The following is a 57,671-nucleotide window of genomic DNA, read 5'->3' on the forward strand; positions in this document are numbered from 1 at the left end:
CGCCCAGGCTGCGTGCTCCGTCGAAGAGACGCCTGCTGCCATCAGCAGGCGTAGAAGCAATTCGACGATATCGAGGTAACGCGGTCCGTCGGGCCAGATGTGAAGCGCTGACTGGATGATCGCCGGGTGGTCGATGAGTAGGTCGGTGTACTCCGTGAGTAGTCGGCATAAGCGATCGCAGGCAAGTTCATCGCCGTTCCAGGCAACATCGAGTTCGGTCAACAACCGGTCCAGTATCAGCGCTTTCAGGTGAGTTGTATTGCGTACGTACACATATAGCGATGCTGCGCCAGTGTCGAGTTCGTCGGCAAGCCTTCGCATTGAGAGTTGGCGTTCGCCGTCACGTTCGATGACGATCAGGGCCGCATCCACAATCGCCGTCCGAGATAAAGGCGCTTTAGCGGGGCGTGCGCGACGACTGTCAGGCTCGCGACGTGACGATCGTATTGGAGAACTCATGCGACGCAGTGTATAACGAACGTGTTCGTAACGAACATGTTCGTTGCCGGTGCGGCGAACGTTGCTATCGATCGACTTATGAAAGAAGTCCTGGATGCGTGCGCAGGCGCGATCGGCCCCCGCCGGCCGGGCCGGTGACATCAGTAGACGACAAATGTGGCTGGTACTGGTTGCCGTCCTGGTCGCCGACGCCCTCGACCTGGTTGACGCGACGATCACCAATGTCGCCGCTCCAACGATTATGCGGGACCTGGGCGGCGGTGAGTCGCTCGTACAGTGGTTGGGAGCTGGATACGCGCTCGCTCTGGGTTCGCTAATGGTGGTGGGCGGCCGGATCGGTGACCGCTTTGGACAACGTCAGACGTTCCTGATTGGGATGTCGGGATTCATCGTTGCGTCGCTCGTGGCGGGCTGTGCTGTCAATGCGCCGATGCTCGTCGTTGCCCGTGTCTTGCAGGGAGCTTTCGGTGCGTTGCTCATTCCTCAGGGCATGGCAATCATGGCGGCGACATTCCCGAAAGACATGTTGAGGCGTGCGTTCGCCGTTTTCGCCCCGGCGTTGGTCGTCTTCGGGGTGGCCGGACCGCTATTGGGCGGACTCCTGCTCGAGGCAAATGTGTTCGGATTCGGCTGGCGGGCAGTGTTCTTGGTCAACGTCGTAATCGGTGGTGCCGGTTTGCTCTTCGCGTGGCAGGTGTTACCACACGTACCCGCCAATCACGACGTGCGTATCGACCTGATGGGATGTGTCTTGCTGATGCTGGCCGTCTTCGGGGTGTTGGGCGGCCTGCTCTCTGGCGCGGATCTCGGCTGGACTCCACCGATGTTAGCCGGCGTGGGCATCGGCACAATATGTTTCGCGATCTTCGTCCTGCAGCAACGAACCACGGCGCATCCCTTGCTCGATCCACGGCTTCTCGGCAATCGCGGCTTCACCGCTGGACTCGTGGCCGGACTGCTGATCTTCGCTTCATTCAGCGGCATGATGTACGTGCTATCACTGTATTTCCAACTGGGACTGCATTTCTCGCCCATCCAGGCAGCGCTGAACCTTCTTCCGTTGACTCTGGGAATTGCTGCGGGATCAATGCTGTGTACGGCACTTCTGGGCAGAATCGGCAGATACGTCTTGGGCGTCGGTTTGGGAATTAGCAGCGCAGGGGTTACGACAATGCTAGTGGTCATCACCTGGTACGGCGATGACACGCGGTGGTGGCAACTTGGTGCCGCAACATTGCTCATCGGACTAGGGGCCGGCCCCTGCTTCAACGCAATCTTCAATGTTGCCCTCGGCGACCTCGCACCAAGCGAAGCAGGCGCAGCGAGCGGATCACTCAATGCAATCCAGCAGGTAGCCAACGGGGTTGGCGCCGTCTTGGTGACGTCTGTGTTCTTTGCGGCTCTCGCAAGGGGGCCCATTGATGCGATGCGTGTAACCCTCGGGGTCGTCTTGATGGTCACGCTAGTCAGCTTCGGTGTCATCCCGCTGCTGCCGAAGCAATCCAGATCATCACAGAATGAGTAGGGACATGACAGACATCGCACCGCATCTGACAGTCCTCGGCGCAGCCGGACGAACCGGCCGACACATCGTTGGGCAAGGCCTACGGGCAGGGTGTTCGGTTACCGCCGTCGTCCGAAATCCAGCAGACATGGAAGTCGAAACACCTGGGTTGACGGTCTTTGTGGGAGATTCGCGAGACCCCTCGACGTTTGTCGCCGTGCTGCGCCCCCACCACGCCGTCGTCTCTGCAGTCGGCCACAGAGGCCGTACCTCCGGAGGGCTTTATGGCGACACTGCCCGAGCAGTCATCGCGGCTAGCAACACAGTCGGAGTGCGGCGGTTCGTTGGCATCACCTCCTGCGGCGTTCGCGCTAGCGACCCCGGCTACCGCTGGTGGTACCGCTACCTGCTTATGCCCATCGGACGCGGCGCGTACACCGACATGGCTGAAATGGAATGCCTTACAGCGCAATCCGATCTTGAATGGACTTTCATTCGGCCAGGGCGCCTCGAGGATAGCGAACACCCGGGTTCCTACCGCGTCGGCGACGGCGCTATTCCGCCAAACGGCATCGGGATAAGCCGGGTAGACTTAGCGCGATTCGTGGTGGAATGCATCCTCGAACATAGCTGGGTGCACCAATACCCAACACTCGCCAGATGACCGGTCGACCTAACGGCAGACGGCAGGCCGGACCGAATCGGTGCCCAGGCGGCGGCCCTGCGTGAAGCCGACAACGTCGCCGCGCTCATGCGGAGCTCGCCGGCGATCTGGGTAAGCGACATGCAATCGGCGTTTCGGTTCAGCGCCAATGCATCTCACACTCCAGCCTTGCGGGATACAAGCATGTCCGACATTTGGCGTCGTAGCCGCACAGCCTTTGGGCCCCCAAGTATCGATGTCGTACATATGCGCCAAGATCTGCGCCTTGCCGCGAGGCGAGTTAATGACTCAGCGGCACATCAAGGTGCGTATCAATCGTGGAAGGGTCATGATGAGCTGTACTGCGTGACGCGCAGATTGAAGGCGTGTTCGCGTCAGCTCGCGCATCAGCGGGTGCAAAATCTGAAGGGCGAGGTGGTTTCGATGACAAACTCTGAGTACGCCGTGAGCGAGGGCCCAGTTTTTCGGATGGCGCACCCCGATACTGCAGAATCTCGGCGCGTACTTGCCGAGTACGCGGACGAACTTGCCGTCGCTCAGGGCATTCTGCTGGAGCAAAGTGCGGGCGGCGGGGTCGCAGAGGACCCCTCACCTCCGGATGGCGCATTTCTACTTGCAGATCTCGCTGGAGTTCTGGATGGTCCTATCGCTTGCGCCGGTCTGCGCCGCCTAACTGCCGAAACTGGCGAGATTAAGCGCATGTACGTCGCTCCTGCAGCGCGAGGACGAGGTGTGGCTCGAAAGCTGCTCGCCCGCATCGAGGAGGAAGCGCGAGTGATCGGGTACCGATCTGTTCGGCTGGATACCGCATCGGGGATGGTCGCCGCTCAGGGACTGTATGGTGCTGCGGGGTATAGAAGAATCGATGACTACAACGGCAACCCACACGCTTCATTCTGGATGGAAAAGACGCTGTAACACGGACTTCTGAGGGTGGGGAAACGTACTCGCGCGGCGGCCAGTACTGATTGCTCAGACTGGTGGCCGACGATGCGTCATGCGATGAAGCGTGGTGGATGGCGCCTAAGCCACGAGCAGACGGACGCTTGATGGGGCCAGGCGGGCCTCCCCGGTGCGCAACGTGGCAAAGCGGGTGTTTGTCACGCTCGCTGAAATTTTCCTTGAGGCTCATCTAATTCCGGAAGTGCACACCATTCGTAAACCTGGTCGGTCGATCTGAGCGTTCTCGCCCGCCATGATCGTGGGGTGGCGGGCGGCGAGCCATATGCGGACCCCGATGGTCCTCGACGCCTTGGAGATGGCACGGTGGTCACGTGGAGCTACGTTGCAAGACTTGATCTGTCATTCCGACGCGGGATCGCAGTGAATCGCCCTGGAAATGTTGGAGGCTCCTGACCTTAACGAAGATGCAGGTATGCCGAAGGAACAGTCGCCTGGGAAGCCGACGACACGCCGTTACAGTGCCGAGGAGAAGGCCGCAGCGGTGCGGATGGTCCGGTCGTTGCGGGCCGAGCTGGGCACCGACCAGGGCACGGTGGCGCGGGTAGCCAGTCAGCTCGGCTACGGCGTGGAGTCAGTGCGCATGTGGGTGCGCCAGGCCGACATCGATGAAGGCTTGGCGCCCGGGGTGACGACCGCGGAGTCGAAGAAGGTGCAGGAACTCGAACAGGAGGTCCGAGAGCTCAAGCGCGCCAACGAAATTCTGAAGCGAGCAGCGAGTTTCTTCGGGGCGGAGCTCGACCGCCAACACAAGAAATAGTCGACTTCATCGATACCCACCGCGAGGAGTTCGGGGTCGAGCCCATCTGCACCGTGCTGCGCAGCGCAGGCCTGCAGGTGGCCCCGAGCACCTACTACGACGCCAAGACTCGACCGCCGTCAGCGCGGGCGCAACGTGACGCCGTCCTGGGACCGGCGTTGCGCCAGCTCTGGAAGGACAACTACTGCGTGTACGGGGCCCGCAAGCTCTGGAAAACCGCTCGTCGGGCCGGCCACGATGTCGGCCGCGATCAGGTGGCCCGGTTGATGCGAGCGGCCGGCATCGCGGGGGTGCGGCGCGGCACACGTGTGCGGACCACCAAACCCGACCCAGCCGCGGCCCGGCACCCGGATCTAGTGCACCGTAACTTCACCGCGACCGCACCGAACCAGTTGTGGGTGACGGATCTGACGTTCGTGCCCACCTGGGCCGGGGTCGCCTATGTGTGCTTCATCGTCGATGCGTACTCACGGATGATCGTCGGGTGGCGAGCAGCCACTCACATGCGGACCTCGATGGTCCTCGACGCCCTAGAGATGGCACGGTGGTCACGCGGAACTACATTGCAAGACTTGATATGTCACTCCGACGCGGGATCGCAATTCACATCCATCCGCTACGGTGAACGGCTCGCCGAGGTCGGCGCCGTGCCCTCGATCGGCACCGTGGGCGACAGTTTCGATAATGCTCTCGCCGAGACCGTCAACGGCCACTTTAAGGCCGAGTTGATCTACGGACCCGCCCGCAGCGGGCCGTGGAAGACCGTCGAAGACGTCGAGCTGGCCACCCTCAGCTGGGGTCTACTGGCACAACACCGCACGGCTACACAGCTACCTCGGCGACATTCCACCGCCAGTCGAATCCGAAGCCGCGTTCTACGATGCATACCCTACCGACCAACCCCTGATCGGAATCCAATAGCCCGAGCCTCCGACAGAACCAGGGCGATTCAACTTCCTGCAAACGAGAAGTCAGTTTCGTCCGCCATCGGCAGTTCGCGGCAGGTGGGAATTTGGATTGACTAGACCAGATGCCGAGTCGAAACGCTTTGGACAGGTGTTGCAGCGCTTCGCTTCGGACGGCGTGAACGCCGATCCCGAGGTGAGGGGCTGGTGACAGTGCTGTCTAGCAATGCTTTTCAGCGCTGCCCGTCTGATTACCCAAGTCTGAATTATTGCCCGGTTGTAGCTGGTGCGAAATGTACTCTTGCACAGTAGTGTTCGTCGCGCCGAGACTGTGGGCGCGTACTAGGAGTATCCGTCTGCTGCACAACCGCAGACGGACCTACTGCGCGATCTGGGCGATGGACGCGAAATTGGCGGCGATGTAGTGAGCTAATGGATGCCGCGCGTCTGTATCGCGCCAGTCGTCAAGGGATAGCCGTAGCGCGCCAATGGCAATCATGGCTGTTGCTCGCAGCTCTGGGCGACGCTTAGGCTCCGGCCAAAGTGCACACATCGATTCGAATAGCGCTTCTTCCATGGTGAGGAGCACTGCGACTTTGCGCCGGCGAAGCGATTCGTCGGATCGCATTATTTTGTCGACGGTCTTGGACTCATCGGTTTCGTATCGTGCCGCCAAGTCCACCAAGCAATGACGGGCGGCCTCCAACGGTGTCTGCTCTGGCGATTCGTGAAGCATCGAGGGGCCCAACGCACCTGAAAGCACGCCCGTACCGTGCCACGTCAGCAGGATTTCGTCCTTGGACCTGAAGTAGTAGAAGAAAGTTCGCCGCGATATCCCCGCGGCGGCGGCGATGTCATCCAAAGTCGTTGCCTCGTAGCCATTTTGCTGGAACAGGTGTAGAGCCGTCGCCGCGATCCGCGAGAACGTCTCATGGCGCTTGGCCTCGCGAATGCCGGTTCTCACCATCGGGTCTCCAGTCCACGTCGTCGCGGCAAGGCAGTTGACAAATATTACACTAGGTGCAAGATTTGCTTTTTTGCACTGGGTGCGAATTTTGAGAAAGGGTAAGTCTTTATGCATGGTTCGAAGGTCTGGTTCGTGACGGGAGCATCGAGTGGGTTCGGCCAAATCTGGACTCGGGCCGCGTTGGATCGTGGGGACAGGGTGTTCGCCACCGCTCGCAACCCTCAAGTGCTAGCCGACCTCGGTGAGCAATACGGCGACGCTGTCGCGGCGGCAGCACTTGATGTGACTGACCGTGAGGGTGTGTTTCGGGTCGTCAGCGAGGCCCGCGACCGTTTCGGGCGCCTCGATGTGATCCTGAGCAACGCAGGGTACAGCTATTCTGGGGCGGTCGAGGAATTAGACTTCGACGAGGCCAAAGCCAATTTCGAGACGAACGTTTTCGGCACGTTGTCGGTGGTGCAGGCGGCAGTGCCGATCCTGCGCGAACAATCTCGGGGACACATCCTGACTCTGTCGAGCATCGGTGGTCTGGTGGGCTTTCCAACCGGAGGTTCTTACATCGCAACGAAGTTCGCGATCGAAGCGATCAGTGAAGCGCTCGCCGGGGAAGTCAGCGGGTTCGGCATCAAGGTGACGACGATCGAGCCTGGGAGTTATTCCACCGGCTTTCGGTCATCCACAAAGATTGCCGAACAGATGCCAGAATATGACCCGATACGCCAGGCCGTCGCCGCGGGCTTCAAGCCGGAGAACACCGGCGACGCGCAAGCGACGGCCGCCGCCGTCCTTCGGGTAGTCGACTCCGATACCCCTCCGCTGCGGCTCATCCTGGGCGACTGGCCACTCGAGGTCATCAAGGAGCGCTACGTCAATCGAGTCGCGCTGTGGGAATCCTGGTCTGAGGTGTCGAAGGCGGCACAGAGATGACCGGACCCCTGTGGCATAAAGCCAAGGTATGAGAGTGGGCCTCCATGGTACGGGCGTCGGATGGAAAATCCACTCTTAGATGCACAAGCCATAAGTGGCCCTCCCCCTCGGTGCGAGCATCAGTTATGGCACTGTGCTGCAAGCGTTTTAGCGCAGCTTTTGTGAAGGCACGCTTGACGAGAGCATCGAGCGCCGGCGGCGGCCCGACTTTGCCATTCTCTTCCGTTTGGTGCCGAAACCGCTCGGGTCGATCTGCGAGCAGACCCGCCGGGCGGTTACGTCCGGTTAGGCTCTTGCTGGCCTCCTCCTCGAATTGGCGGTCCCCAAACTCCCGACGTCCGCGTGCACGTCGGACGGAGCATTGCGGCGTCAGGTCGCCACCGCGGCACGAATCGTTTCGGCGGCAAGTCTATTCACGGCCTAGTGGACCCTCTCCCGAAGATTCGCCCGCGATTGATGCGCCGCGTCGTGCTGGTCGAATTTCAGACGGCTCAGGTCACGGTCCCCCGCTCTGAAGCGAATCGTTAACACCGCCGGCCGCTCGTCCAGCGCTCGGAGGCGTCTTGGGTCCCCGAGCCGCTGCCTCCAAGCTGCGGGTGCCGCGTGGTCGAGGCTCCGTGGGTACCCCGTAAGGCCATCGATCATCCGCAGGGTGGTGAAATGACCTTCGGGTGAAACGTGCAGACTCCTCTGGGGACGATTTCATGCTGGTTTACGCCGCGAAGTTGCTCTCAGATCATGCTGATCGTCTGATGTGTATGGCGTGGCAGCCGCGCTGCCGTGGAACGGATTCTCCAGTTCGACCGAATGATGCGCCATCAACTGCACGCGGCATGGGAGACGATCGGATCGAGAGTGGCTTGAAACAACGCCCATGATCTGTTGCATCATGGTTTCCTATCGGCTGGCCCCGAGTTGACGTTAGATCGCCAGCCCCGGAGCATTGCGAATGCGATTCTTAGGGCCAGCCGCCGGCGGCGCTGGTGAGAGCGGCTCTCTAGCGCCCGAATGCGAGCCGCAATTGATCTATGCCCCAGACATTTCCAGCAGTATGCCATTTGGGTTGACACCCTGCGGCTAAGCGAAACTCGGGCATCATTTCGAGCATCAACTGCAATGCGATGCTTAACTCTTGGCGTGCGAGGTGCGAGCCAATGCAGCGGTGGGGTCCTAACCCAAATGCTGGATTCGCAACTGCGGGACGATCCACGTCCACCTGTTGTGGGTTCTCGCACAACCTCGGATCGCGGCTCGCCGCGCTCGTAGCAAGAAGCACCGTGTCCCCGGCTTTCATGTGCACACCGCCGAGGACATGATCGCGTGTCAGAGTTCTGGCGGGCGGGACAATCGGATAGGCACGCAGCATCTCCTCCACGGCCGCGGGAACTAGCTCAGGACTGGCGCGCAGCCGCTGTTGGAGTTCGATGTCGCGCGACAGGTGATAGAACATGACGCCGAGTTGGCTTGTCACCGTGTCTAAGCCCGCGATGAAGAACAGAAAAGCGATGTCCAGAATCTCATCGTCGGTAAGGGAACTATCCTCGACGACCGCCGTAGTCAACGCACTGATGAGATCGTCTTCGGGGTTCGCACGCTTTTCGGCGATCAGGCCGATGAGATACTGGATAACCATGCGGCCCACCTCCGCCGACACCTGTGGATCGCCGGAGTGCAGCAATTGGTCGGTCCACGTAGTGAACATGTCCGCGCGCTCGAGTGGCAATCCAAAGAGATCGAGGAACACCGACGATGGCAACGGGAGTGCGACGGAACGGATGAACTCGATCTCGTCCTCTTCGGCGATCGCCTCGATCAGCGCAGTGGCCCGACGGGTCACGGCGTCTGCCATCGGACGTACGGCTGACGGACTGAAGAATGGGCTCAGTAGGCGACGGTAGCGAACGTGTGCTGCACCATCGAGTTCTTGAGGGATGAGCTTGCGCGGCCAGAACTCAGTCATCGCTGGCACCCCCGTCGGGTAGCTACTGAAGACATCAGGCGTCTGGAACGCTTCGCGGACGAGATCGGCACTGAGCACGATCCAGTGCTGTCCCAGCATGGGTGACCACACGATGTCGCCGTCATCGCGCAATCGGTCGAAGGCTTGATACGGATCGTCTAGTACGTGACCGGCGGTGAAATCGAAATGTCGAACGAGTTCCGCCGGGATGTGGTCCGGTCGCGGCAACTCTGTCGCGTGAGACATGTTTTCTCCTTCGACGTAATCTAGCTCATAACTATCATAGTTATACTTGAGTGCGACAGCAAGGGTCGATTGCTCTGCGCATTGCACTGGCAGAGAGGACTATTCGAAGCAAGCACGCTGCGAGGAGCGGGACAACTCACAGGATTCGGGGACTACAAGCGGTTCCTATATGCCTTACGTCCTGTCTCTGCGCAGGAAAATGTAAGATCGTCTCTACTCCAGGAGGACGCATGCTGACGCCCGAAACCACGGAAGGCTCCGAGTCGAAGGGCCCAGGGGTCACTGATGAGGCACGAGCTCGGATCGGAACCGTAACCCGGACGTCGGTCAGCGAGCCGATCTCCTTGCGCCACATACGGGAATACCTGGCGGGGACTGGAGGTGACCCCGCAGAATTCAGCGAACACGACGAAGCCGGAAATCGCAGGCCGGCACCAGTCCTGTTTTTCCACTCCGCGTGTCGAGCTGTGGTCGCGGAATCCGAGCTTCTCGACGACGGCCAGTATCCGTTCTTGGGCGTCGAGGGGGTGTCCGGCGAGACCCTCGCGGGCGGAAGCACCTACGAGCTGCTGGGACCTGTGTATGTCGGCGATACCCTCCGAACGACCGAGACTCTGTTGAGTATTGATGAACGGGTCGGCCGCTCTGGACCTTTAGCTATCACTACCACGTTGACATCGTTCGAGAACCAAGACGGCCTTGAGGTTGCGCGTTATCGGCAGGTGATCATCTTCCGATGATTGGAGCCGCCGCTGCGGCCTGTTAGTCAGCGGGAAGCAGGACGTGCGCCTCGCCCGTGACGATTGTTCCGCCGTCGAGTACGTGCATTTCGAGGGCGCAGGAGATCACGGTCCCGGTTCGCCCGTCTGTGAGAGCGGTGACCCGCCCAGTAGCGACGACGGTGTCTCCGGCGGTCGCAGACCCGACGTTACGCTCATCCAGTCGGATCAGTCGGCCTTCGTCGCCCAGCCAGCCGGCTACCAGCTCCGCGTTGATGGCGCTAAGTAGATTAGCGGTGACCAGCGGCCCCTTGAAGCCGGCTGCCTGAGCCGAAGTATCGTCCCAATGAATACGGTGGGGTGTCCAGTGTGCGACTCCGAACAGGAACAGGCTGACCTTGGTGATGGTACGACGTATTTCCGGGAGTTCGTACCCGACACGGACTTTGGCGAGATCCGGTGCCATCAGCTGGGCAGCTCTGCAGTTCGTTGATCGCCAGACCGGTGTGTGTGGAAGCGCATCACGGTCGACTTGCCTTTCACTCTGCCCCGGTCGTCGCCTCCAGCTGCCGTTTCCGACGTCGACGACGAAGCGCCGATGTGGTGCGTCGCGGCGATCCTGTCGCTTCGAGCGCCGCGGCGATCCCTGGAGCTGTCTGAATCGATCGTTATCGATGAACAAGAGATTGCGCCAACAGCTTTGACGATTATCGGAATAGATTGGGGGTGAATCGGGCGAGGGTAGTGATACTGAAAGCGCCGATAGCGTTGCGCCGTCACAGATCTGCACTCAGCTGCGCGTGGGCGGGCCATCCGATACCGGTCATTCCCAAGAAGCCTATGTGCGCATCGGACTCTCCCTTCGACGGGTGCCATACAAGTTCGACACGGTTGCCGTCAGGGTCTGCGCAGAACGCCAGTGCAGTGGAGCCGGGTCCGATGTACGAATTGCTCATTCGATGAAGCACACGCCCCCCGCCTCTCTCGATCGCCTCAATCGTGCCCTCGAAATCGCTAACGACGAAGCTGGTATGTGCATACCCAGGTTCTGACGCGTTCCGCGGTCTGGGGCCAGGGCGCGGTTGTGTGCGGTACTGGAGTAACTCCAGACGAAATTCATTGAGGCCGAGGAAGATTCCTTCGAAACCGTCGGGCTCGCAATCCATCAGCCCGGCGAGACGCCGACCTGCAGCGCTGTAACGCTCACCGCGCCGAAAGCCGAGTGCCTCCACATAGAAACTCGCTAGCCTCTCAAGGTCGGTCACTGCGAGCGCCAGATGTGAGAATACGCGTTCAACCCGTGCCATAGATACTCCTCATCACTATCTAAGATAGCTTTCTCAGAATGATACGACAGAGGCGTGCGCATCCGATAGGTCAGCACCCGCCTGACTGTGCGGCCCTGTCGTGTGGCCGGCATGCCGGTCGCTAACGCCTAGCGGCGAAGGCACGTTTCGACGATTCTTTGGACGTCCAAACAGGTTGTCGCAGAGAGGGCCCCGTGTCGAAAGGGTGTGTCAACTCGATGTTGTTTCGTGCGGCCACTTTGACTGTCGACGCCGCAGCGCGACGAACGGAGGGTTCTCTTAAGCCGGATGCATTCTTGGACGAAGTCCGATGGAACCCTGCGTCGCGCAGACAGTTACAGTCGCGTGGAGAGTTCGCTCCCGGCAGAGGGGCGGCATCATCGGCTCCAGAGGCCGCTCCAAGTCTTCGGCTGGGCCCGGAGCTGAAATGCACATCCATGATTGACCTCGGCGGGCTCTCCTCGGGCACGAACCGGTGACGACCAGTTGCGAGTGTGACGGCCGCGGCAGATGAGCGACTTGTTCGGTTCGCGAATGGGTTATCGCAACAACCCGTGTAACGACTCGCCGGCTGGTCGAAGGCCGGCTTGGACCAAAGGCTGCTTTCGGCTGTGAGAATGGGTTGGCTAGCCACGTGTGCTGCCATTGACCTGATCGCGTGGACTCAGCACGCATACCCATTGACCGGTGAGCAGTCCTTAGTCCAGAAGTTCGGTGATCAGCTGGTCTTGCAACCAATTGGCTTGCACGTCGCGGACGAGTTCCATGTGGCGTGCCCAGAACGTCTCGGCTTCGGCGCCGTCGCCCTGCTCGATCAACTCCACGAGTTTGCGGTGAGCCTTGAATGCTCGCTTCTGCTGGGACATTTGGTCAGCGGACAACTGCATTCCACGGACGGAGTGATGTGCGCTGATGTGTTGCAGGCACTCGGTCACGACAGCCATCGTGGCGTTGCCGCTGACTGCCATTAGGACGGAGTGGAATTGCCACGCGGCTTCTGCGAACGCTGCGTCATCGCCAAGTGCATCGGTCTCCTGGTCGAGGGCATCGCGCAGCATCTGGATGCCTTCGACGGTCGCGGTCTCTGCGGCGAGCCGCGCTGCGGACGGCTCGTACAGCGTCCTGAACTTGTAGACATCCGCCAACGTCGCTTCCCGCAGTTGCAATTGAATTGCCACAGCTTGGGCGGCCACCCCACCGTCTGGCAGGTTGACCACGGGGCCACGGTGAGAACCTCGCCGGACCGTGATCAACCCCTGGGCCTCCAGCAGCCGAAGTGCCTCACGTAGCGTCGGTCGCGACACCTCGTATTGCTCCATGAGGACGGCCTCGCTCAGCAACGACTCTCCTGGCGCGAATTCACCCTTGAGGATTCTGGATCGCAACTCGCCAGCGATGACTTCCGCCATTTTCGGGATCCGGTGCGCGGCCGCGCGACTGCGAGCATCCGCAGCGTTCAACGATCTCGTGTTCGGCATGTCGGCCCTAATCGTCCACCGCAAACGCCTTGACCGTTTGCGTCCATTACCAAGTAAGACTAGTCATACTAGACGCGCGGGTAGGCGCTCGCGGAGCGAGGCTTTGCTTCCGAGCGCACGGAATCGCGGCGACGAGGCCATCAGAGCGCAGCGAGGCGGGGTCGGAGCATTGAGATGAGTCGCCTCTCATGCCAGGCCGGTGAACCCAGCAAGAGCTCGGCCACCTTTAGCTTGCGGAGAAATAGATGGAGATCGTGCTCCCACGTGAAGCCGATTCCGCCGTGAAGCTGCAGCGCCTCGGATGCGATAGAGCTTCCCGCACGACCGGCTATCGACTTCGCAGTACTGGCGGCCTCTGAAGCATCAGATGGTGAATCCGCCAGTACCGCTGCGGCTTCCCATGTAATCGCGCGTGCTGCTTCGCGGTGGACGAGCATGTCGGCGGCCCTGTGCTTGAGAGCTTGAAATGTGCCGATTGGGCGTCCGAACTGCACACGGGTCTTGAGATATTCGGCCGTCATCTCCAGCACGCTAGAAGCTAGACCGACTGCTTCCGCGCATTGGATGATGACTGCCAGATCGAACAGTGTCCGTGCACTGTCGCCATCGAGAACGGACTCCGCAGGGACATTGACAGCTACACACTCGAGCCGCCCATGCAGACGGCAGATGTCGAGCGACTGCATCGGTGTTACGGTCGCGCCCTCTGTGGAGCTGTCAACCATCACCAGGCAGTCCTGCTCGCCGTATCGTGCACAGACCAGCAATCCTGCCGCCGCTGTCGCGTCTGGCAGCCACTCCAGCACGCCATTGAGGACAAAGCCATCTCCGCGGGCACTGAGGGTGAGCGACGGCGACTGTCGTGACGCCCCGTAATCTGTGCCCCAGGAGAGAATGGCGGTTCCTTCGGCCACCCGTGGTAGCCATTGCGCTTTCAACGCGTCAGATCCGAAAGTGGATATCAGGAGTGCGCATCCGAGCGTCACTGACAGCGGACTCGCTGCGGCGGCCCGACCGAATTCCTCAGCCACGATGCAAGTTTCGGGAACCGATAGGCCAAGGCCGCCGTGTTCATCGGGCACCGACAGTGCGGTCCATCCGAGTTCGGTTCCAATCCTCCACAGGTCAGCGTCAAACTTCTGCGGCGACTCAGACTGTGCCCGGATCTGTTTCGATGAGAAGTAATGGGCGAGAACGTCTCGTGTGGCGGCTCGCAACTCGTCGTGATCGGATGTGGGAAGAGGCATCGTGGTCACCTTTCTATCGAGGCAGGCCGAGGCCACGCTCGGCGACGAGTGTGCGAAGAATCTCGCTGGATCCTGCGGAGATCGTGTAACCGCGGGCAAAGAGCAAAGCCTTTTGCCAATAGCCATCGTCGGGTGCCAACGGATCTTCCTCGCCGAGCACGGCAGGTTCCCCGAGAAGTTCCACGGCATAGTCAACGGCCTCGAGGTTGGTCTCGGAAAACATCAGCTTGACGACCGGTGCGTCGAAAATGCGCTCTGAGCAAGCCATTTCCCGAAGCACTCCTTCGAACCCGAGGATGTCGGTGGCGTGAGCACGGGCGTACAGGTAGCCAAGGCGCTGGCGCACATCGTGGCGATCGAGCAGCGTCGAACCGGTGGTATCGGCGGTCTCGGCGGCGAAGGCGACCAGGCGCGCAATCTTCGCCACCACGGGGTCTTCTCGAACGCTGTGTGAGCGCTCACGCGCTAGCGCGGACCGGGTGATCTCCCAACCCTGACCGGGTTCGCCGATGATCGCGTCGACGGGCAGAAGGACATCGTCGAAGAACACTTCGTTGAAATCACTTGCCCCGGTGATGTCGCGGAGCGGGCGAACAGTGATGCCCGGGCTCTGCATATGTACGACAAAGGCGCTGATGCCCTGGTGCTTGGGTGCAGCGGGATCGGTTCTTGCAAGGAGGAATCCGATGTCTGCGACGTGCGCGTGGGTCGTCCACACCTTCTGCCCGTTGATCACCCATCCGTCATCTGTGCGCTTCGCGGTGGCGCGAAGCGATGCGAGGTCACTACCCGCCTCGGGCTCGCTGAACAGCTGACACCACAGATCCTCAAAGGACCGGATGCGTGGCAGGTATGTCCTCTTCTGATGCTCGCTCCCATGGGTGAACAACGCGGCGGACACCAGATTCCAGGCTCCGATCGCGCGTGGCACTCTGGCTGCAGCGAGCTCTTCATCGAGCACGAAATCGCGCAGCGAGTCCGTGCTACCGGCTCCACCCCACTCCACGGGCCAGTCGGAACCCATCAGCCCTGCGGAGAAAAGGCTGCCGCACCACTTCCGGTATGCGGGCATATCTTTGCTCTCCGGACTGCGGGTGCCCGGCAGGCGAGGCAGATCGGGACGGTGTGCCGCAACGTGGGCACGCACCTGGCGCTGAAAGTCCAACAGCTCGTTTGTGAGAACAAGTCGCATCAGCAAGTCCTTTGTTAGGAAACAGGTCTTCTGCGGAAGAGGCCTAGCGCGTTGCCGCCGGCCGCAGCCGGATCCTTTGCCTCTGGTCGTTGACCATCACGGGTCGGCGATGCCGTGGGGCCGGAGGCGTTAGATTCGAGTTGTCGATCCTCTGAGCGGGACGTTCTCGACATGGATGTGATGAGTCGGCAGTCTGTCGGCTCGCCGGGCACACCTCATAGGTCATTGTTCTTGCTCAGATGCGACAGCGGCTGCCTTGCGACCGAGAGCTCGGTTCGGCACGTCGAAATCGTCGGCCGAAGCTTCAGCCAACGTGAGCGGGTCGCCGGAGCCCAGCAGTTTTCGCGCCGACTGATGGGATCGAATGTCGTTTACGGAGTCGACCCCGACGAGGATTTCGTTGCGGAAGCACAGTACCGAAAACTGGTGTTCAGCCACAGATCCGATGACTTGGGTTCGGTCGTGCCCGGATATTAGCCCGGCCGTCTGGATACGCATGGCGCCCTGGTGGCTCCAAAACCAAGGAACGGCATCGTAGCTGGTGCTGTCTGTGTGCACTATTGCCCGCGCCACGTGAGCGGCCTGGTCGGTTGCGTTCTGCACTGACTCCAGGCGCACCCGATCCGGCGCAAAACGCGTCGGAAACCGAGCGCAGTCCCCTACTGCGAAGATGTGCGGATCTGACGTTCGCAGAGTCTCGTCCACGATGATCCCGTTATCGACTGGTAGCCCTGCATGTTCGGCGAGGCCCGACGTAGGGCTGACGCCGATGCCGACGACCAATACATCTGCCGGGAGATCAATCCCAGAGGCGGTGGTAACCCCCCGCAAGATGCCGCCGTCAGCCTCGATCGCTACCAACGAATCACCCAGCCGTACTTCGGTTCCCATTGATCGGTGAAAGCCCGTCGCATACCCTGAGACTTCAGCCGACACCGCGCGTCCCATCAGTCGCGGTCCCGACTCAAGGACTGTGACGGCAATCTTTCGTCTGCGGGCGCTCACCGCGACCTCTAGGCCGATGAAACCGCCACCGAGCACTACCGCGTTGCGGGCGTCGTCGAGGGCATTTCGAAGTGCGCGGGCATCTGTGACGCTCCGCAGTGTGTGAATGCCTTCGGCGCTAGCGTTATCGATATCGAGGTGCCGTGGTTCGGCGCCGGCGGCCAGCACGAGCCACTCGTACTCTAGTTCGTTACCACTGTCGAGGTAGATGCGCTTGTTCCCGCGGTCGATGGATACCGCGCGCGTGGACGACAGCAGGTCGATACCGCGTTCGCAATACACCGACGGAGCACGCAGGGTGATGTCAATCGATCCTTCGTGGTCGAGGTAACTCTTCGATAGCGGCGGACGCCTGTACGGCGGATCCGCCTCGGCATTAACCACCGTGACGGTTCCGGCGTAGCCGACTGCGCGGAGTGCGAGAGCCGTTTCGGTCCCTGCTTGGCCCCCGCCGATTATCACCACCCCGCCGGCCATCAGTTCTGCGCCTCCGGTGTCTCGACGACGAACTCACTGCCTGGCTCCACTGTTAGTTGGCAGCACAGCCTGCTGTTCTCGCGTCGCGGGCATGCAGCGAAGTCGAGCATCTCGTTTTCCTCGTCACTGATCGATCCGGGACCGTCCGACGAGACCACGTAGACATGACAGGTGGCGCACATCAACTCGCCGCCACATTCGCCGATGATCCCCGGTACGCCGTTCTGCACCGCGACGTTCATGAGGGACAGACCGTCCGCGGCATCGACTGTCGTTTCGGTGCCGTCGGAATGCCGATATACCACCTCGGTCATCATCGACGCCCAAATGTCAGCAGTAGACTGGTTGGGCCACCGAGCATCTCAGCGGGGTGGGGACCTCGGTCGCGTTCGACAATTCTGAGGTCGGTCATGGTGGCGAGCATCATGCGTAGTCCTTCCTCGATCAACAGTCTGGCGAGTGGTTGCCCCAGGCATCGGTGTACTCCCCACCCGAAAGGCAACCGGGAGTCGTCGGACACCCGGGTTATGTCGAACACATCCGGGTGGGGAAACTTCTCCGGATCACGGCTGGCGGCAAGAAGATTGAGTAGCAGACGGGTCCCCTTGGGGATGTCGCGACCGTGAAATTCGAAGTCATCTTGAGCGATACGGACAACGAACTGGGTCACCGGCGAGAATCGCAGCGATTCGTTGATCGCCGAGGTGATCAGGCCTGGGTTGGCCGCCAAATTCTCCCATTCACCGGCGGTGACGATATCACCGACAGCAGCGGCAAGTTGCTTAGTGGTGGTTCCCATCCCTGCGAAGATCATGTTCACGAGCTGGCCCACGAGCTCGTCTTCCGTCAGCTTCTGCTGTTCCACCTGCGCTGCGAGTAGGGCGCTGATGAGATCCTTCTGTGGTTGTACCCTGCGCTTGTCGAGCAGAGCACGCACGTATGCCTCCAGCGTCGTCAGCGCGGTCTCGACTCTGGGCAGGCCGGGCGCCATTGGTACTGCGGCGAGCAGGTGAAGCTCATGAGCGGCTTCGGCGAAGTCCTGGATGTCCTCAGGGGGAAAGCCGACCAGCGCCGACAGCACGTGGATCGGGTAGTACTCGGTGAACTCGCGTACAAGGTCGACGCGCTCCCGCCCGAGCCACGTACCTGCCATGCGGTGAGCGGTTTCGCTGACGAGATTCCGCTGAGCCTCGATGCTTCGGAAGTTGAGGGCCATGAGTAGAAGTCGCCGGATAGGGTCGTGGCGCTCGCGCGACATGGTCGATAACAGACCGGTGTCGACCCATTTCAGTAATTTAGGTCCCGCGCCGAGTCGGGTGTAGTGCTCGGGCCCCGCGGTGTCGAGATGCGGTGAGAGGAATGCCTCCGAGATCAACTCGTAGGACAGAAGCTCGACGCCGCGTTTGCTGACAACCATTGGTGCACTCGAGAGTGCTTCAGCGAGGACCTCTTTCGGCGTTTGGGCGAACCTGTCCGATCGAAGGTCGAGCGTAGGCAGTGGCACGTTGTTTACGGTTACCGTCTCGTGTGGTTTCGACACAAGGCTCCTATCAGAAATCTTTCTAAGTTATATAGGACGACGATGCGACCGTCAAGGCAGCTCCCTCTCTACGGCAGCCACCGGTGGCGCACGAAGAGGGTGGACCGGAACGCGGAGGCCGGAGGCAGTACTTCACGCGACTCGAGCTCCCCCGAGGGGAATCCGGTTGCGTTGGTTGACCTCCGCGACATCGTGCGGCCGGTCCGTGCACGGTGGTAATCATGTTGGAGCCGCGATCGTGCACCGTTCGACCGCACAGCCAGACGGCTCTCTTGCGGCGGAGCAGTTACAGTGTCGACGACCATACATACTGCCGTAACTGCTTACCGCGTCCTGGTCGGCAAGAATCTGGGTTGATGGTCCGTCCTGGGACCGCGCAAAGCCCGCACTGCGCTCGGAAGCGCTCGTATTATCCAGAACGCCCTTATATCGCAAGTGGTCCGACGTGATCGGAGCTACTCCAGGAGCCCTCACGATGTCTCCCTGAACCTCGTGGGAGCAAAGCCCTCTTCTCCGTCGAGCTGAGTCGGGATCGAGTTCACTTACGCTTCGCGGCGCAACCTTCTTTCAAGGTAACGCGATGGGACTCCGCTGGCGATTAAGGACATTCGATGTCATTGCGACGCATCCCCATTGTCTACCGAGCGCCGCGTCTCGCCGAGATCTTCGCTGTCGCTGCGACACGTGCAGTCATCGCAGGAACTGCTCGGCGAATACATCCATTGCCTTCAATTTTCCTGCCAGACTGTCTGGTTCGTCGGTCGCCACGATCGTCCATGGGGACACCATGAGCCCGGTGACACCCATCGCTTGCACTTCGTCCACGCTCTCGCTGCTATGGTCCCGTTTTCGCAGCGACACCAGGATCTCAAAGGGATGATTGGCACGGCCGGCATCGGAACGATATTCACCTAGTTTGTCCAGGACTACCTTGAGCTCCGCTCGGTCGAAGCGACTGGCGCCTAGCCAGCCATCGCATCGGCGTCCCGCTCGACGCAGCGCGGGCTCCGAGTGGCCAGCGCCGATAATCGGCACCCGTTCAGCGGGCGTCGGACGCAGGGAGACGCCATGGAACCGGTAGAACTCCCCCTCGTATCCCACTCCCTCCCCCGTCCAAAGGAGTTCCATGATGTCGAGCATTTCGTCGGTACGGCGACCGCGGTCGCGAAAAGGTTGACCGACAAGCTCGAATTCCTCACGCATCCAACCGATCCCAAATGCGAGGACTACGCGGCCGCGCACCATTGCCGATATCGTTGCAATCGACTTCGCGACCGATACGGGATCCCGCAGTGGCAGGATGAAGACGTGGTGGCCGAAGCGTACGCGTGTCGTGGCTGCAGCCATGGCCGCCGTCGCCGTCCAAGGATCAGGCCAGTGTGACTCCTGCGGCCACCACACCTGACCGGTCTCGTTATAGGGGTACTTGGAGCGGATCTGGTTTCCCCACCAGACCAGATGGTCTGGGCCCATGACCCCTTCGAACCCCAACTGGTCAGCATGTTGGGCCAGCGGGATCAGTTGATCGGCCGGCGCCAGAATGTGTGAGAGCCAGAATTTCAATGTTGCTCCAATCGAGATTGCCAACGTGCTTCCCACTGGTGGGCAAGGACTGCGTTCGCCAACACATCTTCCGCACCGAGCTCCAGTCGAAGTGCAGTCATCCTCATCGCATAGACCTGTAACCCAAACTCTTTAGTAAAGCTTCTGGCACCGCACATTTGGACGAGGTCCGGAACGATTCCGCCGGCACGGTCGGCGGCGTAAGCGGCCGTAAGATCGAATCCGCGAACGTCGCCGAAGAAGGAGGTTTCGCGCACCATCCAGCGAATGGCCTCCGCAGTGACGCATGCGTCGGCCAGTCGGTGCCTTAACGCCTGCAGTTGCGCTAGCGGCTTACCGAACTGATTCCGGGAACGCAGATGTTCGGCGGTCGCGGCGATGGCCATCGCGGCGTTGCCTGATATCTCTGCCGCAACGGCGAGCCGCCACAGTGACCGAATTCGATTGCCATTACCAGTCTGGACAGTTCGATCAGTATCTGACCGATCGAACTGACCATAGGGGAATCCATAACTTGACTGGACGGGGACCGACGCAAACGTGTCCCCCGGAACCACACGTGCGTTTGCGCCGTCGAGCAGAACCAAGCTTGCGGAATCATTAAGGAACCGCACAGGTCCGCTACGGGCATAGTCGGTGATTGCGATGGCTCCTGGCGGCAGTTCGATCTCTGAACCCAGAATGGCTCGCATCCCGAAAGTTGTTGCAGTGCCGCGCTGCGCAAGTGTTTCCGCAACCAATGCCCGTTCAAGCAGTCTGGTAGACGACATGTCGAGTTGTTCGCTGAGGGCCGTATCGAGCGCACCGTCATACTCGCAGCGTCGCGATATCGCCTGGGCACGATCGACACCACCCACCGAGTCGATGATCTTGTCGACCGAATCGAGGAGGCGCCGCTGGTCGGCGTTGAGATCGAAGTCCACGCTCAACGCCCCGATCCAAGTAGTTCGCGAGCGACGTTGTTGAGTTGGACCTCTACACTTCCGCCCCCTAGAGCGGCAATCATCGCGGTTTTGAACTGGCCGTTGCCGATCGAATTCAGTTCGACGCTCTCGTCTTGGAACAAGAAATGAGTCAGGTCTGACACCATCCTTTCCGACCGAACGATTGCGACTCGTGACAGGCTGACGACGTTGCCCTCCGGCAGTCCCTTCACACGGGTATCGATAGCTCGGTAGACGAGAATGCGTGCGGCAGCGCAGGCTGCCTCGGCTGCCACGAGTCGAGCGCGGAAACCGTCACGGCTCCACCATCCGTTATCGTCGGCCATCCTGCGCAGGCGCTCTACGGACAGTGCTGCCCGCGCATAACGCGGACCACCGATCCGTTCGTGGTCAAGGGCCTCGCGGACGATGCGCCAACCATCGTTCTCCGGTCCCAGGCGCGCGCTGACCGGCACCCGGACGTCGGAGAAGGTCAGTCGGTTGTATTGGTGGATGTCGAGCACGCTAGGGATGGGCTCGATGGTGAGTCCTGGCGTGGCGGTGGGAACGAGGAATATCGAAATGCCCCTGCTGCCGGAGGATTCTGGGTCTGTTCGGGCAAGGAGGAAGCAGAACTCGGCGACTTCAGCGTAGGACGTCCAGACCTTCTCGCCATTGATCACGTATTCGTCACCTACCTGGACTGCGCTTGTCTGCATGCTCGCCAGGTCTGATCCGGATCCCATCTCCGAGAAGCCTTGGCACCAGGTCACATCACCGGCGGTGATCCGATTGAGGTGGTAGCGCTTCTGCTCCTCGGACCCGGCCGAGATGATGGCCGGACCGATCCAGTTGACGTTCATGTACTGCGATCCGCGGGGTTCACCCGCGCTCCAGAGCTCCTCGCCCAGAATGATGAACTGCCAACCGGAAGCGTCCCTTCCGCCGTACTCACTTGGCCAGTGCGGCGCCATCAGGCCCTGCGCGGCGAGTTTCCCACAAAATTCGAAGGTGAATTCCGACGCAGCCTCGTCACCGGGGATCAGATCTGCCCAGCGATCAGGAAGGTTGGCAGTGACCAACTTTCGTACCTCGTCCCGGAACATCTCATCTTCGGCGTGCCACGAGAATTCCATGCTGCTCCTTCGAGCTGATACCGGACCTCACGCTCTGTCACCCCTCCGTCAGCGGCTTCTCGTAACGCTGCGCTAGAAGTGGAACAAGCCGTCGGTGTGACTAGCGCGACTGCGGCTACTAACAGTCGCTCGGATTTCGGCCGACCAATCGAATCAATCGAGGAGAGGCTCCCGGCTCAGAATTCCTTCATATCTAGCTTAGTAAACGAACACTCGGTTGGCAAGCAGTACGACCACTATGGGTTGATGGGTGCGCGCCGGCGGGCACGGCCTGCGACGTGTGTGATGCTCAGGTCGCCTTGACGTCTGCGCTTCATGCGGCGGGCTCTGGCTCACGGTCCCACGGATCATGTTTCGGCGAGAGCAGACTTGTCGCCGAGCGAGGGGCATCGGATTCCATCGAGCATCACGGCGCGGCCGTTCGGTCCGGTCACATTGCTTGCAGTTGCGGTCATGGCACTGATGTCGGATGGCGCCCGTCCCTGCAGCGAATTGCGCTGTCTAGCAGGTGCTTTTTAGGCAGTCGTGCATGGTCTGCGCAGACGCTTGTGTCAGTCATCGACGTGCGTCAGGTGGCCTTTCGCCTGAATGCACGTTGCACACTCACCTGACGCCGTTGATCTCGACTACAGGAGGACGTTTTCTACGAGTTCGCAACCGACTTCGTAGCAGCATCCTGCAGGCCATCCCTGCGGCCGGCATGCTCATTCCCGACTCGCTCGCAGGCATGAGGTGAGGATGCGCTACGCACGAACGGCGGTATGTCCGGACCGGATGACTTCCAATGGTTACTGGATAGACGGTGACGGGAGGTGTCAAAGATGAGCGAAAGGCGTTTTGATATCGGCAGGCGACCAGGCCCGAGTGTGCTGATGGGCAAGTCGGTCAATTCGTCGAGATGACACCGGCGACGGAGAGTTCGTCGATCGCTTCGTTCGAAAGGTTCAAACGACCCTTCAGTATCTCGACCGTGTCGCGGCCCAAGGTTGGTGCGGTGCCGGTGTTGGGGTGAACACCGTCGAAAAGGGTCGGCATACCCGGTGCCAGGTACTCGCCGACGCCCTCTTGGTCCAGGGGGGCGAACAGTGAGTTCTCAGTGACGCGCGAATCTTTCACAACTTGACCGAAGGTGCGAAATCTCTCGAAAAGCACCGACGTGTTGATTAGCGCTTGCTCGACTTGGGTTCCAGTGCGCTCACTGAACCATATGCCGAACAACGCACTCAGAACGTCGCGGTATCGGTACCGATGGCCCTCGTCGTCGAAGTTCACGTCCAGCGACCGCTCAAGTGCAGTGACCGCCTCGGCGGCACCGGTGGCGTTCACCAGATCATGAAACTGACGGGCGGTGAGGGCAACGACCATAATGCGTACGCCGTCCCGACAACAGAAGTCTTGGCCGTACTGGCCAAAGATGGCGTTTCCGAGACGTTCTCGCTCCAAATGGTTGACTTGAGGCTCGGTGAGAAACCCCAGGTTTCCCGCCGTCGCCAAGGCCACGTCTTCGAGCGCGATGCTCACTCGCGCTCCGGTGCCTTCACGCTCACGCTGTCGGAGGGCCGCCACGACGGCGAGGGCTCCGTGAAGACCGCAGATGACGTCCCAGGCGGGTAGTACGTGATTGATTGGGCCATGAGCCGAGCTTGGGCCGGTGACGAGTGGAAATCCCACGGCCGCGTTCACGGTGTAGTCCACGCCGGTGGACCCGTCTGCGCGGCCCACCATGTGGACGTGAATGACGTCGTCGCGGCTGAGCGACAAAGTGTCGTAAGACAGCCAGCCGCGATCCGGCGAGTTCGTCACGACCAGCCCGTCGCCGTCGGTGACGAGCCGCTGCACGAGTTTCTGACCTTCACGGGATCTCATATCGATCGTCATCGACTTCTTGCCGCGGTTGAGGCCGGTCCAATACAGCGACGTGCCAGATTTGGCCAATGGCCAGCGTCGCTGGTCGGCCGCACCGCCGGGCGGATCGATTCGAATGACCTCGGCGCCGAGTTGGCATAGTGTGAGCCCGCACAGCGGGGCTGCGACGAAGCTCGAGACCTCGATGACTGTCGTGCCCGTTAAGAGTTTGGGTGCTTCAGGGGGAAATGTCATCCGACAGTCTCCTCGGAGGGTTCTCCGTAGACGGCGACCACCACGGTCCTGTCGAGCGAATTCTCCGACCAGACACCGATCTTGGTGTTGCGGCAGTCGCGCATCACGGCGAAGTTGCGGGGATCGTGATACCAGAGGTTGATCAGTTCGATGCCGCTGATCGCGAGTGCGGGATTGATCGCGACAGTCTCAGACACTCTGCCGCGAAATCCTGCGGCTTCAGCGCGCGACTGCGGTGTGGAGCCGTCCGAGCCGACCTCACCGTTGAGTGCGCGGTTAGCCAAGACGTCTCGCGTGTGCCATTCCGCGGCGAGCCGGAGCGCAGGGTCGACGGTGAGTTTTCCTGTGCAACCGGCCTGTCGCTGAACGGTGTACACGTTCGACACCACGCTGTTGATGAGTCGACGATTATCGGCTGATGCTCCGGGCGAACCTATGAGGGTCGCAGCGGTCACGAGAGCCACTGAACAGCTCGCTGTACACAGCGTTTGCGCGCGCCTGCTAAGCCGGCAGCTCATGGTGTCACCGTTCGCGCGGCGGTATTGCGGAGTTGCCAGATGGCGGCGGGGCACAGTTCGTTGACAGCCTGCGTGATCAGATAGGACGCCTGGTAGTCATCCGTTGTCGAGAAATCAGCCTTCACCTGGTCGATGAGGGAGTCATATCGCTCGCCGCGAAATACTTTGCCGCAGAGCCTATTGCCATAGCTCAGGGCGGCTTCGGCGTCACGAAAGCCGTATCCGGGCCGAACCGTGACGTTGATTAGATAGGCGACGGCGTCAGCACGTGCAGGTGGTGGTCCCGCCGCGAGGGCGGCGAGACTCAGTGCTGTCGTTGCGATGATTAACGATGCCAGCAAGGCTCGCCGGCGCAATGTGGTATTCATCGGTTCATTGCGATTCAGATCGGCTCAAACTTAGATATCAGCCATCGCCCGTTGACCTTGTCCATCGTCACCTTGACAGTGGACGCGGACTCAGTCGGGGCGGCGTCTCCGATTACTGTGGTCTGGTTGACGAAAAGTAGTACTGAGGCGTGGGTTTCGGTCACGGACAACGACGCGGCTGCGGGCACCGTTGCCACAGCTGAAATCTGCTGCTCCCGGGCGCCGGGGATAACGACGTCGGCGGTCAACGCCGTATAAGAGTCCCGGAACTCGCCGGTCAGACGATCGCGGGCGGAGCCCAGGTCCTGTTCGACGGTCTCCGGCCGATAGGACAGTAGCGCGACGGTCGTCTCGGACGCAGCTCGGGTGGACTCCGCTACCGCCGAGTCGTCGGCAACGACATTGGCAGCTACCCACTTTAAGGATCCCGCTGCGGCCGCAAGGATCAGGGCAGCGATCGGCAGAACGATGAAAGTTAGGGTGCGCCACAATTGTTGCCTCCATCGCCGGAGCCTCGGCTCGTGAGACGTCTCCTCGGATCGAAGTGCAGGTCTGTCGACGTCGGAAGGCGCGACTGCCACGCTCTCTCCGGCCGAAGTCTCGGTGGCCTTCACGGTACGAATTCCACGTCGACCACCTTGACGCCAGAATCGGTGCGCTGCAGCGCGACCCGCATCCGCCAAGACCTGGTCTCCTGCTCCGCGGCATCGGCAATGGAGGTCTTGACGGCCACGGCAACGATGGCCTCGGCGCTGCCGTCAGCCTGCGCCTCCAGGCCGGCCTCGGTTATCGATCCTGTCGTTGTCGATTGCGCATTCTTGACCGCGTCGATGAACGGTTGCGCGCGAAGTTCGAAGTCATCACGGAATGTACCGGCGGAACTGTCGAGGATACGCTGAACATCCTGCTCGGCGGTGGCGTGACTGATAGTGGTGAGGTTCAGCGCTCCTTGCCGGGCCACTTGCAGGAATATGGCCCGTTCCTCCTGATCTTTTCGCGCCTCCGAAACCTGAGTCGCCTGCCATCCGACGAGACCGGCGAGGGAAACCACGATCAGTGTGACGACGACGAGGCCCAGTCGATCGGCGCGGCGTCGGCGCACCACCAACGCGGCTGCATCCTCGTGCCAAGGAGCTGATGCCGCGGCGTCGGGAGCGGATGATTCGGTCAGTTCCCGGTCGGGGGCAGCAGCATCGTTTGCCATGTCTGATTCTCCGTGGGTGGCGCTAGATTGGACTGGGTGTAGGTGCGGCCGTCGGGGCCTACGTAGGAACCCGTCACCGGGTCGTAGGGGGCGACTGCGAGCGGTGGCGGCGGCGACGCGGGTGGTGGTGTCGGGTCCGCGGGCAGCTGAGGAATGCCCTGACCCGACAGTGTCGCGTTGGGGTCGCCCTTCCAGTTGGTTCCTTCGTTGAGAGGCACGTACTGCTCATCGCTTTCACACATTTTGACCGTGGGAGCCCGCTTTCCGGGCCGCGTCATGCACGGATAGTTGCGCGCCCCTCGCACGTTGGAATCGGAGTCCTGCGGTATCCGGCAGTAGAGATCCCCTTCCGGACGCTCCGGCGAGTCTTCGAAGGTCGGTGGTCGGATCTGTTGCGGTGGAAGGAATCCCGTGGTGCAGGGCGCGGGAAGGTTGAGATTGAGATTGAAGTCAAGGTAGGTGCCCCGGTACGCCTGCTTCGTGTCGTGGTTGGCCAAGTTGCCGGCTTGGATACCAGCGATGCCCTGTGGGACCAGGACAAGAATTTGCTCAAGCGCTGGCTGATACGTGACCGCTACGTCGCCCACGCTGACCAGGTTGGCCAGCAGGACCGGCAAGGTCGGCGTGACGCGTTCGATGAGGGTGCGCAGCTCCTCGGCTGCCGGCGGCCCATTCTGCAGAAAGCCTGTCACCGACTCGTCGTGGGTTCTGAGTTGATCGGTGATCGTGCTCAGATTCGCCGCCCATGACTCGATGGCATCGGCGCTGTCGGTCTGAGAATCCAGTACCGGTCCGGCTTGGTCGATCAGAGCGATCAGCGGATCGAGGTTGGCGCGCGCATCCAGCGCCAGCTGGGTCGACCCCTTGACGATTCGCGACAGTTCGGGCCCCAATCCGCCAAGCGCCGTGTAGGACTCATCGATGACAGTCTTGAGGTTGTCTTCGGGAACCGCCTGAAGTCCCGACGCGATGGAGTTCAACAGCAGCGTCGTATCGGGTCCCACACTGGTGCGGTCGCGCGGGATGACGTCTCCGTTGCGCAACGGTGGAGAGTCGTCATCGCGGGGACTCAGGGCTACGTACTGCTCGCCCAGGGCGGTCTGGCTTCTCACGTCGGCGTCTACGTCGGAGGGAATCGCGACGCTGTCGTCCAGCGACAAGCGAGCGACCACGCCATCGTCGGTGAGTAAGACATCGGTCACGGTGCCCACCTCGGTGCCGTGATAGGTGACGTTGGCCTTTGAGTACAAGTTGCCGGATTCGGCCAATTCGACGGTGACTTCGTAGCGGCCTACGCCAAGGAAGTTGGCCGGCGCCTTGACGTAACCGAAAACCATGACCGCGATCGCTACCGCGGACACTATCCCGAAGATGATGAGCTGAACGATGGTCTGCCGGTTCAAATGCATGCTACGGCCCCTGATCCAAGCGGTACGGCGCCACCAGTGGGTTCCGGGCGGTGACCGGACTCGGGGTCTGGCCGATGGTGCGGCCCCACTGCATCTCCAACTCGGTCAACTCGCCTTCGAAGCGGGTACCGGTGAGCAGGCCGGTGTCGAGCCTGCTCAACGTGAGGTCGAAAATGGCCGTGAGATTCGCGTAGTCACCGCGTACCCAGTTGCCTAGGGTTTCGTTCGCCCAGGGGAAGGTGGCGAGCACACTGAGCGAACGCGTCATCGCGGGCCCGGCATTGGCCAGCGATTCGAGGACGGGACCGATGTTGCGCAATTCGGCCACTAGCGCTTCCTTCGTCTCGTCGGCGGACCTTCGCGCCAATTCACTGAGCGCACCGAACTGTTCGAACGCCTCGGTGAGGTTCGTTCGCTGCTCCGAAACCACGGCCAGCGCGCGGGGAATGGTACGCAGCGCTTCATCGAGCACGGGCTTCTGCGCGGCCAGCTTCTCGACGAGTCCGTTCAGGCTTTCGGTCGCGGCGATGATGTCGTCCTTCTGGGCGTTGAGATTGGCCGCGAATCGATCCAGCTGCACCAACAGACTGCGTAGATCGGTTTCCCGACCGGCGAGCGCGGTGCTGAAAGCGGTGGTGATGTCCTGGATTTGCCCGATGCCGCCGCCGTTGAGGAGCAAGGAGAGCATCGAGAGCGTCTGTTCCGTATCGGGATACGACCCCGCCGACGCCAGCGGAATGAGCGCCCCTTCATGCAATTTGCCCTCGGCCTGAGTTCCGGGCGGCGGCGGAGATAGCTCCAGGTGCAATGTCGCGAGGAGGCTGGTTTGGCCCAACGTCACCGACGAGTTCTCGGGCAGGTCGACGTCATGGTCGAGTCTGATCGTCACCAAGGCATGCCAGTTCTGGCGTTCGATCTTGCTGACGCTGCCTACTGTGACGTCGTTGAGTTGCACCGGCGAATTCGGCTGCAGGTTAGTGACATTGGGCATCTGCGCTTGAATGACGAAGGCACCGTCGCCTCGTCCGGCAGTGCCGGGTAGACGTAGTGAGTTGAGCCCTTGCCACGCACAACCGGATGTGCCGGTCAGCATCGCGGCGACGAGCAGCGCCGCGGCAGCGCGGGTGCGAGGCGACGTCATGACCCTGCGCCCGGGGGCACCATCAGACCGGGCAGCCCGGCCGCCGGGTTAGTGGCTACCGGCGCTTCGGCGGGTAACGGTGCCGAGTTCGGCGCCATGGCCGCACCCGCAGGAGGAGGTGCCACCGGTGCAGGGGTGGGCCGATGATCCGGTCGCATCCAGTCCTCGCTGTAGGTGATTTCATTGGGCCGCGTCTGCGCCCCGACGATCGGGTTGAGCCCGATGGGGGGAAAATTGAACTGGCGATTCTTGATGATCGGCGCCAGGTACTGCACGCAGAGCTTTGCCGACTGTTCGGCGCCGAGGCGCGACGCTGCCTGGATCGCCCCACATAGGAAGGTGATCGGATTGGCGAAGTTGTTGAGCGCGAGGGCGCCGGAGAATGTCGCCTGCGCTGGCTGGTAGATGTTGATGAAGTTCTGAAACGCGGTCGGCGCGACATGGAGGGTTTGTTTGATGTCGTCGAGGCTGTCGACCATCGCCTGAGAGATGCTGGTCAATTTGTCGGTGGCCGTGCCCACAGCTTCCTGGTTGTCGGCCACGAAGGTGCGCACCTGTGTCGACGCCGAGTTCAGGTTGTCGACGAGTTGGCCGACCTCGTCTTGATCGTTGGCAAGCAGGTGGGTGGCCTCGGTGAGGTTCTCGTTGAGCTGGCGCAGCACGTCGCTGCTGTCGTGGAGCGCGGAGACCAGCGTCGCCAAGTTTCTCAGGGTTCCGAAGATGTCGCCGCTATGGTCACCAAGGGCCGAAAGTGTCTGTGAGAGTTTGATGATGGTGTCGCGGATGGAGGCGCCCTGTCCGCGCAGATTGTCCGCGGCGGTGTTGATCAGCGAACCTAGCGGGCTCACCCCGCCGGACTCGGTTGGCCGTAGCGCGTCGGCCAGCTTCTGCAGCTGCGTGCGGAGATCGTCCCATTCCACTGGTACCACGGTGCGGTCTCGCGGAATCACCGCGCCGTCGCCGAGGGTCGGGCCGCCCGAGTAGACGGGCGTGAGTTCGATGGCGCGGGCGGTGATCAGCTGCGGGAGCACGATCACCGCTTTGGCGTCGGCAGGCACGTTGTACTTCGAATCCACCCAGAAAGTGATTGTGGCACCGTCCGGCCGCGGTTCGATTTCGGTGATCTCGCCGACCGGAACGCCGAGGATCATAACGTTATCGCCGCGGAAGACCCCGTTGCTGTTGTCGAAGTGTGCCGTCAGGAAGGTACGGCTCACGGTGTCGGTGAGTCGGATGACGGTGACAGCGCCTGCGCTCAGCAGGGCGACCATCAGTACGGCCAGAAGCGCGCGTTTACGTTTCGCTGTCATGGTTGTCCTCCGGGGGTGCTCTGCGTTCTCCCACCGGCAGGCGGGGCTTCACCGGGAGCGGGTACGTAGACGGGCAGCGGTGTAGGTTCGGGCGTTGAGGCCAGATGCGGCGCCGCTGGCGCGGGCGGGCCCGGTGGCGGGCCCCCCGGCGCGGGTGCGGGCGGAGGTTCCCGATACGGATAGCAGCCGGTGGGGCCGGGCAGGGGCACCCCAGGGGGGCCGCACCCCTCATCGCCTGGGTTGCCTGTGATTGCATCCGGCAGGGTCAGGCGCGGCGGGCCCCCTTGTCCCGTCCGCGGATACGGGACTGGAAGTGCCGGCGTACCGGGCTGACCGGTCGGGGGATCGATGCGCTCCGAGGGTAACAAGACGTTGGGGTCAAGGCCGAGGTCGGAGAAGGCGGCATCGACGAATGGCTGAAGGAACTGTCCGGGAAGAAGATTCGACAGATAGGCTTTGAAGAACGGGCCTGACGACACCGACTCTCCGAGGGACATTGCGTACGAGTTCAGCAGTTTGATCGATTTCTGGATGCGTTCTTTGCGATTGTCGATGATGGTCAGAACGCCGTTGAGTTTTTCTAGTGCGGGACGAAGCTGTGCCTTGTTGTCGTCGATGAAACCCGACAGTTGTTGCGCCACCGCGGAAACATTGCGCGAGATGTTGTCGAGCGCACCGCTTTGGGCGCGCAGCGACGCCAGAAGCGCATTGGAGTTGTGCACCAGCTCCACAATTTGTCCGCTGCGATCGGCGAGCACGGTGGTGGCCTTGTTCGCGTTGGCGAGCAGCTCTCGTAGCTGTGCGTCGCGGTCGTTGAGCATCTCGGAGAACCGTGCCACCCCCTCGACCGCCTGCCGCACCTGCGGCGGAGTCTCGGCGAAGGCGTCGGCCAGGGTCGTCAACGAGGCGTTCAGTTCATCAGTCTGAAGATCATCAATCGTTGATGACAGGTCACCCAAGGCGTCGGCCAACTGATAGGCAGGTCTGGTCCTGTCCAAGGGAATTGGCGCTGCCAGTGGGGCATCGCCGCGTACCGTGATCTCCAGGACTTTGGTCCCCAGCAGCGCTTTGGTTTTCACTGCCGCTTCCGAACGGTCGCCGAGGAACACGTCGTCGCCGACCTCGAAGGTGACCAAGACCTTTTGCCCGTCGAGGGCGACCTCCTTGACCTGTCCCACCGTCAATCCGGCCACCTGCACTTCGATGCCTGCGGTCAGCCCGCTGGCCTCGGAGAGGTAGGCCGTGTAGGTGGTCGACGGGTTGATTAGCGGCAGCTTGGAGGCATTCAACGCTAGCGCGACTAGTCCTGCGATGACGCAGATTCCTATGATGCCGACCTTCGTGGTGTGGCGTCTGAGATACGCGATCACTTCGGTGCGCACCGCCCAGTCGACTGACCCGCCAGCTTGACATACACGGGTTCACCACCTTTGCCGTTCAACTTGATGATGAGATCGCACAGATAGAAGTTGAAGAAATCGCCGTACAGTCCCTGCCTGCCGAGCCGCTGGTAGGCGTCGGGCAGTGTGTTGAGCAGGTTGTCGAGGTACTCGTGGTCGGCAACCGCGATGGCGGCGACCCGGTCGGTCTGCGCGACGGTGTTTTTCAACGGTGGGCGCGCCTGGACGAGCAGGTCGGCGATCGAGCTCGATGCTGCGTTCGATTGTGCGATCGAGGTGCTCAGTTCGTCACGGCGAGCGGAAAGTTGACCTGTCAGCTGCGACAGCGAGTCGACCGCGCTCGCCAACTGGTCGCTTTGCCCGCCAAGGGATCCGAGGACCCCGTTGAGGTTGGTGATCACCTGTCCGATCAACTCGTCGCGGTCGGCGAGGGTGTTCGTGAAAATCGCTGTCTGAGAAAGCAACGAACTGATGGTCGCGCCCTGCCCCTGGAATGCCTGGATCAGCTGGGTGGACAACTGGTTGACCTGTTCGGGGTCCATCGCCCGGAAGAGGGGTCGGAATCCCCCGATCACCGCGTCGAGGTCCAGTGCGGGACGTGTCTGATCCAGCGCGATGGTCTGGCCCGGGTCAAGGGTGCGGGCACCCCCGGGACCTTCCTGCAACTCGAGGAATCTGCCACCGATCGGGTTGTCGTATCTAACTAGCGCACGGGTCGATTCAGTGAGTATCACGGTGTCATCGACAGCGAACTCAACGATGGCGGTTCCCCCCCGGGTGACCGAGATGTTCTGCACCTTACCGACTTCCACACCGGCAATCCGGACAAAGTTTCCGCCCGAGAGACCCGACACGTTCGTGAACTCGGCTCTGTAGGACCGGTCGGAACCTTCGAATCGCACTTGGGCGAACACCAGGACCAAGGTCAGGGCCCCGAGAAGGCAGGCGAGGACGAACACGGTCAGTGACCGCATTGACGCCGCGAAGCTGTTCTTCATGGAATGTCTCCTACCTCGGCGGATCCGTCGGCGCGGGAACCGGCAGCGGGGCCGGCGGGGGCACCGGCATGACCGGGGGCGGGTACAGCGGCGTGCCGTCGGGAAGATACAGCGGAGCGCCATAGGGAGGAGCGCCGGGGAAAGGCACCGGCCCGATCGCGGGGGGACCCTCGCCGCGAACACTGGGCGGCTCGGGCACTGCGCGTGTCACAGGAAAATAGTTGATCCAAAAGGGATGTCCGATACCGGGATTGGGCCGGATATCGAGCCCGGTCCCCCACCCGGTGTTCGTAACCAGCTGGCGCACCGGGAAGTTCTTGGACACATCGGGCAGCGATCCGCATCCAGGTTTGCCGCCGGGGCCGCCCTTGGCGGCGACGATCGGCAGGTTCTGCGGGTAGCGGTAGGGGTCGTCACCGAAAAGTAGCCCGCTGTCGACGATCAACGAGTAGCCGTTGCCTCCCCGGGTTTCGTAACCACCGTTGTCCAGGAAGAACTTCGAGCCGACAAGCAGACAGGTGTACATGGGGTTGTACTTCATCAACAGATCAGTCGTCGGTTCTAGCACGTTTACGGCGCGCACAAGCGTGTCCACGTTGGGGCCCAGAAGTGCATTCCCGGCTTGTGATAGCCCGATGACGTTGAGGAGCAAAGCATCTAAATGCGACTTATTGTCGGAGATGGTGGAACTCGTAGTGGCCGCGGCATCGAGCGTCGAGAGAATGCTGTCGGCTGCTGCGGCGTAGGTATCGCTGAACTGACCGAAAGACCGCCAGTTCTGGGCCACCGTGTCTGCGCGATCATTGACGGCAGTGAGGACGTCGTTGGCCGCTGTGGTGGCCTCGCCGATGCGTTGTCCCTGGCCGCGAACTCCTTCGGCCAACGCTGTCAGGACTGCGTTCAGCTTCTCGGGATCGACATGCTCGAGCACGTTGACGAGCGTCTCGAAGACGGTATTGACCTCGGTGCTGACGTTGCGCGAATACACCATCTGGCCGGCCGAGATACGTTGGTTGTCAGGGATTTCCGGATAGATGAGATCGACGAACTTCGTGCCGAACGCAGTGGTCGCCTTGATCTCGGCTTCGATGTTGGCCGGGATGAACTGGACCTGGTCGGGATCGATGTCCAGCTCGAGGTGTACTCCGTCGCCACGATTACTGATGTTGCGGACGCGGCCGACGAGCACACCGCGCATTTTGACCTTGGCTCCGGTAGCCATGACCAGGCCAGCCCGGTCGGCGGTCAGCAGCACAGGTACCGTGCGTTGCAACCTACCCAGGAATGAGGCCATGCTGAGGCTGATCAGCAGGGCGACGACGACCACAAGGATCACGGCCCACCATAGGGCCGGAATTCGGCTCGTTCCTTGACGATTCACTGCGTTACCCCGACATGTTGAAGTTGCCGGTCTGGCCGTAGATGGCCAGAGACACGAAGAGGATCACCACGGCCGACACGACCAGCGATGCGCGCACTGCCCGGCCCACTGCTTCGCCCACGCCGGCCGGCCCACCGCCGGCGGTGTAGCCGTAGTAGGTGTGTACCAGCATGATCACAATCGCCAGTGCAACGGCTTGCAGGAACGACCATACGAGGTCGATGGGAATGAGGAATGTGTTGAAGTAGTGGTCGTAGACGCCGGTGGATTGGCCATAGATCGCAGTGGTGCCGAATCGTGCTGCCAGGAACGACATCACCATCGCAATGCAGTACAACGGGACGACGACGATCACCCCTGCCACGACCCGTGTCGAGGCGAGATAGGCAATCGATCGGATGCCCATCACCTCAAGAGCGTCGATCTCCTCGTTAATCCGCATCGCCCCGATCTGTGCGGTGGCACCCGCGCCGATGGTGGCCGCCAGCGCAATGGCTGCGGTCAGCGGTGAGATGAGTCTGACGTTGAAGAACGCTGAGGCGAACCCGGTGAGGGCCTCGACGCTCGTCGCGGCGAGCTGGTTATAGCCCTGCACTGCAACTAACGCCCCGGTCATCATGGTGAGAAAACCGACGACAGCCACGGTTCCGCCGATGATGGCGAGTGCGCCGGTCCCCAAACCCATTTGGGCGATCAGCCGAAGCGTCTCCCCTTTGTAGTGGACGACCGCGTCACCGATCGACCCCAGGGTACGGAAGTAGAACTGTGTTTGTTCGCCAACGCGGTTGGCTTCGTTGTGCCATCCGCGCGCCGTGTGTGTGAGGCGCGGGAAGCGTTTGTTCGCAACGACTCCGGTGCTCATCCGAGGACCCCGACCGTAGATACGCTGACAGCGGTGGCGATGATGTTGATAGCGAACAATGCGACGAAGGTGTAGATGACCGTCTCATTCACCGCATTGCCGACGCCGGCCGGTCCGCCGCCCACCGAGATGCCCTTGTAGCAGGCGATCAGTCCAGCCGCCATCCCAAATAAGGCCGCTTTGATCCAAGCCACGAGCACCTTGCTGATCCCGGTGATCAGGGTCAGCGAGGAGACGAATGCTCCGGGGCTGACATCCTGAAAGAACACCGAGAAGAAGAATCCACCCGAGATTCCCACCAGCGTCACCAGCGAGGACAGTAATACCGCCACGACAGTCAGGGCCAATACCCGCGGAACGACCAGCATCTGAATGGGATTGATGCCCATCACCCTCAGTGCGTCGAGCTCTTCGCGGATGGTCCGTGCCCCCAGGTCAGCACACATGGCGGTGGCGCCAGCGCCGGCGACCACGAGAACGGTCACGATGGGCCCGATCTGGGTCACCGTTCCTTCGCCGGCACCTACCCCGGAGTAGTCAGCGGCACCGAACTCCACCAGCAGATAGTTGAAGGTGAACACCGCCAGCACGGTGAACGGAATCGCCAGTAGCAGCGTCGGCAGTAGGGAAACCCGTGCAACGAACCATGATTGGAGTAGGAACTCGCGCCATGCGAACGGTCGCCGCGGCAGAAGCGTCAGGACTTCGACCGACATGGTGAAGAATTCCCCAAGCGCCCGAACTGGTTTGGCCATGCCGGTCACCGGCGACACAGGAGCACCCCGATTTGGCTGGCGTCGCGACGATGCGTTCCTGCTGTGGTGGACGCCATGGACGGACCTCGGTCCCGTTGGTACATCGGCCTCTTCCTGTCGGACGGATGCTCCCGTGCGGATTGCATCATTCGCCTGCAACGTGTCGGCGCCATCGCAGTGGACAGCACGTCGCGCCTAAGGCGGCGGCCCGACCTTGCGGTGCGGCACCCGGGGGTGTCAATAAATCGATAACTATTATAACGACTATAACGGACTATATGTGGTCGGCGCCACACCCCTCCGCCCATTGGGGTGTGGCGGCCCGATCGGGGCCCGATTCAGCGTTGCGGCGGAGCCGAGCCCGCGTCGTGCGGCAGGCCGAGGATCTGCTCGGCGATGGTGTTGCGTTGTATCTCCGCGGTGCCCGCGCCGATCGTGGCGCCGCGCGCGTGCAGCAAGCCCTTCAGGAAACGGCCCCCCTGGATGGCTCGGGGCCCGGCGGCAACGTGGCCAGGCTGTCCGAGAGCGGCGACCGTCAGCTCGTAGAACTCTTGCTCCACGAGACTGTGATACAACCGGGCGATCGATGATGAGGGGCCGGGAACTCCCCTGTGGGAAAGGGATTCCACCACCCGCACCGCGTTGAACATTAGAATCCGAACATGCATTTCACACCTGGCTAGGCGATCTCGCACCGTTGGATCCCCCAGGCCGTCCATGCTGGTGAGCAGCTGCGCGAACTCGTCGATTCGGCGCCGGTAGGCGCTGGCCTGACTCAGCGCGCGCACCGCGCGTTCGTTGCCCAGCGTGGCACGTGCCATCGGCCACCCTCGGTTCTCTTCGCCTATTCGGTTAAGTACCGGGACTCGGACCTCGTCGAAAAAGACCTGGCTGAAACGGGATTCGCCGGTCATATCGCGCACCGGGGTAACGGTCACGCCTGTGCTGCGAAGGTCGATGAGCAGGTAGCTGATCCCCGCAGCTCCAGAGTCTTTCGGTCCGGTCCGCACCAAAGCAAACATTATTTCTGCGTCCTCAGCGTACGTGCTCCAGATCTTTGTGCCGTTCACGACGTAATGGTCGCCGTCGCGCACCGCCCTCGTGCGAAGCGACTGCAGGTCCGATCCGGCCCCGGGTTCGGAAAAGCCCTGCGCCCAAACTTCATCGGAACGCAACATGGCAGGCAGGAATCGGTCTTTCTGCTCGGCACTGGCGAATCTGATCAGCGTCGGCCCTGCGATTGAGGGTCCGTTGCCGGGATGGCCCGGAACGTGGCGGTGCGCAAGTTCGCTGTGGTAGGCGACCTGTTCGGCGAAGGTCAGATCCATCCCGCCGTACTGTCGCGGCCATGCCGGGCCGGCCAATCCGCTATCGAACAGCGTTGCTGACCAACGGCGTTGAGCCGCAACGCGTTCGGTTCGGTTCAGACCGCGAAGGCTCGGCGGAGGGTGCGCGGCAAGAAATTCGCGGATGCGTTCTCGAACGCCATCGCCGCCGGTAGAGAAGCTGGCAGGGGTGGCGCTCATCGCGGAACCGCCTTATCTAGCAGTGGGCCGTTCGGTGCATAATACGCTACATATTAATGCGATTTGTGCCCGTTCTGGGACGCGTCGGCGTTGATTGATCCGGCGCGGTCGTCACCTCACCGGACAGCCGCGTTACTCCGCGCGGCCTCGCGGTCAGAGGTGCCGTCCGCCGGTGACCTCGAGGACGGTGCCGGTCATGTAGGACGACAGATCCGAGGCCAGGAACAGCGCGACGTTGGCGACCTCGTCGGGTTCACCGGCGCGTCCCATCGGGACCTCGGCGACCTTGGAGTCCCAAATGCGTTGCGGCATGGCCTCTGTCATCGCCGATCGGATGAGACCGGGCTGGATGGCGTTGACCCGGACGCCGAGGTAGGCGAGCTCCTTGGATGCGGCCTTGGTCATGCCGACGATCCCGGCCTTGGCGGCCGAGTAGTTGGTCTGCCCGACCATGCCGACCTTTCCGGAGATCGACGACATGTTCACGATCGCGCCGCGCCTGTTCTCCCGCATGACCGCACCCGCGGCGCGCAGTCCGTTCCAGGTGCCCTTCAGGTGCACGGCGATCACCTGGTCGAAGTCGTCCTCGGTCATCTTGCGCATCGTCGCGTCACGGGTGATGCCCGCGTTGTTGATCATGATGTCGAGCCCGCCGAACTCGACGGCCGCGGCGACGAGCGCCTCCACGTCGGCGGCCTTCGTCACGTCGCACGGCACCGCGCGGGCGACGTCGGCGCCGCCGAGTTTCTCGGCGGCCACCTGCGTGGCATCCAGGTTCAGGTCGCCGAGTACGACCCGTGCGCCCTCCTCGACGAACCGCTGCGCGATGGCGAAGCCCAGCCCTTGGGCCGCTCCGGTGACCACGGCGGTCCAACCTGCCAGCAATGACATCTGTTCACCCATCCTCGCGCACTAAGACCATTCGACATTTCCGACGCCCAGAGCGTTATCGCCCGGCGTGACGCTCTACGCACAGAGCACTGCCCCGTGTTGGGATCATTGCAGCAGGTCGAGCACACTGTTGATCTCAGGATCTGCCAGCAGGTGCGTGTCGCCAGCGGACAGATGTTTGCGCCACAGGTCCTCGGCGTCCTGTGCGGCCCCGGCTGCGATGAGGTCGACGAATCGCTGGTGCGCGCGGTGCGCGGCGCCGCTCGCCTCTCGCACTTCAGCGGGTTCTCCGCGCGACCCCATGTAGCGGTCGGCCTGCACCTGAATGATGCGGTTGCACACCGCGGTCAGCACGTCGAAGGTCTGCGATCCCGCCATCTGCACGATCAGCTGGTGGAATCGGCCCGATGCGCGTGAGAGTTTGACCGGATCGTCGAGCGCTTCCCGTTCGTCGTCCAACGCTTGCCGAAGTGCGGCGACAGTACGGTCGCGGTCCTGCGAGCGTGCCAGCAGCCCGGCTGCGGGTACTTCCAGCATCAATCGGGCCTCGTAGACATCGCGAAGTGTGGCGCCCTGAGCTTGCAACAGCAGCCCGATGTAGCGCGCCACGTTGCCGACCTGCGGGGTCTTGATCCGGGCGCCTCCGCCCGCCCCGCGCCGCACGATCAGCAGGCCCTCGGACTCCAAGATCCGCAACGCTTCTCGGACCGTCGTGCGGGCCACCCCCGCAGATCCCATGAGTTGATCCTCGGGAGGCAGCGGATCACCCTCGCCCAGCTCACCGGAGATGATCTGTCGACGAATGTGATCGGCAACGATCTCAGCCATCTTCGGCAGATGAACGGTCGGCAATGGATTTGCCATGCGCGTCGGGACGGGAGCTCGCTGCTCCGGCCCCTCCCTCCCTTCGGTCGAAGGCGCGGCGATTGCCGCGGAAGCCAGCTCTTGCCACACGCGAAGATCTCCTTAGTAAACCAGCCCGCTGGCGATTCGAAAGCCTGGCAGCGCGCAGTTCATAGACACGCACACCTTCGTTACCGCAGTTCCCACGATCGAGTTGCCGATGAGTCGAACTCGACCTTGGTCTTGTCATTGACCAGCTGGGTATACATCAGCGGAACGGACCGGCCCGCTTCCACGCTCATCGACAGCGAGTCCCAGACCGCCTTGACCGTTCCCTGCACCGCGAGCGCTGGCTTTTCGGCCAGCCGCCGCGCCAGTACGTGCGCTCGGCTCCAAAGGTCCTCACGCGCAGTGACTTCGGTGACAAGGCCGATGGTTAATGCGCGTGTGGCGCTGACTCGCTCGTCGTTGCCGAACAGTGCGATGCGCATGACCTCGCCGAACGGGATTCGGCGGACCAGTCCCGCCGGTTCCAGCGCAGAGGCCATGCCGTAGGTGGTGTGCGGGTCGAAGAAGGTGGCATCTTCAGAACAGATGGCGACGTCGCACTCGTTCATCCAGTAGAACGCACCCCCGGCGAACATGCCGTGGATCGCCAGGATCAGCGGCTTCCACACGCGATTCTGCTTGGCGCCCAACCAGAATCCCGGATCGTCGGCGCTCCACTGATTGGGATGGATGTAGCGGCCCTGCTTGCGGTCCACGCCGGTAGAGAAAGCGCGTTCCCCGGCAGCCCGCAGCACCACCACGCGGATGTCGTCGTTGGTTCGGCAGATCCGCCAGATCTCGCCGAACTCATCGAGCATCTGCTGGTTGAAACAATTCATCACCTCGGGGCGGTTCAACGTGATGGTAGCGACGTGATCGTCGCCGATCTCGAACTCCACCGTCTCAAATTGCGCGGTCATCGCGGCTCCCTCGGCAAAGACAACACTCGTTCGGCCAGCATGGTTTTCAGAATCTCCTCAGTTCCGCCCGCGATGCGATACCCCATGGCGCCCATGATCCATTTGTTCCACCCGAACGTGCCCCATTCGCCGGTGTCGGCCGCGAGTTTGGGTCCCAGGACCTCTGCCGCCACCTCGCCGATCGCGCGCAGGTTGGATGACACCATCAATTTGTCGATCGCCCGTTCGGCGCCAGATAGTTGCGCGTCGGGGATGGCTTGAACGCGTTGCTGCTGGAACCGGGCGATGCGCAGCGTCGAATACACCTGCGAGAAGTGCTGTCGCACGTGCGGGTCCGACATAGCTCCCTCCCGTACTGCCAGTTCCCGCAGCATGCCCACCGCTCGGTCGGTGATCTCGTGCGTACGGTCTCCGACTGCCTTGCGTTCACCGGCGAGCGCACCTGTGGCCACTTTCCACCCCGAACCGACCGCTCCCACGACGGCTTCGGCGGTCACCACGACGTCGTCGAGGAACACCTCGGTGAAACTCGCACCACCCGTCATCTGGCGCAGAGGGCGGATCACCACCCCTGCCGCGTCCATGGGAACCACGAACATCGTCAGCCCGGCGTGCTTGGCGGCGCTGGGATCGGTTCGCGCCAGGGCCAACCCGAAGTCTGCAATCTGCGCGTTCGAAGTCCAGACCTTCTGGCCGTTGAGCCGCCAGCCGTCGCCGTCGGCGACTGCGCGGCTACGCACCCCGGCGAGGTCCGATCCCGCTGCCGGTTCGGAAAACAGTTGGCATGCAATGAGTTCGCCGCGGTAGATCGGCACGGCCCATCGCTGAATCTGCTCCGGCTGGCCTGCGGCCACGAGCGCAGGCCCGACCGTGCCGATCCCGATGCGCAGTGGACTCGGATCGGGGACGTCGAACAGCGACTCTACTTGCCGGTAGAGTCGGTCAAACGATTGCGGCAATCCGCGACCCCCGAACTCGTGTGGCCCGGTGATCCAGCCGAATCCGGCTCTCCAGCGATCACGCTGCCATGCCATCGCCTCGTCAGCCTCGGCGCGCTCTTCGGCGTCGCTGCTCTCGTGAAAGAGAGTCAAGTGCTCTGGCCCCTTGCCCCAGGCCAGGTTTCGGGCGATCCGACGGTCGCGGTGGCTGGACAGGAACTCGATTGCCGAGAGGGCGAAGGCCCGCTCGGCGTCAGTAGTGGTGAACGCGAGCACTTCGTCCATTTGCGTCTCCTCGCCTACCACTGGACGTGCACATTCTTGGTGCGCAGGTATTCGTCGAGACCCGCTCGGCTGCCTTCGACTCCGTACCCGCTGGCCTTCCACCCTCCGAATGGAGCCTCTGCGGGAAGCGACGACATCCCGTTGATTGATACGTTGCCCGCATCGAGGGCGTCGGCGACGCGGTGGGCGCGCCCGAGGTCGGAGGTCCAGACATAGCCGGCCAGCCCGTAGCGGGTGCCATTGGCGATCCGCACGGCGTCATCCTCGCCGTCGAACGGGATGATGCTCAGCACAGGCCCGAAGATCTCCTCTTGTGCCAGTGGACTCATCGGATCGACATCGGCGAATACGGTCGGTTCGAGATAGCTGCCGGCATCGAATCCTTGTGCAGGTGCCCCGCCGTAGACCAGTCGGCCGTCCCCACGTTCCCGCGCGGCGGTGATGACCGAAAGGATGCGATCTCTGGCGGCGGCGTTGACGACCGGACCCATATTCGTGTTCGGCTCAAAAGGGTTGCCCAGCCGCAGTTTTGCTGCGGCAGCGACCACACCGTCGACGACATCGTCATAGATCGGGCGCTCAACGAGCAACCGCGTCGGCAGGAAACACCCCTGACCGCTGTTCTGCGCGGTCCCCAGGATTGCCGCGACTTTGGCAGTCCGATCGACGTCGACGTCGGCAAACACCAGCGAGGCGGACTTGCCACCCAGCTCCAGAATCGTCGGCACGTGGCGGGCGGCAGCCGCCTCGGCGACTGCCCGGCCCCCGGTCGAGCCTCCGGTGAAGGAGATCAGACCGATGCTGTCGTGGGCGCATAGCGCGGAGCCGACTTCGGCGCCGCCGGCGACGACGTTGAGTAGTCCCGCGGGCAACCCCGCAGCTGATGCCAGTGCCCCAAAGGCCAAGCTCGAAAACGGTGCCACCTCAGATGGTTTGAGGACCACCGCGTTTCCTGCCGCCAGCGCCGGGGCGGCCTTGAGTGCCAGGGCCATGACGGGGCCGTTCCAGGGAATGATTGCGGCGACGACACCGTAGGGGACGCGGCGGGTGTAGTCGAGCACTCTGCCCGGATGTCCGACGGTGGGGGCCAGCCCTTCGATCTTGTCGGCGTAGCCGGCGTAATGGCTGAACCATTCGGCCGCGGCTTGCACTCCGGCCCGCGACGCCTTGAGCGGCATCCCCATCTCCACCGAGACCAGCGCCGCCAGCAGATCGGTAGATTCGGTGATCGCCGACGCGACGGCGATCAGCGCGTCACGCCGGGCAGCGGGGCGCGCAGCCGCCCAGGCCGGTTGCGCCGACGCGGCTGTATCGACAGCAAGTTCGACGTCGGATGCGCCCGCCAATGTCCATGTACGGAGCACGTCACCGTTGGCGGGGTCGATGTGGGTGCACGCAGCACCGGATCCTGCCACGGGCTGGCCGTTGACCAGGACCGAGCCCGAGGGGAGTGCGGCGATCGCCGCCTGTCGCAGATCAGTGCTGGATTCTTTCGTCATCGTGCTCACAGCCCAAGCTCCTGAAGAATTCGTTCACGGTGGTACACGGGGTCGCCGAACAGCACTCGCGTGCTCTTTGCTCGCCGGAAGTACAGGTGGGCAGGATGTTCCCAGGTGAAACCGATGCCGCCGTGGACCTGAATGTTCTCTGCCGCTACCTGGCAATACGCGTCCGAGCAATACGCCTTGGCGAGGCTCGCCAGCAGCGCTGATTCCGCTGATCCTTCCTCGATAGCAAGGGCGGCGGCATGCACGGCTGAGGTCCCCGATTCGACGCCCATCAACATGTCGGCGCACTTGTGCTTGATTGCCTGGAAGGATCCGATCGGCCGCCCGAATTGCTCGCGCACCTTGGCGTAGTCGACGCTCATCTCCATCGCCCGGCGTGCTCCGCCGACCTGTTCGGCGGCGATACCGACCAATCCGGCGGTCAGCGCGCGCTTGGCATAGTCGTGGCCCCGGCCGGCCTCACCGACCAGTTGCGCGGGGGCGTCGTCGAAGTGTACGTGCGCCTGGCCGCGCGTCAGGTCGAGAGTGTCTAACGTTTCGATCGTTACGCCGGTGCCGCTGGCCGGGACCCTGAACAGGCTCCAACCGCCGTCGGTCTCTGCGAGTACGAGAAGGACGTCGGCCACGGCGGCGTCGATCACGAACTGGCGTACGCCGGTCAGCGCCCACCCGTCGCCGAGATGCCGGGCCCGAACGCCGTCGGCGTCGTCCTGCGTGGCCTCGAGGTGACCGTGTTTGTCGGTGAAGGCGACGGCGACCAGCAGTGACCCTTCGGCGATGGCCGACAGCATTTCCCCGCCGTTTACGGCATCCTCGCTGGCCACGAGCGCCTCCACCGCGATGACCGCGGTGGACAGAAATGGTGCGCACACCAGGGCGCGGCCCAGCTCCTCCATCACCAGCGCCGCGAAGCCGAATCCGAAGCCGGCGCCGCCGAACTCTTCCGGCACGAGTATGGCCGGAAGGCCGAGTTGATCGGACATCGCCTGCCAAAGTGCGCGATCGAAGGCCGGACTGGATTCCATCGTCGCCCGCACAACTTCTTCGGGCGAGTTCTTCTCGAAGAACCGGCGCGCGGTGCTGCGCAGCTCATCGTGCTCGTCAGTGGAAATGGTGCACCTCAACCTCGCTCAATCATTTGCCGGAACATGCTGTCCAGTGCCCGATACCCCGGGAAGTTGTCGCCGCTGATCACCGTCGGGGGTCGCGAGTTCGCGGGCCATAGCGGCGACGGCGGGCCGGTCGACCTTGCCGTTGGGCACTCGGGGAAGGCGCTCGACGCAGAAGAGCTGCCGTGGCCGCTTGTAAGGGGCCAGGCGGTCGGCGACCCGGGCCAGCAGTGCGGCCGAATCGACTTGGCTTTCCACGACGGCCACCGGAACCTCCCCCAGCCGCGTGTCCGCTATTCCGAGAACGACTGCCTCACGAACACTTTCCTCCTCGATGAGCGCCGCCTCGATCTCCTCGGGGACGATGTTGAAGCCGCCGCAGATGATGATGTTCTTAAGGCGTCCGGTGATGTACAGATAGCCGTCGGAGTCGAGGCGGCCCTGATCACCGGTCCGCAGCCACCCGTCGACGTCCACGGGGGAACTATCGCTGGACCCCAGGTACCCCGATGTCGTCGATTTGGTACGCACCCACAGCTCTCCTACCGAGCCGCCGTCGGCGACGTCGGTGCCGGACGAATCGACGATGCGTAATTCCACCCCGGGCAACGGCTTTCCGACCGATCCGGGCCGGCGTCGTCCGCTGAGCACATCTTTGACGCTCTCGATGGCGATGCCGCCGAACGCCTCGGTCTGACCATAGGCTTGCAGCACTGGCACGTCGAAGCGGCTCTCGAACTCCTCACGCAGCGCCGCAGGCAGCGGCGCGGTCCCCGAGGACACGTAGCGGACCCCGCCGAGGCGCTCGCCCGGGGGCAGCGCGTCGAGCAGGATGCGCATCATCGCCGGGTTAATGGTCAGGTTGTCGATACCGTGCCGCTCGATGAGCCGCTGGGCGGTGACGCCGTCGAATTTCCGCAGCAGCGCGACCGAACGCCCGACATACAGCGCGAACAGCAGGCGCACCACTCCGGCCGTGTGCGATAACGGATTGGCGATCAGGTTGGGCGGTTTGGGTGATTCCGGAAGCCCCGATGGGCGGGTGTCGGTGCGGAACGCCGACACAGTGGAGCGCAGGTTCGCCCAGGCGCCATCGTGTGAGAGCGCGACGCCTTTGGGTTTGCCTGTCGAGCCCGAAGTCAGCAATACCAGGGCGATGCTCGTTCCTGCGATGTCCGCCGGCGCCGTGAAGGCGCCCGCCTCTCTGGATCCCCGGCGCCGACCGGTAGAGAATCGCGCAGAAGCGACGACGGGTAGTCCCGCGGCCCCCGCGGCGCTGTCGCGCGGGTCGGCGATGACCGCTTCGGCGCGCATTGACGCCGCCACACTGACGATGTCAGACGCGGGAGCCGACGGGTGCACGGCGATGACACCGCCGCCGAGCAACCACACTCCGAAAGCGGCAGCAACGAAACGTTCGTCGTTGCCGACCCGCACGACAACCAGGTCGCCCCGGGACACGCCGTGCACATGCAGTTGGTCGCGCAACCGGACGGCTTCGTCAGCGATCCTGCCATAAGACCACGGGCCGTCATCTTCGACGTAGAGAAACTCGTGCTCGGGAGCCTCCTCAACGCGCCACTGCAGGAGCTTGGCCAGTGATCCATCGGGTGTCCACTCGCCTAGCGGGCCCACGGCCCCTCCTCGGGCACAGGCATTCCCGGCAGCAGGCCGTGGTCGGCGGGCGCCGTCGGATATTCGGGAAGACCGTGTTCACGAGAAGGAAGACGCACGTGCACCGACCCGTAGGCAGTGCGGTCACCGAATTGGTTGTGGCATTCCAGCGTGCACACCACCTCCGGGTTTGTCGAGGACTGCGTGATGTCGGTGACCTTCCCGGTGATCTTGGTCAGATCGCCGAGCGTGTTGAACCCGGTCACCCGATCATCTACCGCGACGATGAGGGCATCGTCGCCCATCCAGTCGGTGACCGCGTGCATCAACCATGCGTTGCGCAGCATTCCGTAGTCGTAGGCGCGACGGGCACCGACTGAGCGCGCGTAGTCGTCGTCCCAGTGCACTCGCATGGCCGAGTCCCACGCACCGAATTCGTTGCGGGAGTAGAAGCCACCCATCCGCTGCCGGTTGCGCCAGTTCAATCTGTACGGATAGATCTCGTGGCGGCCGTTCCCCTGCAGCCACGCAATGACGTCACCGGTCACCATCGGTCCCCGATAGCGTGGTGTGAACGAGTCGCCGATCGCTACGTCCTCGACGTAGCGCTTCTCCGCGCCGCGGACAGTCTCCTGCGCGTAGTGTGCGTCGACGACGGCCAGCTCTTCGTCGCTGTACTGGTGCTGTTCCATCGGCTTACTCTCGGTGTTGCGTTTGGCCGCCGCCTCTCGTTCGGTGTGAACGAAGTCGGCATCCCAGATGGCGATCAGCTCGCCAGCATCGTTCCAGTACACCCGACGGCGCACCGACACCGCCGAACGTCCGCCGAATCGAGACCGCTCCTTCTCCTTGATGTCGACATAGAAGCGGCGTACCCAGATCCGGTCGCCCTCGCGGATGGGCTGAAAGTAGCGGATGTGGTCACCGGCCCAGAACATGTGCACACCGGAGAGGGCGCCCTTGCCCGCGGCCCGCATCTCCGGCGACGTCGTGACCTTCGGTGTCAAGCCCGCGCCCTCCAGAAACCCTGGCGGAGCCACGATCCCACCCCAGCGGGTATTTTCGGCGTAGGTCGGATCGCACCACAACGGATTGTCGTCACCAAAGCCGTTCGCGTAGTGGCGAATACCGTCGCGGGTGGCGACCTCGTTCCATGTCGTCCACCGGTTGTAGGGCCAGTCGACACCGATCTTGCCGCGGAACGCCTGCAGACCCGCCGCCGTCAGTTTGCCGAACTCCGACTCCCCGGAACTCGTCTCCGGCTCACTTGTAGTGGTCATGCCCCAGCCTTCCGCGCGATAACTAGATCAATGTTACATCGATTTGTATCCTATCGACGACACCCCTGTCATCTATCTGGAAAGGAGAGTGCGCCGCGCACTTGACGGTCAGGCGCACGAATACGACGTCATGCAAGCGAAATACCTCGAGGACCTCGCCGTCGGCGACACGTTCACCGGACCCGCCCGCACTATCACTGAAACCGATGTCGTCGGCTTCGCAGGACTCAGCGGAGACTTCAATCCCATCCACACCGATGTCGAGTTCGCTGCGGACACCCCCTATGGGCAGCGTGTCGTCTACGGACTTCTCGTGCTGTCAATGATGACCGGCCAACTGGATCGCACCGGTCTGTTCAGCGGCAGTGCGATCGCCATGCTCGGCATCCGGGACTGGACATTCGTCGCGCCAGTCTTCATCGGCGACACCGTCAGCTTCCGCCTCACCATCACCGAGGTGCGGCGCACGAGCCGGGGTGACCGTGGGGTGGTTGGCCGGCATTTCGAAATCCTCAATCAGCGTGGCGAAGTGGTGCAGCGCGGTCATATCGACGTGATGGTGCGCGCCGCGAGCGCTCAGGTCGGCTTGTGAGGCGCGCCGCGATCGTGGCTCCGGTCCGCACGCCAGTCGGAGCCTTCGGTGGCGCGCTGCGGCCACTACCGGCTACCGCGCTGATAGCCACGGCGATCAAGGCGACCGTGGCACGCTCGGGCGTCGATCCGGCGCGCATCGACGACGTCGTCATCGCGCAGTCCTACGCCAACTCGGAAGCACCGTGCATAGGCCGGTGGGCGGCCTTGGACGCTGGACTGCCCGTCGACACGCCGGGCCTGCAGATCGACAGACGGTGCGGCAGCGGGCTGCAGGCCGTCCTCACCGCCGCCATGATGGTGCAGACCGGCGCTGCGGATGTGGTGGTGGCGGGCGGCGTCGAAAGCATGAGCAACATCGAGCATTACTCCACCGACATGCGGTGGGGTAAGCGCGCAGGGCCTGCCGTGCTGCACGACCGGCTCGATCGCGGCCGCGAACGGTCCCAGCCAGAATGGCGTTTCGGCCGCATCTCCGGCATGGTCGAAACTGCCGAGAACCTGGCGCAACGCTACGGCATTAGCCGCAATCGTTCCGACGAGTTCGCCGTTCGCAGCCACCGGCGCGCCATAACAGCTTGGGAGAATGGTCATTTCGATGAAGAAGTGGTCTCTGTTGAGGTGCTAGACCGTAAGGGGTCGACGACGTTATCGCGTGATGAGGGCATCCGTCCGGGCACCACTGTGGAGACCCTCGCGGGTCTGCGCACTTTGCTTGCCGACGGCACGGTGACAGCAGGCAACTCCAGTCAGCAGAACGACGCAGCAGCCAGCTGCCTAGTCGTCGCCGAAGACATCCTTACCGACCTCGACGCCTCCCCTCTTGGATACCTCGTCGACTGGGCCGCCGTGGGTTGCGAGCCGGCGACGATGGGCCTGGGTCCTGTGGGAGCGGTCGCTAAGCTGTTCAGCCGCACCGGGTTGGGCTGGAATGACGTTGCCCTTGTCGAAATCAACGAAGCCTTCGCCGCACAGGTCCTCGCGGTTTTCGAGGAATGGCAGTGGTTCGATGAAGACCGAGTCAACGTCAACGGATCGGGGATTTCCCTCGGACACCCGATCGGGGCGACTGGCGTTCGAATGCTAACCACCATGCTGCACGAGTTACGCCGCCGCGGCGGCGGACTCGGTTTGGAAACGATGTGCATTGGCGGCGGCCAAGGGCTCGCCGCGATTTTTGAAGGCGCCTAAGCGCTACCAGCGCGCGGTCATCCCGGCATCGACCGGGATGGCCGCGCCAGTGATGAACTGGCCGGCATCGGAAACCAGGAACGCGACTAGGTCGCTGACGACCTCCGGCTGAATCCACGGCACCGGCAAGACGTTTAGCGTTTGGGCGACCCGCTCAAACGCCTCCTGGGTCCTGGGCCGGTCTGGATTCGGGAGGAATAGTTCGCGGGTCGCGTCGTTGTCGACCATGCCGGTGTCGACCGTGGTGGGATGGATGGTGTTCACGCGGATGCGTTCCGCGCCGTGCTCTAAGGCCAGGACCCGCATCAGGCCGACGAGTCCGTGTTTGGCCGCTCCGTAGTGCGCCGCATTCGCAATGCCTCGCAACCCGGCGACCGAACTGGTGAAGATGATTGACCCGCCGCTACCCGATCGCTGGAGGTGGCCGATACAGGCTCGGTAGGTCCGCCACACCCCCGTCAGATTGACGTCGATCATCTCCGTCCACTGATCGTCGGTCATCACCGATCCCTTGGCGTACGAGGCGATGCCGGCATTGGCCACGACAATGTCGAGTCGCCCCAACCTCTCGACGGCCGCGTCCACCGCCGAAGTCAGACCCGCTAGGTCGCGCACATCGGCGACCGCGGTGACGGCGCGTCGACCGGCTGCTTCGACGAGCGCCGCAGTGTCGGCGAGATCGCGCGGCGTCGGCATGGGGTAGGCGACCGTCTCCAGGTCGGCGCACGCGTCGATGAGGACGATGTCGGCACCCTCGGCGGCCAATCGGACCGCGTGACTACGACCCTGCCCGCGGGCGGCGCCGGTGATGAGCGCGACGCGGCCGGCGAGACTTCCGTCCGAGCGGTTTGTAGGGACATCGGCAGGCATCGAAGAGACAGGGCTCATGGCGACGATGGTAGTGGAACTACCGAATTAATCAACATAATATTCATCTATTTATATACGCACGTCGTGCCGCTGCCGATGTCGGATTGCATCGACCCCCGCGCACTGCATCCTCTTTAACGCTATATGTTAAAACGTATTGATGAGAGTCGCTGGGGTAACCACAGGGAGGTGAGCAACGTGGGCGTCGCGCTGTCCGAAGACGAGGTCTGGGCCCTCCTCGAAGAATCTCTAACCGGAATACTCACAACGGTGAGCCCGGACGGCTTTGCGGTGCCACTGCCCGTCTGGTTCGTCGCCCTCGACCGCAAGATCTATCTCCGCACTGCTCGCACGAGCGCTAAGTGCCGGCGAATCTTGCGCGACAACCGCGTTGGGTTCCTGGTTGAGTCAGGTGAGCGGTGGGCAGAGCTGAGGGCAGTTTCGATGAGGGCGCTCGCGACGATCGTTGCTGACGATCTACTGGCGGCCCGGGTCATGGCGGCGCGCGCTGTTAAGTATCGCGGCCGAGGCCTCGGCGACGACGCGCCCCCGGCCACGATGCGCCATTACTCCCGCACGTCGGCAGTCATCTGCCTGACACCGGTCGTATCCCCGATCTCGTGGGATAACAGCCGGATCCGGCGATGAGACGTCGATGACCGAAAAACCTGTAAGTCAGGATGTTCACGAAACAACGAAAGGCGACTGATGTCTGAAACCGAACGCTCGCTGGCGGACAAGATCGAGATTCAAGAACTGTCCGCCCGCTACGTCGAACTCTGCGACCAGAACGATTGGCCGAAGGTCGTCGAATTGTTCACCGCCGACGGGGTGTTCGACGCCGAGGCGGTTTATGGGCATACCTACACGGGGCCCGCCGAGCTGCTGTCCTTCTATGAAGGCGCGCCTCGCGCAGTCGCCCATCATTCGACGAGCATCTACTCAACGTTCGACGGCCCCGACCGTGCTTCTGCTCGAATGAAAATGCTCGTCTTGTTTAAGCGCAACATCAGCTCTGTCGACTACGACTGGCAACTGGCCCGCGTAGATGGGGTTTGGCGCATCGCCAGGCAGTCGATCGCCGTGGTCGGACGCGTCGACATCCCTAAACTGGCGTCCTAGTCCACCGCTTCGACCGCCGAGCGCATACGTGCTCGGCGGTCGAAGCAGAGGTTATCTCTTCGCCAAGGTGATGTCGGACTCGTCGCGGTCCCAGGTCGACGGCGTGCGACCCTCGTCGCGCAGCTGATATTTAAGCACGCGGCCCACCGGATTCTTGGGTAGCTCCTCGCGGAATTCGATGTAGCGTGGCACTGCGAAATACGGCATGTGCTCAATACACCAGCGGCACAACGCCTCTTCAGTCAGCGTCGAGCCCGCGGTGCGCACTGCGGTGACCTTCACGTCGTCCTCGGTCAGATCGCTGAGGACTGCATGCACAGCGACCTCAGCGATCTCGTCGTGACGCAGCAGCGTGTACTCCATCTCGTACGACGAGATGTTCTCTCCGCGCCGACGCAGATAGTCCTTCTTGCGGTCGACGAAATAAAAGTTTCCGTCGGAGTCGAACTTGCCCATATCGCCGGTGTGGAACCATAAATTACGCATCGTCGCTGCCGTCGACTCGGGGCGACGCCAATACCCCTCGAACATCACGTGCGGTCGCAGCGGACGGCAAATGATCTCCCCCACCTCGCCGGCTGGGATCTCGTTGTCACTGTCATCGACGATCCGCACGTCGAAGTCCTCATTGCGGCGGCCACTGGCATTAGGCACCGGATCTGCCGACAGTGGCCCCGACACCATAAGACTCGCCTCAGTCAAGCCATATCCGGGCGCCCCTGCCACCTCCACACCGAAACGTGTGCGCCAGATCTTCACCAGGTCCGCGGGGAATGGAGCCCCATAGGCGACGCGAATCTGGCCGCGGCAGCGCTGCATTGCGTCATTCTCGGGCATTTGCGCGATCAGCGGGATGGTGGCACCCAGCAGACTGACCATTCGCGCACCACTGCGCTCGATGTCGTCCCAGAACCCTGATACCGAAAACCGCGGATACAGACTTGCGGTGCTGGCCAGCATGGCGCTCGTCAGCACACTGGTCACGGTGGCGTTGAGGTGGAAAAGCGGTAGCGGTGTCCAAATCGTCTCGCCGGGGCGCCGCCCGGAGCTGGCATTGCACTGACGGGCCAAGTTATGGGCGTAATTGTGGCTCACCATGCACCCTTTAGATGGCCCAGTGGTGCCAGCGGTGTAGATCAGGTTGGTGAGATCACTCGGGTCCGGCGAGTAGCCGGTGTCACTGCCGTCGTCGGTGTAGAGATCGACCAGGTCGGCGACGTGCAACCCCGCCGCGCCGAGCGTGGACGCACTGTCGTCCAAGCCGCGTACGAACAGCCTTTTCACATCGGGCAATCCATCCGCCACCGCCAAAACCCGCTGCGCGTAATCCGCTTCGGCGATAACCAGCGAGGCGCCGGAATCGACGATCTGGTGGCGCAAGAACTCACCCTTGTAGGCGGTGTTGACGGGCACGTTGATCCCGCCGGCGGCGTTAACGGCGAACCAGGCCACTACCGCGTCAATGTTGTTGTCCAACAGAGTGATCACGGTCGTGTTCGGACCGACACCGTGCTCGATCAGACCATGCGCCATCCGCATCGTGCGGGCGAAGAACTCTGCGTAGCTGGTCTGTGTCCCCACGAAATCGAGGAATGTGGTGTCAGGCGCGTGTTCGACCGCCCGGCGCAGAATGCCCAGCGTCGTATCCTGGCTGGCGGACGTCCACCCGCTGGCCTGCAATGTCATTCAGAAATCCTTTCTCAACAAAATAAACGAAATGGCGATCGCGATCACCGGCGCGGTGACTCCCGCACGGTCAAGAAATCGGTGGCCCGCCGTTCTCTCAATGCGGCGAGACCTTCGGCGATGTCGGTGCCCGCGAGTGCCGTGTTCATGTCGTTTACCGAACGGGTGTATGCGTCACCGAAGGGACCGGCCGAATCGATGAACAGCTGCCGCTTCATCATGCGCAACGATTCACTCGAACTCTCAATGGCCAGCTTTCGCGCCATACTCAGTGCCTGGTCGACGACTTCGTCTGCCGCCCAGCAACGCTGGGCCCACCCCAGGCGCACGGATTCCTCACCGTCGATGACTCTGGCGCTGTACAACAGGTCGGCGGCGTTGGGGATGCCGATCATTCGCGGTAGCAGCCAACCCATCCCGTACTCGGCGGGCAACCCCAGTTTGGCGAAGGACGTCGTGATGCGGGCGTCGGTGGCGACGATCCGCGCATCGACATAGGTTGCGAGAACGAACCCTGCACCCGCGCAGGCCCCGGTGACTGCGGCGATGACCGGTGTGGACAGTGTGAGCGGATAGGCGTGGTTGCGGCGCAAGGATTCCGGTGTGTCGGCGGGAAATGGCGGCAGCGGCAGTCGCTCCGGCTGGTATCGGCCGTCTCCATCGGCGATGGATCCCAACAAGCCGGAATCGGCCCCGACGCAGAAGTCACCGCCTGCACCGCTGAGCACCACAACCCGAACGTCGTCGCGTGTGTGGGCATGGTGGAGCGCCCAACGGTACTCGACCGCCATGCGCCCGCTCCAGGCATTACGCCGATCGGGCCGGTTCAGCACGACACAGGCCACACCGGAGTCGACGTCGAACGTCAGCTCCGTGAATTCCTCGATCTCCACCTACGTCGACCTCGCACGGCGGTCACGTTCGGCGTTCACGTCGCCCACGTCAGCGGCAGGCTGTTCAGGCCGTAGACACCGCTGTGGTGTTCGACGATCGAATCCTCATCGAAGATCTGGTACTCGGGGATGCGGCGGTGCCATTCTTCCAGTGCCACAGCCAGTTCGATCCTGGCCAGGTGCGACCCCAGGCATCGATGTGGCCCCGCGCCGAAAGCGATGTGGCGGAATGCTGGCCGATCGAAGTCGACCTCCGATGCACGCTCGTACTGGCTGTCGTCGCGACCGGCGGCGGCCAGCGGCAACAACACCATGTCGCCAGCTTTCAACGGGCAGCCGTGAAACTCGACGTCGCGGGTCACCTTCCGGCCTGGCTGGACGATGGAATGAACCCGGAGGAACTCCTCCACGGCGCGCGGGACGATCGCCGGCTCGTCAACGATGCGCTGCCGTAGGTCCGGCCGCTTGGCGAGGGTGTAGAACGCATAGGACAACTGCGCGGCCACGGTGTCGAGGCCGGCGATCAGCAGCAGAATGCACAGCGAAAGCAGATCCTGTTCGGGAATCGGTGCGCCGTCGATTTCCCATCGCACTGCTTGACTGATGACGTCTGTCTTGTCGGCATGATCGTCGCCGCGGGCGGTGGCGATCGCCGCTGAGAAGTATTGCGCCACTTCCCCCATCGCGGCCATCGCCTTTTCGCGCGTCGGATCGGTCTCGTCGTTTCCGTGCAGGATCAGGTATTCCCACCGCAAGAACATGTCGAGATCGGTTTGCGGAAGGCCCATTAGGTTGAGGAAGATCGTCGTCGGGAACTGCTTGGCGAACTCCTTGACGAACTCGCAGTCGTCGCGTTCTGCGAGGTTCTCGATCAAACTGACAGCGAGCGTGCGCACGTCATCGGTCATCGCTTTGGCGCGCGCCGGGGTGAACAACGGGCCGAGCAGGCGCCGCCACTTGGTGTGGTCGGGCGGATCGAGCATTTCTGGAATCCAGTTATACGGTGGATCCGGTTCGATCGGAATCATCGCGGTGCTCGAGAACAGGTCGGGACGCTGGTACCCGTCGGCGATCATCTCCTGGTTGGTGAAGACGTAGTAGCCCTGCGCCTCGTCACTGAAGAAGACGGGCGGAAGGCGGTCACCGTTGAACTGGTTGAACCCGGTCATTGGCGGATGGTCGCCCGAAGCCCATGAGTAGGGTCCCATCGGGCACGCGCGTTCTTCGCCCCGTAGTGCGGTCACTGGTTCGGTCCTCCTGTCGGCGGGTGCTGGTCCATGTGTGGTCATCCGGCGGCCACCGGCCAGGTCACTGATTTGTGTTCGAGGTATTCCTGCATGCCGTGGGCGCCCCATTCTCGGCCCAGGCCACTCGCCTTGTAACCGCCGAACGCGGCGTCAGGATTCGGGGCGCCCGAACCTCCGTTGACGTTGACATTGCCGGTGCGCAGACGACGCGCGATGGCGAAGGCACGCTGGGCATCTGCCGACCACACACCACCGGCCAGGCCGAGGTCGCTGTCGTTGGCAATACGGATGGCGTCGTCCTCGTCGTCGAACGGGATGACAACACCTACCGGCCCGAACACTTCCTGGCGGGCAATCTCCATGGAATTGTCGACACCGGTCAGCAGGGTCGGTTCCAGGAAGAAACCTCGATCGAGGTGGGCGGGTCGTGCTCCGCCGTAGGCGATCTGGGCGCCGCTGGTCCGCGCACGCTCGATCATCGCCTCGACCCTGACGCGCTGGTTTTCGCGGATGAGTGGGCCCATGACGGTGCCCTCGGCGGCCGGATCGCCAACGGTGACGGAGTCGAGAAGCTCTTGGACTCGGGCGACGAGGTCATCATGGCGCGATCGGTGCACCAGGGTGCGGGTGAGCAGGGCGCAGCCCTGGCCGGCATGCACGGTGAACCCCATCACCACCTCGGCGGCAACCTTGTCCAGGTCCGCGTCGGCACACACGATGTTGGCCGATTTGCCGCCTAGCTCCAAGACGACCCGCTTGAAGCTGTCGGCGGCCTGCCGGTTGACCTGGCGTCCCACAGCCTCGGACCCGGTGAACGAGACGACATCGACCATCGGGTTGGCGGTAAGCTCGCGACTCGCGTCCACGCCACCGGTGACGATGTTGAGAACTCCTGGCGGGAGGTCTGCCTCGGCGACGATGTCGCCAAGGATCAACGCCTGCAGGGGTGTGTACGGGGAGGGCTTGAGGACGGCCGTACATCCCGATGCCAGCGCGGGACCGGCTTTGAACAAATTCAGAAACAGCGGGAAGTTGTAGGCGGTAACGAGCGCCGCGACGCCGGCCGGTTCGCGTAACACCACACCCTGGCTGAGCCAGGGGCCCTCCATTGGCCGCATGGGCGTCGCAAAGTCGAACCGTGGCAGCACCCGTTCGACCAGGTCGCGAAAGTGTTGAAGGGGGATGCCCACTTGCAGCGAATCAGCCAGGGGACGGGTGGATCCGGACTCGGCGATGCTCAGGCTGACCAATTCGTCGTATCGGTTTGCTAGGCCGTCGGCCACACGCGTCAGCGCCCGGCCGCGCTCTTCAGCCGACATCGTGGGCCACGGACCCTCGTCGAACGCCCGGCGCGCGGCGGTGATCGCGTGCACGACGTCGTTGACGGTGCCTTCGGGAACCGAGCCGATCTCGACTTCGGTCGCCGGGTTGAGAATCGAGATCGACTCGGTGCTCTCGCCATCGGTCCAGCGGCCGTCAATGAACAGGCCGTAAGTTTTCGGCCTCGACAGTGTTTCGGTCATCTCACCCTCGCGTCAGTGGATCGTTGTCAGACCGGCATCGACGGTCATCGTCGTCCCGGTCACGTACCGGCCGGAGTCGCCCACGAGGTACAGCAGCGCATTCGACACGTCGCTGGGGTCGACCATCGGCACGGGCAGGGCGTTGACGGAGCTGGCGGCCGTCACCGGGTGAGCCTTGATCCAGGTGGGAAAGAAGTCGTTGACGACCATCGGGGTGTCTACGCCGGTGGGATGAAGCGAGTTGACCCGAATCTGGTACTCCGCAAGGGCGCCCGCGTAGGCCTTCATGAGGCCCACCACACCGAACTTGGCCGCGAAGTAGCCATCGGCGCCGCCGGAACGCTCCGTCGTTCGGGCGCGCAACCCCGCCGCTGAGCTGGTGATGGCGATGGAACCGCCTCTACCGCCGGCGATCAGATGGGGCACCGTGGCCTGCAACGTGTTCCACACCCCGGTCAACATGGTGTCGATGGAGTCCTTCCACGCCTGCTCGGAATTCGCATACGGCGGCAGACTGTGGGCCATGATCCCGGCATTCGCAGCGACGATGTCGAGCCTGCCGAGTTCGCCGACCGCCTCATCGACCACACGTCGCATCGCTGCGAGGTCACGCACATCGCCCCGATGGGCGATCATCCGCCTCCCGTGCTTCTCCACCAACGCAACGGTTTCCTCGAGATCTTCGGACGTCGCCATCGGATAGGACACCGTGTCGATCTGCTCGCAGATGTCGATACCGACGATGTCTGCGCCTTCCGCCGCCAGTGCTTCGGCGTGTGAACGACCTTGACCTCGTGCGGCACCCGTAATGAAGGCAACCATTCCGTCCAGCTGACCCACTGCATACCTTTCCCGTCACCGGACGACATCGTCCGCGTGCACTAAATCGATGCCTATCATAACGACTACTCGTGATCCATGCCACTCCCTCCCGCCCTCGAGTCCAACGCGGGCTCATCCGTATCGCCCAGGGTACGTCGTACCGCCTCGTCACCGATGTGGCGATGCGGGCCGCGATTCTGCGGCCATTCGAAGCCGGCTCTATGGCCACTGAGCAGGGAATTCGATCAGGTTCTCGTCCCGGTTGCCCGCGCCAGCCAACACTGCAGATTCATCCCATGCCGCGATCCTCCAGGATTTGCGGCGCCGAGCGAGGCGGGCGGACAAGGGAGAATAAATTCGATAGTTGTATAATCGCTTTAAAGGTTGCGAGAGAGGATTCAGCAATGCGGGATGCAGTGATCGTCGCAGCGGTGCGCACACCGATCGGCAAGCGAAACGGCGGGCTTGCCGGCGTGCACCCCGTTGATCTGTCGGCCGACGCGCTCAACGCGCTGGCGCAGCGCGCGGGGATCGACCCCGTCGAAGTTGACGACGTCATCTGGGGTTGTGTCGGCCAGGTCGGCGAGCAGGCGTTCGATATTGCACGCAACGCGGTACTCGCCGCCGACTGGCCTGACACTATTCCTGGGGTCAGCGTCGACCGGCAGTGTGGTTCGAGCCAGCAGGCACTTCATTTCGCTGCAGCAGGTCTTGTCGCCGGTCACTACAACGTGGTGGTGGCCGGCGGCGTCGAATCGATGTCCCGCGTTCCGATGAGTAGTTCGGCGGCAGGCGCGGACCCGCACGGGCCGCGGTTCGCGCGGCGGTACCCCACCGCCCCGCACCAAGGTGTCGGAGCCGAGATGATCGTCGAGCGCTGGGGTTTCAACCGCACGCAGCTTGACGAGTTCGCCGCCGGCTCGCACACCAAAGCCGCTCATGCCCAGGGCTCGGGCGCTTTCGATGCCGAGGTCACGCCCATCGCCACGGCCGGCGGCGCAACAGTCCGACATGACGAAGGCATCAGGCCCGAGTCCACCGTCGAGACCCTGGCCGCCCTGCGGCCGGCGTTCAAGCCGGAAGGCGGCACCGTCACCGCAGGAAACTCATCACAGATTTCCGACGGTGCGGCCGCGCTTCTGTTGAGTACCTCCGAGTGCGCAGCCAAGTTGGGCCTGACTCCGCTGGCACGCGTGCATACCGCCGTTGTCGCCGCCTCGGACCCGGTGATCATGCTGACTGCGCCGATCCCCGCGACGCAGAAGGCGCTGCGTATGTCGGGCCTGTCCCTCGACGACATTGGCGCCTACGAGGTCAACGAAGCGTTCGCCTCGGTTCCCCTGGCCTGGCTGTCCGATACCGGGGCCCGCGCTGAACGC

The 57,671-nt window shown here is 62.6% G+C and carries 51 protein-coding genes, 2 pseudogenes and 1 other annotated feature (2 of these 54 only partly in view); of the genes and pseudogenes, 11 read left to right on the top strand and 42 right to left on the bottom strand.

Annotation, left to right across the window (positions count from 1 at the left end; all coding sequences use genetic code 11):
- On the bottom strand, nucleotides 1–459 hold the 5' portion of the coding sequence (locus P9A17_RS25830) for a TetR/AcrR family transcriptional regulator (protein ID WP_278041605.1). The gene continues 249 nt to the left of window position 1, outside the view; only the first 459 of its 708 coding nucleotides appear in the window; the start codon lies at nucleotides 457–459; its stop codon lies off the left edge, out of view.
- Nucleotides 460–553: 94 nt separating this feature from the next.
- On the opposite strand from P9A17_RS25830, the gene P9A17_RS25835 reads away from it, so the two are divergent.
- The 4 genes and pseudogenes from P9A17_RS25835 to P9A17_RS25850 all read left to right on the top strand — a co-directional run bounded on the left by P9A17_RS25835 (nucleotide 554) and on the right by P9A17_RS25850 (nucleotide 5,268).
- Nucleotides 554–1,984 carry an MFS transporter gene (locus P9A17_RS25835; protein ID WP_278041606.1) on the top strand — a complete coding sequence of 477 codons (1,431 nt, stop codon included), beginning with the start codon at nucleotides 554–556 and terminating at the stop codon, nucleotides 1,982–1,984.
- An 889-nt stretch (nucleotides 1,985–2,873) separates the two neighbouring features.
- On the top strand, nucleotides 2,874–3,545 hold the full coding sequence (locus tag P9A17_RS25840) for a GNAT family N-acetyltransferase (protein WP_278041607.1): 672 nt from the start codon (nucleotides 2,874–2,876) through the stop codon (nucleotides 3,543–3,545).
- Between the two features lie 256 nt (nucleotides 3,546–3,801).
- Nucleotides 3,802–3,951 (top strand): annotated as a pseudogene (locus tag P9A17_RS25845) (IS3 family transposase); the annotation flags it as partial.
- A gap of 51 nt (nucleotides 3,952–4,002) precedes the next feature.
- A pseudogene (locus P9A17_RS25850) lies at nucleotides 4,003–5,268 on the top strand (IS3 family transposase).
- Nucleotides 4,302–4,433 (top strand) — a sequence feature (AL1L pseudoknot). Its footprint overlaps the pseudogene before it by 132 nt.
- Nucleotides 5,269–5,631: 363 nt before the next feature.
- On the opposite strand, the gene P9A17_RS25855 reads toward P9A17_RS25850, so the two are convergent.
- Complete coding sequence (locus tag P9A17_RS25855) at nucleotides 5,632–6,219, bottom strand: helix-turn-helix domain-containing protein (protein WP_278041608.1); 588 nt, start codon at nucleotides 6,217–6,219, stop codon at nucleotides 5,632–5,634.
- Nucleotides 6,220–6,327: 108 nt separating this feature from the next.
- On the opposite strand from P9A17_RS25855, the gene P9A17_RS25860 reads away from it, so the two are divergent.
- Entirely contained in the window at nucleotides 6,328–7,146 is an 819-nt protein-coding gene (locus P9A17_RS25860) for an SDR family NAD(P)-dependent oxidoreductase (RefSeq protein WP_278041609.1), read from the top strand.
- 997 nt (nucleotides 7,147–8,143) lie between these two features.
- On the opposite strand, the gene P9A17_RS25865 is transcribed toward P9A17_RS25860, so the two are convergent.
- On the bottom strand, nucleotides 8,144–9,352 hold the full coding sequence (locus tag P9A17_RS25865; RefSeq protein WP_278041610.1) for a cytochrome P450: 1,209 nt from the start codon (nucleotides 9,350–9,352) through the stop codon (nucleotides 8,144–8,146).
- Nucleotides 9,353–9,582: 230 nt separating this feature from the next.
- Between P9A17_RS25865 and P9A17_RS25870 the strand changes: the two genes are divergently transcribed.
- Nucleotides 9,583–10,092, top strand: coding sequence for a MaoC family dehydratase N-terminal domain-containing protein (locus P9A17_RS25870; RefSeq protein WP_278041611.1), 510 nt, complete (start codon nucleotides 9,583–9,585; stop codon nucleotides 10,090–10,092).
- A gap of 22 nt (nucleotides 10,093–10,114) precedes the next feature.
- Here P9A17_RS25870 and P9A17_RS25875 read toward each other — a convergent pair whose 3' ends face one another.
- The 33 genes from P9A17_RS25875 to P9A17_RS26035 all read right to left on the bottom strand — a co-directional run bounded on the left by P9A17_RS25875 (nucleotide 10,115) and on the right by P9A17_RS26035 (nucleotide 46,347).
- Nucleotides 10,115–10,537 carry a MaoC/PaaZ C-terminal domain-containing protein gene (locus tag P9A17_RS25875; protein ID WP_278041612.1) on the bottom strand — a complete coding sequence of 141 codons (423 nt, stop codon included), beginning with the start codon at nucleotides 10,535–10,537 and terminating at the stop codon, nucleotides 10,115–10,117.
- 310 nt (nucleotides 10,538–10,847) lie between these two features.
- Complete coding sequence (locus P9A17_RS25880) at nucleotides 10,848–11,378, bottom strand: VOC family protein (RefSeq protein WP_278041613.1); 531 nt, start codon at nucleotides 11,376–11,378, stop codon at nucleotides 10,848–10,850.
- Nucleotides 11,379–12,076: 698 nt separating this feature from the next.
- On the bottom strand, nucleotides 12,077–12,787 hold the full coding sequence (locus P9A17_RS25885; RefSeq protein ID WP_278041614.1) for an FCD domain-containing protein: 711 nt from the start codon (nucleotides 12,785–12,787) through the stop codon (nucleotides 12,077–12,079).
- A gap of 209 nt (nucleotides 12,788–12,996) precedes the next feature.
- The gene (locus P9A17_RS25890; RefSeq protein WP_278041615.1) at nucleotides 12,997–14,103 is read right to left on the bottom strand and encodes an acyl-CoA dehydrogenase family protein; all 1,107 of its coding nucleotides are present in this window, start codon (nucleotides 14,101–14,103) and stop codon (nucleotides 12,997–12,999) included.
- 13 nt (nucleotides 14,104–14,116) lie between these two features.
- Complete coding sequence (locus P9A17_RS25895) at nucleotides 14,117–15,295, bottom strand: acyl-CoA dehydrogenase family protein (RefSeq protein ID WP_278041616.1); 1,179 nt, start codon at nucleotides 15,293–15,295, stop codon at nucleotides 14,117–14,119.
- A gap of 222 nt (nucleotides 15,296–15,517) precedes the next feature.
- Nucleotides 15,518–16,777, bottom strand: coding sequence for an FAD-dependent oxidoreductase (locus P9A17_RS25900; RefSeq protein ID WP_278041617.1), 1,260 nt, complete (start codon nucleotides 16,775–16,777; stop codon nucleotides 15,518–15,520).
- Nucleotides 16,777–17,091, bottom strand: a complete 315-nt coding sequence (locus P9A17_RS25905; RefSeq protein WP_278041618.1) for a 2Fe-2S iron-sulfur cluster-binding protein — start codon at nucleotides 17,089–17,091, stop codon at nucleotides 16,777–16,779. Before P9A17_RS25905 ends, P9A17_RS25900 begins: the two co-directional genes overlap by 1 nt.
- A complete protein-coding gene (locus P9A17_RS25910) occupies nucleotides 17,091–18,194 on the bottom strand; it encodes a cytochrome P450 (protein ID WP_278041619.1) in 1,104 nt (367 codons plus the stop codon). The genes P9A17_RS25905 and P9A17_RS25910 overlap by 1 nt, the downstream gene beginning before the upstream one ends.
- Nucleotides 18,195–19,007: 813 nt before the next feature.
- Nucleotides 19,008–19,880 (bottom strand): TIGR03619 family F420-dependent LLM class oxidoreductase, encoded by an 873-nt coding sequence (locus P9A17_RS25915; RefSeq protein WP_278041620.1) that lies wholly within the window; start codon nucleotides 19,878–19,880, stop codon nucleotides 19,008–19,010.
- On the bottom strand, nucleotides 19,877–20,803 hold the full coding sequence (locus P9A17_RS25920; protein WP_278041621.1) for an acyl-CoA dehydrogenase family protein: 927 nt from the start codon (nucleotides 20,801–20,803) through the stop codon (nucleotides 19,877–19,879). The genes P9A17_RS25915 and P9A17_RS25920 overlap by 4 nt, the downstream gene beginning before the upstream one ends.
- A gap of 2 nt (nucleotides 20,804–20,805) precedes the next feature.
- The gene (locus P9A17_RS25925; RefSeq protein WP_278041622.1) at nucleotides 20,806–21,939 is read right to left on the bottom strand and encodes an acyl-CoA dehydrogenase family protein; all 1,134 of its coding nucleotides are present in this window, start codon (nucleotides 21,937–21,939) and stop codon (nucleotides 20,806–20,808) included.
- 885 nt (nucleotides 21,940–22,824) lie between these two features.
- Nucleotides 22,825–24,039 (bottom strand): CoA transferase, encoded by a 1,215-nt coding sequence (locus tag P9A17_RS25930; RefSeq protein ID WP_278041623.1) that lies wholly within the window; start codon nucleotides 24,037–24,039, stop codon nucleotides 22,825–22,827.
- Nucleotides 24,036–24,557, bottom strand: a complete 522-nt coding sequence (locus P9A17_RS25935; RefSeq protein WP_278041624.1) for a CAP domain-containing protein — start codon at nucleotides 24,555–24,557, stop codon at nucleotides 24,036–24,038. The genes P9A17_RS25930 and P9A17_RS25935 overlap by 4 nt, the downstream gene beginning before the upstream one ends.
- A complete protein-coding gene (locus tag P9A17_RS25940; protein ID WP_278041625.1) occupies nucleotides 24,554–24,925 on the bottom strand; it encodes a DUF732 domain-containing protein in 372 nt (123 codons plus the stop codon). Before P9A17_RS25940 ends, P9A17_RS25935 begins: the two co-directional genes overlap by 4 nt.
- A gap of 14 nt (nucleotides 24,926–24,939) precedes the next feature.
- On the bottom strand, nucleotides 24,940–25,539 hold the full coding sequence (locus tag P9A17_RS25945; RefSeq protein WP_278041626.1) for a hypothetical protein: 600 nt from the start codon (nucleotides 25,537–25,539) through the stop codon (nucleotides 24,940–24,942).
- Entirely contained in the window at nucleotides 25,536–26,030 is a 495-nt protein-coding gene (locus tag P9A17_RS25950; protein ID WP_278041627.1) for an Mce protein, read from the bottom strand. The genes P9A17_RS25945 and P9A17_RS25950 overlap by 4 nt, the downstream gene beginning before the upstream one ends.
- 62 nt (nucleotides 26,031–26,092) lie before the next feature.
- Nucleotides 26,093–27,538 carry an MlaD family protein gene (locus P9A17_RS25955; protein ID WP_278041628.1) on the bottom strand — a complete coding sequence of 482 codons (1,446 nt, stop codon included), beginning with the start codon at nucleotides 27,536–27,538 and terminating at the stop codon, nucleotides 26,093–26,095.
- A 1-nt stretch (nucleotide 27,539) separates the two neighbouring features.
- A complete protein-coding gene (locus P9A17_RS25960; RefSeq protein ID WP_278041629.1) occupies nucleotides 27,540–28,679 on the bottom strand; it encodes an MCE family protein in 1,140 nt (379 codons plus the stop codon).
- On the bottom strand, nucleotides 28,676–29,989 hold the full coding sequence (locus P9A17_RS25965) for an MCE family protein (RefSeq protein ID WP_278041630.1): 1,314 nt from the start codon (nucleotides 29,987–29,989) through the stop codon (nucleotides 28,676–28,678). The genes P9A17_RS25960 and P9A17_RS25965 overlap by 4 nt, the downstream gene beginning before the upstream one ends.
- Nucleotides 29,986–31,371 (bottom strand): MCE family protein, encoded by a 1,386-nt coding sequence (locus tag P9A17_RS25970; protein ID WP_278041631.1) that lies wholly within the window; start codon nucleotides 31,369–31,371, stop codon nucleotides 29,986–29,988. Before P9A17_RS25970 ends, P9A17_RS25965 begins: the two co-directional genes overlap by 4 nt.
- Nucleotides 31,356–32,387, bottom strand: a complete 1,032-nt coding sequence (locus P9A17_RS25975; protein ID WP_278041632.1) for an MlaD family protein — start codon at nucleotides 32,385–32,387, stop codon at nucleotides 31,356–31,358. Before P9A17_RS25975 ends, P9A17_RS25970 begins: the two co-directional genes overlap by 16 nt.
- 10 nt (nucleotides 32,388–32,397) lie before the next feature.
- Complete coding sequence (locus P9A17_RS25980) at nucleotides 32,398–33,768, bottom strand: MCE family protein (protein ID WP_278041633.1); 1,371 nt, start codon at nucleotides 33,766–33,768, stop codon at nucleotides 32,398–32,400.
- 4 nt (nucleotides 33,769–33,772) lie between these two features.
- On the bottom strand, nucleotides 33,773–34,630 hold the full coding sequence (locus P9A17_RS25985; protein ID WP_278041634.1) for an ABC transporter permease: 858 nt from the start codon (nucleotides 34,628–34,630) through the stop codon (nucleotides 33,773–33,775).
- Entirely contained in the window at nucleotides 34,627–35,385 is a 759-nt protein-coding gene (locus tag P9A17_RS25990) for an ABC transporter permease (RefSeq protein WP_278041757.1), read from the bottom strand. Before P9A17_RS25990 ends, P9A17_RS25985 begins: the two co-directional genes overlap by 4 nt.
- Nucleotides 35,386–35,723: 338 nt before the next feature.
- On the bottom strand, nucleotides 35,724–36,911 hold the full coding sequence (locus tag P9A17_RS25995) for an acyl-CoA dehydrogenase family protein (RefSeq protein WP_278041635.1): 1,188 nt from the start codon (nucleotides 36,909–36,911) through the stop codon (nucleotides 35,724–35,726).
- Between the two features lie 153 nt (nucleotides 36,912–37,064).
- Complete coding sequence (gene fabG, locus P9A17_RS26000; RefSeq protein WP_278041636.1) at nucleotides 37,065–37,802, bottom strand: 3-oxoacyl-ACP reductase FabG; 738 nt, start codon at nucleotides 37,800–37,802, stop codon at nucleotides 37,065–37,067.
- 105 nt (nucleotides 37,803–37,907) lie between these two features.
- Entirely contained in the window at nucleotides 37,908–38,630 is a 723-nt protein-coding gene (locus P9A17_RS26005; protein ID WP_278041637.1) for a GntR family transcriptional regulator, read from the bottom strand.
- A gap of 206 nt (nucleotides 38,631–38,836) precedes the next feature.
- Nucleotides 38,837–39,613 (bottom strand): enoyl-CoA hydratase/isomerase family protein, encoded by a 777-nt coding sequence (locus P9A17_RS26010; protein WP_278041638.1) that lies wholly within the window; start codon nucleotides 39,611–39,613, stop codon nucleotides 38,837–38,839.
- Entirely contained in the window at nucleotides 39,610–40,836 is a 1,227-nt protein-coding gene (locus tag P9A17_RS26015) for an acyl-CoA dehydrogenase family protein (RefSeq protein WP_278041639.1), read from the bottom strand. Before P9A17_RS26015 ends, P9A17_RS26010 begins: the two co-directional genes overlap by 4 nt.
- Nucleotides 40,837–40,850: 14 nt before the next feature.
- The gene (locus P9A17_RS26020; protein WP_278041758.1) at nucleotides 40,851–42,335 is read right to left on the bottom strand and encodes an aldehyde dehydrogenase family protein; all 1,485 of its coding nucleotides are present in this window, start codon (nucleotides 42,333–42,335) and stop codon (nucleotides 40,851–40,853) included.
- A 5-nt stretch (nucleotides 42,336–42,340) separates the two neighbouring features.
- Nucleotides 42,341–43,468 carry an acyl-CoA dehydrogenase family protein gene (locus tag P9A17_RS26025; RefSeq protein WP_278041640.1) on the bottom strand — a complete coding sequence of 376 codons (1,128 nt, stop codon included), beginning with the start codon at nucleotides 43,466–43,468 and terminating at the stop codon, nucleotides 42,341–42,343.
- Between the two features lie 6 nt (nucleotides 43,469–43,474).
- Nucleotides 43,475–45,088, bottom strand: a complete 1,614-nt coding sequence (locus tag P9A17_RS26030) for a class I adenylate-forming enzyme family protein (RefSeq protein WP_278041641.1) — start codon at nucleotides 45,086–45,088, stop codon at nucleotides 43,475–43,477.
- Nucleotides 45,076–46,347, bottom strand: coding sequence for a MaoC family dehydratase N-terminal domain-containing protein (locus tag P9A17_RS26035; RefSeq protein WP_278041642.1), 1,272 nt, complete (start codon nucleotides 46,345–46,347; stop codon nucleotides 45,076–45,078). Before P9A17_RS26035 ends, P9A17_RS26030 begins: the two co-directional genes overlap by 13 nt.
- Before the next feature lie 88 nt (nucleotides 46,348–46,435).
- Here P9A17_RS26035 and P9A17_RS26040 point away from each other — a divergent pair, with 88 nt between their 5' ends.
- Nucleotides 46,436–46,939: a MaoC/PaaZ C-terminal domain-containing protein gene (locus P9A17_RS26040; RefSeq protein ID WP_278041643.1), complete on the top strand. Its 504-nt coding sequence runs from the start codon at nucleotides 46,436–46,438 to the stop codon at nucleotides 46,937–46,939.
- Nucleotides 46,936–48,129, top strand: a complete 1,194-nt coding sequence (locus P9A17_RS26045; RefSeq protein ID WP_278041644.1) for an acetyl-CoA C-acetyltransferase — start codon at nucleotides 46,936–46,938, stop codon at nucleotides 48,127–48,129. Before P9A17_RS26040 ends, P9A17_RS26045 begins: the two co-directional genes overlap by 4 nt.
- 3 nt (nucleotides 48,130–48,132) lie before the next feature.
- Here the strand turns inward: P9A17_RS26045 and P9A17_RS26050 are convergent, their stop codons facing one another.
- On the bottom strand, nucleotides 48,133–49,017 hold the full coding sequence (locus P9A17_RS26050) for a mycofactocin-coupled SDR family oxidoreductase (protein ID WP_278041645.1): 885 nt from the start codon (nucleotides 49,015–49,017) through the stop codon (nucleotides 48,133–48,135).
- 180 nt (nucleotides 49,018–49,197) lie between these two features.
- Here P9A17_RS26050 and P9A17_RS26055 point away from each other — a divergent pair, with 180 nt between their 5' ends.
- On the top strand, nucleotides 49,198–49,647 hold the full coding sequence (locus P9A17_RS26055; RefSeq protein WP_278041646.1) for a pyridoxamine 5'-phosphate oxidase family protein: 450 nt from the start codon (nucleotides 49,198–49,200) through the stop codon (nucleotides 49,645–49,647).
- A 60-nt stretch (nucleotides 49,648–49,707) separates the two neighbouring features.
- Nucleotides 49,708–50,121 (top strand): nuclear transport factor 2 family protein, encoded by a 414-nt coding sequence (locus P9A17_RS26060; RefSeq protein WP_278041647.1) that lies wholly within the window; start codon nucleotides 49,708–49,710, stop codon nucleotides 50,119–50,121.
- Between the two features lie 51 nt (nucleotides 50,122–50,172).
- Here P9A17_RS26060 and P9A17_RS26065 read toward each other — a convergent pair whose 3' ends face one another.
- The 5 genes from P9A17_RS26065 to P9A17_RS26085 form a co-directional block, all read right to left on the bottom strand.
- Nucleotides 50,173–51,807: an AMP-binding protein gene (locus P9A17_RS26065; RefSeq protein WP_278041648.1), complete on the bottom strand. Its 1,635-nt coding sequence runs from the start codon at nucleotides 51,805–51,807 to the stop codon at nucleotides 50,173–50,175.
- 44 nt (nucleotides 51,808–51,851) lie between these two features.
- Nucleotides 51,852–52,700, bottom strand: coding sequence for an enoyl-CoA hydratase-related protein (locus P9A17_RS26070; protein ID WP_278041649.1), 849 nt, complete (start codon nucleotides 52,698–52,700; stop codon nucleotides 51,852–51,854).
- A gap of 35 nt (nucleotides 52,701–52,735) precedes the next feature.
- Nucleotides 52,736–53,869 carry a cytochrome P450 gene (locus tag P9A17_RS26075; protein ID WP_278041650.1) on the bottom strand — a complete coding sequence of 378 codons (1,134 nt, stop codon included), beginning with the start codon at nucleotides 53,867–53,869 and terminating at the stop codon, nucleotides 52,736–52,738.
- Between the two features lie 116 nt (nucleotides 53,870–53,985).
- On the bottom strand, nucleotides 53,986–55,470 hold the full coding sequence (locus P9A17_RS26080; RefSeq protein ID WP_278041651.1) for an aldehyde dehydrogenase family protein: 1,485 nt from the start codon (nucleotides 55,468–55,470) through the stop codon (nucleotides 53,986–53,988).
- Nucleotides 55,471–55,482: 12 nt separating this feature from the next.
- Complete coding sequence (locus P9A17_RS26085; RefSeq protein WP_278041652.1) at nucleotides 55,483–56,310, bottom strand: mycofactocin-coupled SDR family oxidoreductase; 828 nt, start codon at nucleotides 56,308–56,310, stop codon at nucleotides 55,483–55,485.
- A gap of 386 nt (nucleotides 56,311–56,696) precedes the next feature.
- Here P9A17_RS26085 and P9A17_RS26090 point away from each other — a divergent pair, with 386 nt between their 5' ends.
- Nucleotides 56,697–57,671: the 5' portion of a thiolase family protein gene (locus tag P9A17_RS26090; RefSeq protein WP_278041653.1), read on the top strand. The gene runs 171 nt beyond the window's last position; only the first 975 of its 1,146 coding nucleotides appear in the window; the start codon lies at nucleotides 56,697–56,699; the stop codon falls past the right edge of the window.

The organism is Mycobacterium sp. 236(2023) (genome assembly GCF_029623955.1).
Lineage (GTDB): Bacteria > Actinomycetota > Actinomycetes > Mycobacteriales > Mycobacteriaceae > Mycobacterium.

Bases quoted from the DNA above. Each gene is read 5' to 3' on its own strand.
- P9A17_RS26050 (WP_278041645.1), bottom strand. From the start codon at position 49,017: ATGAGCCCTGTCTCTTCGATGCCTGCCGATGTCCCTACAAACCGCTCG.
- P9A17_RS26005 (WP_278041637.1), bottom strand. From the start codon at position 38,630: ATGGCTGAGATCGTTGCCGATCACATTCGTCGACAGATCATCTCCGGT.
- P9A17_RS25960 (WP_278041629.1), bottom strand. From the start codon at position 28,679: ATGACGTCGCCTCGCACCCGCGCTGCCGCGGCGCTGCTCGTCGCCGCG.
- P9A17_RS25875 (WP_278041612.1), bottom strand. From the start codon at position 10,537: ATGGCACCGGATCTCGCCAAAGTCCGTGTCGGGTACGAACTCCCGGAA.
- P9A17_RS26075 (WP_278041650.1), bottom strand. From the start codon at position 53,869: ATGACCGGGTTCAACCAGTTCAACGGTGACCGCCTTCCGCCCGTCTTC.
- P9A17_RS25975 (WP_278041632.1), bottom strand. From the start codon at position 32,387: ATGAAGAACAGCTTCGCGGCGTCAATGCGGTCACTGACCGTGTTCGTC.
- P9A17_RS25870 (WP_278041611.1), top strand. From the start codon at position 9,583: ATGCTGACGCCCGAAACCACGGAAGGCTCCGAGTCGAAGGGCCCAGGG.
- P9A17_RS25925 (WP_278041622.1), bottom strand. From the start codon at position 21,939: ATGGAATTCTCGTGGCACGCCGAAGATGAGATGTTCCGGGACGAGGTA.
- P9A17_RS25885 (WP_278041614.1), bottom strand. From the start codon at position 12,787: ATGGCGGAAGTCATCGCTGGCGAGTTGCGATCCAGAATCCTCAAGGGT.
- P9A17_RS26015 (WP_278041639.1), bottom strand. From the start codon at position 40,836: ATGGACGAAGTGCTCGCGTTCACCACTACTGACGCCGAGCGGGCCTTC.
- P9A17_RS25985 (WP_278041634.1), bottom strand. From the start codon at position 34,630: ATGAGCACCGGAGTCGTTGCGAACAAACGCTTCCCGCGCCTCACACAC.
- P9A17_RS26010 (WP_278041638.1), bottom strand. From the start codon at position 39,613: ATGACCGCGCAATTTGAGACGGTGGAGTTCGAGATCGGCGACGATCAC.
- P9A17_RS25895 (WP_278041616.1), bottom strand. From the start codon at position 15,295: ATGCGACTTGTTCTCACAAACGAGCTGTTGGACTTTCAGCGCCAGGTG.
- P9A17_RS25890 (WP_278041615.1), bottom strand. From the start codon at position 14,103: ATGCCTCTTCCCACATCCGATCACGACGAGTTGCGAGCCGCCACACGA.
- P9A17_RS25990 (WP_278041757.1), bottom strand. From the start codon at position 35,385: ATGGCCAAACCAGTTCGGGCGCTTGGGGAATTCTTCACCATGTCGGTC.
- P9A17_RS25930 (WP_278041623.1), bottom strand. From the start codon at position 24,039: ATGACATTTCCCCCTGAAGCACCCAAACTCTTAACGGGCACGACAGTC.
- P9A17_RS25935 (WP_278041624.1), bottom strand. From the start codon at position 24,557: ATGAGCTGCCGGCTTAGCAGGCGCGCGCAAACGCTGTGTACAGCGAGC.
- P9A17_RS25835 (WP_278041606.1), top strand. From the start codon at position 554: ATGCGTGCGCAGGCGCGATCGGCCCCCGCCGGCCGGGCCGGTGACATC.
- P9A17_RS26060 (WP_278041647.1), top strand. From the start codon at position 49,708: ATGTCTGAAACCGAACGCTCGCTGGCGGACAAGATCGAGATTCAAGAA.
- P9A17_RS25965 (WP_278041630.1), bottom strand. From the start codon at position 29,989: ATGACAGCGAAACGTAAACGCGCGCTTCTGGCCGTACTGATGGTCGCC.
- P9A17_RS25995 (WP_278041635.1), bottom strand. From the start codon at position 36,911: ATGAGCGCCACCCCTGCCAGCTTCTCTACCGGCGGCGATGGCGTTCGA.
- P9A17_RS25865 (WP_278041610.1), bottom strand. From the start codon at position 9,352: ATGTCTCACGCGACAGAGTTGCCGCGACCGGACCACATCCCGGCGGAA.
- P9A17_RS25855 (WP_278041608.1), bottom strand. From the start codon at position 6,219: ATGGTGAGAACCGGCATTCGCGAGGCCAAGCGCCATGAGACGTTCTCG.
- P9A17_RS26035 (WP_278041642.1), bottom strand. From the start codon at position 46,347: ATGACCACTACAAGTGAGCCGGAGACGAGTTCCGGGGAGTCGGAGTTC.
- P9A17_RS25860 (WP_278041609.1), top strand. From the start codon at position 6,328: ATGCATGGTTCGAAGGTCTGGTTCGTGACGGGAGCATCGAGTGGGTTC.
- P9A17_RS25940 (WP_278041625.1), bottom strand. From the start codon at position 24,925: ATGAATACCACATTGCGCCGGCGAGCCTTGCTGGCATCGTTAATCATC.
- P9A17_RS25905 (WP_278041618.1), bottom strand. From the start codon at position 17,091: ATGACCGAGGTGGTATATCGGCATTCCGACGGCACCGAAACGACAGTC.
- P9A17_RS25840 (WP_278041607.1), top strand. From the start codon at position 2,874: ATGCGCCAAGATCTGCGCCTTGCCGCGAGGCGAGTTAATGACTCAGCG.
- P9A17_RS25955 (WP_278041628.1), bottom strand. From the start codon at position 27,538: ATGCATTTGAACCGGCAGACCATCGTTCAGCTCATCATCTTCGGGATA.
- P9A17_RS26080 (WP_278041651.1), bottom strand. From the start codon at position 55,470: ATGACCGAAACACTGTCGAGGCCGAAAACTTACGGCCTGTTCATTGAC.
- P9A17_RS25900 (WP_278041617.1), bottom strand. From the start codon at position 16,777: ATGGCCGGCGGGGTGGTGATAATCGGCGGGGGCCAAGCAGGGACCGAA.
- P9A17_RS25880 (WP_278041613.1), bottom strand. From the start codon at position 11,378: ATGGCACGGGTTGAACGCGTATTCTCACATCTGGCGCTCGCAGTGACC.
- P9A17_RS25910 (WP_278041619.1), bottom strand. From the start codon at position 18,194: ATGGTTGTCAGCAAACGCGGCGTCGAGCTTCTGTCCTACGAGTTGATC.
- fabG (WP_278041636.1), bottom strand. From the start codon at position 37,802: ATGTCATTGCTGGCAGGTTGGACCGCCGTGGTCACCGGAGCGGCCCAA.
- P9A17_RS26065 (WP_278041648.1), bottom strand. From the start codon at position 51,807: ATGACATTGCAGGCCAGCGGGTGGACGTCCGCCAGCCAGGATACGACG.
- P9A17_RS26020 (WP_278041758.1), bottom strand. From the start codon at position 42,335: ATGACGAAAGAATCCAGCACTGATCTGCGACAGGCGGCGATCGCCGCA.